General features: G+C 71.0%; 54 protein-coding genes, 2 tRNA genes and 1 other RNA gene (2 of these 57 only partly in view). 30 read left to right on the top strand and 27 right to left on the bottom strand.

Annotated features, from left to right (window positions below):
- From F5972_RS11615 to upp, 4 genes are all read right to left on the bottom strand, one after another.
- Positions 1-301, bottom strand: partial view of a PH domain-containing protein gene (locus F5972_RS11615; protein WP_150933486.1) — the 5' portion only. The gene continues 230 nt to the left of window position 1, outside the view; only the first 301 of its 531 coding nucleotides appear in the window; the start codon lies at positions 299-301; its stop codon lies off the left edge, out of view.
- Positions 298-474 carry a hypothetical protein gene (locus tag F5972_RS37140; protein WP_191910068.1) on the bottom strand — a complete coding sequence of 59 codons (177 nt, stop codon included), beginning with the start codon at positions 472-474 and terminating at the stop codon, positions 298-300. The genes F5972_RS11615 and F5972_RS37140 overlap by 4 nt, the downstream gene beginning before the upstream one ends.
- A 73-nt stretch (positions 475-547) precedes the next feature.
- Complete coding sequence (locus tag F5972_RS11610) at positions 548-766, bottom strand: hypothetical protein (RefSeq protein ID WP_150933485.1); 219 nt, start codon at positions 764-766, stop codon at positions 548-550.
- Positions 767-892: 126 nt separating this feature from the next.
- Positions 893-1,531, bottom strand: coding sequence for a uracil phosphoribosyltransferase (gene upp / locus F5972_RS11605; RefSeq protein ID WP_150933484.1), 639 nt, complete (start codon positions 1,529-1,531; stop codon positions 893-895).
- A 138-nt stretch (positions 1,532-1,669) separates the two neighbouring features.
- Between upp and F5972_RS11600 the strand changes: the two genes are divergently transcribed.
- The 4 genes from F5972_RS11600 to F5972_RS11585 all read left to right on the top strand — a co-directional run bounded on the left by F5972_RS11600 (position 1,670) and on the right by F5972_RS11585 (position 3,339).
- Positions 1,670-2,158 carry a tRNA adenosine deaminase-associated protein gene (locus F5972_RS11600; RefSeq protein WP_117408420.1) on the top strand — a complete coding sequence of 163 codons (489 nt, stop codon included), beginning with the start codon at positions 1,670-1,672 and terminating at the stop codon, positions 2,156-2,158.
- A gap of 15 nt (positions 2,159-2,173) precedes the next feature.
- Positions 2,174-2,656, top strand: a complete 483-nt coding sequence (locus F5972_RS11595; RefSeq protein ID WP_117408388.1) for a tRNA adenosine deaminase-associated protein — start codon at positions 2,174-2,176, stop codon at positions 2,654-2,656.
- Between the two features lie 32 nt (positions 2,657-2,688).
- Positions 2,689-3,189, top strand: coding sequence for a nucleoside deaminase (locus F5972_RS11590; protein WP_150933917.1), 501 nt, complete (start codon positions 2,689-2,691; stop codon positions 3,187-3,189).
- Positions 3,190-3,251: 62 nt separating this feature from the next.
- Positions 3,252-3,339: transfer RNA gene (locus F5972_RS11585), tRNA-Ser, on the top strand.
- A gap of 73 nt (positions 3,340-3,412) precedes the next feature.
- Here the strand turns inward: F5972_RS11585 and F5972_RS11580 are convergent.
- Positions 3,413-3,709 (bottom strand): type II toxin-antitoxin system VapB family antitoxin, encoded by a 297-nt coding sequence (locus F5972_RS11580; RefSeq protein ID WP_150933483.1) that lies wholly within the window; start codon positions 3,707-3,709, stop codon positions 3,413-3,415.
- A 78-nt stretch (positions 3,710-3,787) separates the two neighbouring features.
- Entirely contained in the window at positions 3,788-4,648 is an 861-nt protein-coding gene (ypfJ, locus tag F5972_RS11575) for a KPN_02809 family neutral zinc metallopeptidase (RefSeq protein WP_150933482.1), read from the bottom strand.
- A 137-nt stretch (positions 4,649-4,785) separates the two neighbouring features.
- Between ypfJ and F5972_RS11570 the strand changes: the two genes are divergently transcribed.
- Complete coding sequence (locus F5972_RS11570; protein WP_225311380.1) at positions 4,786-6,363, top strand: dolichyl-phosphate-mannose--protein mannosyltransferase; 1,578 nt, start codon at positions 4,786-4,788, stop codon at positions 6,361-6,363.
- Positions 6,364-6,462: 99 nt separating this feature from the next.
- Here the strand turns inward: F5972_RS11570 and F5972_RS11565 are convergent.
- Positions 6,463-6,548: transfer RNA gene (locus F5972_RS11565), tRNA-Ser, on the bottom strand.
- An 85-nt stretch (positions 6,549-6,633) separates the two neighbouring features.
- Between F5972_RS11565 and ffs the strand changes: the two genes are divergently transcribed.
- The 9 genes from ffs to F5972_RS11520 all read left to right on the top strand — a co-directional run bounded on the left by ffs (position 6,634) and on the right by F5972_RS11520 (position 14,254).
- An RNA gene (ffs, locus tag F5972_RS11560) (signal recognition particle sRNA small type) lies at positions 6,634-6,729 on the top strand.
- Positions 6,730-6,771: 42 nt separating this feature from the next.
- Positions 6,772-8,946: a DNA polymerase III subunit gamma and tau gene (locus F5972_RS11555; RefSeq protein WP_150933481.1), complete on the top strand. Its 2,175-nt coding sequence runs from the start codon at positions 6,772-6,774 to the stop codon at positions 8,944-8,946.
- A 191-nt stretch (positions 8,947-9,137) separates the two neighbouring features.
- Positions 9,138-9,491 carry a YbaB/EbfC family nucleoid-associated protein gene (locus F5972_RS11550; protein WP_150933480.1) on the top strand — a complete coding sequence of 118 codons (354 nt, stop codon included), beginning with the start codon at positions 9,138-9,140 and terminating at the stop codon, positions 9,489-9,491.
- Positions 9,492-9,494: 3 nt separating this feature from the next.
- Complete coding sequence (gene recR, locus F5972_RS11545; protein WP_150933479.1) at positions 9,495-10,094, top strand: recombination mediator RecR; 600 nt, start codon at positions 9,495-9,497, stop codon at positions 10,092-10,094.
- On the top strand, positions 10,087-10,617 hold the full coding sequence (locus F5972_RS11540) for a DUF5063 domain-containing protein (RefSeq protein ID WP_111697605.1): 531 nt from the start codon (positions 10,087-10,089) through the stop codon (positions 10,615-10,617). Before recR ends, F5972_RS11540 begins: the two co-directional genes overlap by 8 nt.
- Positions 10,618-10,714: 97 nt before the next feature.
- Positions 10,715-11,989, top strand: a complete 1,275-nt coding sequence (locus F5972_RS11535) for an aspartate kinase (protein ID WP_150933478.1) — start codon at positions 10,715-10,717, stop codon at positions 11,987-11,989.
- On the top strand, positions 11,986-13,053 hold the full coding sequence (locus tag F5972_RS11530; RefSeq protein WP_150933477.1) for an aspartate-semialdehyde dehydrogenase: 1,068 nt from the start codon (positions 11,986-11,988) through the stop codon (positions 13,051-13,053). Before F5972_RS11535 ends, F5972_RS11530 begins: the two co-directional genes overlap by 4 nt.
- Positions 13,054-13,112: 59 nt before the next feature.
- On the top strand, positions 13,113-13,760 hold the full coding sequence (locus F5972_RS11525; protein ID WP_225311379.1) for a TetR/AcrR family transcriptional regulator: 648 nt from the start codon (positions 13,113-13,115) through the stop codon (positions 13,758-13,760).
- A 113-nt stretch (positions 13,761-13,873) separates the two neighbouring features.
- Complete coding sequence (locus tag F5972_RS11520; protein WP_150933475.1) at positions 13,874-14,254, top strand: YkvA family protein; 381 nt, start codon at positions 13,874-13,876, stop codon at positions 14,252-14,254.
- Here the strand turns inward: F5972_RS11520 and F5972_RS11515 are convergent.
- The 3 genes from F5972_RS11515 to F5972_RS11505 all read right to left on the bottom strand — a co-directional run bounded on the left by F5972_RS11515 (position 14,251) and on the right by F5972_RS11505 (position 16,901).
- Complete coding sequence (locus F5972_RS11515) at positions 14,251-15,447, bottom strand: amidohydrolase family protein (RefSeq protein ID WP_150933474.1); 1,197 nt, start codon at positions 15,445-15,447, stop codon at positions 14,251-14,253. The genes F5972_RS11520 and F5972_RS11515 overlap by 4 nt on opposite strands.
- 69 nt (positions 15,448-15,516) lie before the next feature.
- The gene (locus F5972_RS11510; protein WP_150933473.1) at positions 15,517-16,368 is read right to left on the bottom strand and encodes an SURF1 family cytochrome oxidase biogenesis protein; all 852 of its coding nucleotides are present in this window, start codon (positions 16,366-16,368) and stop codon (positions 15,517-15,519) included.
- A 65-nt stretch (positions 16,369-16,433) separates the two neighbouring features.
- Positions 16,434-16,901, bottom strand: coding sequence for a winged helix-turn-helix transcriptional regulator (locus F5972_RS11505; protein WP_225311378.1), 468 nt, complete (start codon positions 16,899-16,901; stop codon positions 16,434-16,436).
- A 102-nt stretch (positions 16,902-17,003) separates the two neighbouring features.
- Here F5972_RS11505 and F5972_RS11500 point away from each other — a divergent pair, with 102 nt between their 5' ends.
- A complete protein-coding gene (locus F5972_RS11500; RefSeq protein WP_150933471.1) occupies positions 17,004-17,594 on the top strand; it encodes a TetR/AcrR family transcriptional regulator in 591 nt (196 codons plus the stop codon).
- Here the strand turns inward: F5972_RS11500 and F5972_RS11495 are convergent.
- Complete coding sequence (locus F5972_RS11495) at positions 17,581-17,904, bottom strand: hypothetical protein (protein WP_150933470.1); 324 nt, start codon at positions 17,902-17,904, stop codon at positions 17,581-17,583. The genes F5972_RS11500 and F5972_RS11495 overlap by 14 nt on opposite strands.
- Positions 17,905-18,013: 109 nt before the next feature.
- On the opposite strand from F5972_RS11495, the gene F5972_RS11490 reads away from it, so the two are divergent.
- On the top strand, positions 18,014-19,486 hold the full coding sequence (locus F5972_RS11490) for a DUF7059 domain-containing protein (protein WP_404803052.1): 1,473 nt from the start codon (positions 18,014-18,016) through the stop codon (positions 19,484-19,486).
- Positions 19,487-19,773: 287 nt separating this feature from the next.
- On the opposite strand, the gene F5972_RS11485 is transcribed toward F5972_RS11490, so the two are convergent.
- Positions 19,774-22,794 (bottom strand): AfsR/SARP family transcriptional regulator, encoded by a 3,021-nt coding sequence (locus F5972_RS11485; protein WP_150933469.1) that lies wholly within the window; start codon positions 22,792-22,794, stop codon positions 19,774-19,776.
- 237 nt (positions 22,795-23,031) lie between these two features.
- On the opposite strand from F5972_RS11485, the gene F5972_RS11480 reads away from it, so the two are divergent.
- Positions 23,032-23,565 (top strand): hypothetical protein, encoded by a 534-nt coding sequence (locus tag F5972_RS11480; RefSeq protein WP_150933468.1) that lies wholly within the window; start codon positions 23,032-23,034, stop codon positions 23,563-23,565.
- A 77-nt stretch (positions 23,566-23,642) separates the two neighbouring features.
- Here the strand turns inward: F5972_RS11480 and F5972_RS11475 are convergent, their stop codons facing one another.
- A complete protein-coding gene (locus F5972_RS11475; RefSeq protein ID WP_150933467.1) occupies positions 23,643-24,299 on the bottom strand; it encodes a GNAT family N-acetyltransferase in 657 nt (218 codons plus the stop codon).
- A gap of 920 nt (positions 24,300-25,219) precedes the next feature.
- Between F5972_RS11475 and F5972_RS11470 the strand changes: the two genes are divergently transcribed.
- Positions 25,220-27,526 carry an HNH endonuclease signature motif containing protein gene (locus F5972_RS11470; protein ID WP_318527562.1) on the top strand — a complete coding sequence of 769 codons (2,307 nt, stop codon included), beginning with the start codon at positions 25,220-25,222 and terminating at the stop codon, positions 27,524-27,526.
- Positions 27,527-27,696: 170 nt separating this feature from the next.
- On the opposite strand, the gene F5972_RS11465 is transcribed toward F5972_RS11470, so the two are convergent.
- Entirely contained in the window at positions 27,697-29,310 is a 1,614-nt protein-coding gene (locus tag F5972_RS11465) for a hypothetical protein (RefSeq protein WP_150933465.1), read from the bottom strand.
- 327 nt (positions 29,311-29,637) lie between these two features.
- Between F5972_RS11465 and fabG the strand changes: the two genes are divergently transcribed.
- Positions 29,638-30,396, top strand: coding sequence for a 3-oxoacyl-ACP reductase FabG (gene fabG, locus F5972_RS11460; protein WP_150933464.1), 759 nt, complete (start codon positions 29,638-29,640; stop codon positions 30,394-30,396).
- Between the two features lie 7 nt (positions 30,397-30,403).
- Here fabG and F5972_RS11455 read toward each other — a convergent pair whose 3' ends face one another.
- The 8 genes from F5972_RS11455 to F5972_RS11420 form a co-directional block, all read right to left on the bottom strand.
- Positions 30,404-30,790: an SCO5389 family protein gene (locus F5972_RS11455; RefSeq protein ID WP_150933463.1), complete on the bottom strand. Its 387-nt coding sequence runs from the start codon at positions 30,788-30,790 to the stop codon at positions 30,404-30,406.
- Positions 30,791-30,833: 43 nt separating this feature from the next.
- Positions 30,834-31,766, bottom strand: a complete 933-nt coding sequence (locus F5972_RS11450) for an ATP-binding protein (protein ID WP_150933462.1) — start codon at positions 31,764-31,766, stop codon at positions 30,834-30,836.
- Between the two features lie 100 nt (positions 31,767-31,866).
- Positions 31,867-33,405 carry a serine/threonine-protein kinase gene (locus F5972_RS11445; RefSeq protein ID WP_150933461.1) on the bottom strand — a complete coding sequence of 513 codons (1,539 nt, stop codon included), beginning with the start codon at positions 33,403-33,405 and terminating at the stop codon, positions 31,867-31,869.
- Positions 33,406-33,493: 88 nt separating this feature from the next.
- Complete coding sequence (locus F5972_RS11440; protein WP_150933460.1) at positions 33,494-33,886, bottom strand: RrF2 family transcriptional regulator; 393 nt, start codon at positions 33,884-33,886, stop codon at positions 33,494-33,496.
- 3 nt (positions 33,887-33,889) lie between these two features.
- On the bottom strand, positions 33,890-34,855 hold the full coding sequence (locus F5972_RS11435; RefSeq protein WP_150933459.1) for a sulfate/molybdate ABC transporter ATP-binding protein: 966 nt from the start codon (positions 34,853-34,855) through the stop codon (positions 33,890-33,892).
- A complete protein-coding gene (locus F5972_RS11430) occupies positions 34,845-35,642 on the bottom strand; it encodes a sulfate ABC transporter permease (RefSeq protein ID WP_150933458.1) in 798 nt (265 codons plus the stop codon). Before F5972_RS11430 ends, F5972_RS11435 begins: the two co-directional genes overlap by 11 nt.
- Positions 35,635-36,456 carry a sulfate ABC transporter permease subunit CysT gene (gene cysT / locus F5972_RS11425; protein ID WP_150933457.1) on the bottom strand — a complete coding sequence of 274 codons (822 nt, stop codon included), beginning with the start codon at positions 36,454-36,456 and terminating at the stop codon, positions 35,635-35,637. Before cysT ends, F5972_RS11430 begins: the two co-directional genes overlap by 8 nt.
- A gap of 40 nt (positions 36,457-36,496) precedes the next feature.
- Positions 36,497-37,531, bottom strand: coding sequence for a sulfate ABC transporter substrate-binding protein (locus tag F5972_RS11420; RefSeq protein ID WP_150933456.1), 1,035 nt, complete (start codon positions 37,529-37,531; stop codon positions 36,497-36,499).
- Positions 37,532-37,798: 267 nt separating this feature from the next.
- Between F5972_RS11420 and F5972_RS11415 the strand changes: the two genes are divergently transcribed.
- Positions 37,799-38,725, top strand: a complete 927-nt coding sequence (locus F5972_RS11415; protein WP_150933455.1) for a hypothetical protein — start codon at positions 37,799-37,801, stop codon at positions 38,723-38,725.
- Between the two features lies 1 nt (position 38,726).
- Here the strand turns inward: F5972_RS11415 and F5972_RS11410 are convergent, their stop codons facing one another.
- Complete coding sequence (locus F5972_RS11410; RefSeq protein ID WP_225311376.1) at positions 38,727-40,157, bottom strand: LCP family protein; 1,431 nt, start codon at positions 40,155-40,157, stop codon at positions 38,727-38,729.
- Positions 40,158-40,302: 145 nt separating this feature from the next.
- Positions 40,303-41,316, bottom strand: a complete 1,014-nt coding sequence (locus F5972_RS11405; protein ID WP_150933454.1) for a LacI family DNA-binding transcriptional regulator — start codon at positions 41,314-41,316, stop codon at positions 40,303-40,305.
- Positions 41,317-41,514: 198 nt separating this feature from the next.
- On the opposite strand from F5972_RS11405, the gene F5972_RS11400 reads away from it, so the two are divergent.
- The 9 genes from F5972_RS11400 (at position 41,515) to F5972_RS11360 (ending at position 52,748) form a co-directional block, all read left to right on the top strand.
- A complete protein-coding gene (locus tag F5972_RS11400) occupies positions 41,515-43,284 on the top strand; it encodes an ABC transporter substrate-binding protein (RefSeq protein ID WP_150933453.1) in 1,770 nt (589 codons plus the stop codon).
- Between the two features lie 60 nt (positions 43,285-43,344).
- Positions 43,345-44,337, top strand: a complete 993-nt coding sequence (locus tag F5972_RS11395; protein ID WP_150933452.1) for an ABC transporter permease — start codon at positions 43,345-43,347, stop codon at positions 44,335-44,337.
- Positions 44,334-45,176: an ABC transporter permease gene (locus F5972_RS11390; protein ID WP_150933451.1), complete on the top strand. Its 843-nt coding sequence runs from the start codon at positions 44,334-44,336 to the stop codon at positions 45,174-45,176. The genes F5972_RS11395 and F5972_RS11390 overlap by 4 nt, the downstream gene beginning before the upstream one ends.
- Before the next feature lies 1 nt (position 45,177).
- The gene (locus F5972_RS11385) at positions 45,178-46,122 is read left to right on the top strand and encodes an ABC transporter ATP-binding protein (RefSeq protein WP_150933450.1); all 945 of its coding nucleotides are present in this window, start codon (positions 45,178-45,180) and stop codon (positions 46,120-46,122) included.
- Positions 46,123-47,088, top strand: a complete 966-nt coding sequence (locus F5972_RS11380; protein ID WP_150933449.1) for an ABC transporter ATP-binding protein — start codon at positions 46,123-46,125, stop codon at positions 47,086-47,088.
- Complete coding sequence (locus F5972_RS11375; RefSeq protein WP_150933448.1) at positions 47,085-49,532, top strand: glycoside hydrolase family 2 protein; 2,448 nt, start codon at positions 47,085-47,087, stop codon at positions 49,530-49,532. The genes F5972_RS11380 and F5972_RS11375 overlap by 4 nt, the downstream gene beginning before the upstream one ends.
- A gap of 47 nt (positions 49,533-49,579) precedes the next feature.
- Positions 49,580-50,695, top strand: a complete 1,116-nt coding sequence (gene manA, locus F5972_RS11370; RefSeq protein WP_150933447.1) for a mannose-6-phosphate isomerase, class I — start codon at positions 49,580-49,582, stop codon at positions 50,693-50,695.
- Positions 50,696-50,783: 88 nt separating this feature from the next.
- Positions 50,784-51,854 carry a polysaccharide deacetylase family protein gene (locus tag F5972_RS11365; RefSeq protein ID WP_138459850.1) on the top strand — a complete coding sequence of 357 codons (1,071 nt, stop codon included), beginning with the start codon at positions 50,784-50,786 and terminating at the stop codon, positions 51,852-51,854.
- A 60-nt stretch (positions 51,855-51,914) separates the two neighbouring features.
- Positions 51,915-52,748: a CPBP family intramembrane glutamic endopeptidase gene (locus F5972_RS11360; RefSeq protein ID WP_150933446.1), complete on the top strand. Its 834-nt coding sequence runs from the start codon at positions 51,915-51,917 to the stop codon at positions 52,746-52,748.
- Positions 52,749-53,463: 715 nt separating this feature from the next.
- Here the strand turns inward: F5972_RS11360 and F5972_RS11355 are convergent.
- Genes F5972_RS11355 through F5972_RS11345 form a run of 3 tightly spaced genes read right to left on the bottom strand, consistent with a single transcriptional unit; the run spans position 53,464 to position 55,917 of the window.
- Positions 53,464-54,180, bottom strand: a complete 717-nt coding sequence (locus tag F5972_RS11355) for a maleylpyruvate isomerase family mycothiol-dependent enzyme (protein ID WP_150933445.1) — start codon at positions 54,178-54,180, stop codon at positions 53,464-53,466.
- Between the two features lie 43 nt (positions 54,181-54,223).
- Positions 54,224-55,006, bottom strand: coding sequence for an ABC transporter permease subunit (locus tag F5972_RS11350; RefSeq protein ID WP_150933444.1), 783 nt, complete (start codon positions 55,004-55,006; stop codon positions 54,224-54,226).
- The gene (locus tag F5972_RS11345) at positions 55,003-55,917 is read right to left on the bottom strand and encodes an ABC transporter ATP-binding protein (protein WP_150933443.1); all 915 of its coding nucleotides are present in this window, start codon (positions 55,915-55,917) and stop codon (positions 55,003-55,005) included. The genes F5972_RS11350 and F5972_RS11345 overlap by 4 nt, the downstream gene beginning before the upstream one ends.
- A 132-nt stretch (positions 55,918-56,049) precedes the next feature.
- Here F5972_RS11345 and F5972_RS11340 point away from each other — a divergent pair, with 132 nt between their 5' ends.
- Positions 56,050-56,526, top strand: partial view of a sensor histidine kinase gene (locus tag F5972_RS11340; RefSeq protein ID WP_225311375.1) — the start only. 708 nt of this gene lie beyond the right edge of the window; 477 of the gene's 1,185 nt are visible here — the first part of the coding sequence; its start codon is at positions 56,050-56,052; its stop codon lies off the right edge, out of view.

Below are 56,526 nucleotides of genomic sequence, written 5' to 3'. Positions count from 1 at the left end.
TGAGAAGCATGCGCTGGGAGGTGACGACGAAGTAGTCGACCGACCACTCCGCCACCTTCCATACGAAGCGGACGAGCAGCAGCAGCCAGGCCCACCAGACGATGGCGAGGGCCTGGGCGGCGCCGCTGTCGCTCAGGAACTTGCTGAGAACCCCGGCGAGGATGAGCCCTCCGAAGATCTCGGCGACCGGACGCAGGAGCACGGCAGGGTGACGCCGCACCATGATGACCTGCTGTTCGTGGGGGAGGAGGTAACGGTTGACCGACGACGGGGCGGAGTCCCCGTGGGTCACAAGTCTCATGTCAGGGAGGCGAAGAACTGCGCCATGGAATCGGCCGCGCTGATCATTCCGTTGAGGGCTCCGTGGACCGTGTGGGCCGCGTCAGTCGGCCTCGTGAGCAAGTAGAAGGCCACCACGACAATGACCGTCCACTTGAGGATCTTCTTCCCCTGCACCGCCGTCACCACTCCCATGACCAATACATTACCCAGTCACCCCGTTTGGTAAAGCGGCGAACCGCGAACGGGATCAGTGATCGTGACGGTGTCAGCCCCGCCCCTCGGCGGCGGTCGCGAGCACCCGCAGGTGTTTGCGGGCGATCCGCTCCACGAGCCCGGCGGGCGCGTGGCCGATGACCTCGACGGCGCCGTGGTGGGCGGCCTGCACGCACCGGGCCACCGTCGCGGGCGGATGCACTCCCGCGAACTCGTCCCTGAGCAGGGCCTCGAGCTGCTCGTAGTGCTCGCCGCCCGGATGCTGGCTCAATCGCTCTCCCTGTGGCGCCCCGCTCGCGTGAGCGCGAGGTGACGTCGTCATCACACTGCGTACCCTATCGGGAGCAGCGCGTAACCAGGGGGAGAAGGGCGCGGAGCGTGCGGAAGGAGAGGGAAATCAGACCACGCCGTATAGGCGGTCGCCGGCGTCGCCGAGGCCGGGCACGATGTAGCCGTTCTCGTTGAGCCGCTCGTCGAGGGCGGCGGTCACCACCCGGATGGGCCGTTCGCCGCTCCGGAACGCCTCGTCCAGATACGCGATGCCCTCGGGAGCGGCGAGCAGGCAGATCGCGGTGACGTCCCGCGCGCCGCGGCCGAACAGGAACTCGATCGCCGCCGCGAGCGTGCCGCCGGTCGCCAGCATCGGGTCCAGCACGTAGCACTGGCGTCCGGAGAGGTCCTCGGGCAGCCGGGTGGCGTACGTCTGGGCCTTGAGCGTGGACTCGTCGCGGATCATTCCGAGGAAGCCGACCTCGGCGGTCGGCAGCAGCCGGGTCATCCCGTCGAGCATCCCCAGCCCGGCCCGCAGGATGGGCACGACGAGCGGGACGGGACGGGCGAGCCGTATGCCCTGGGCGGGGGCTAGCGGCGTGTCGACCGTGACGTCGGTCACCCGCACGTCGCGGGTCGCCTCGTAGGCGAGGAGGGTGACCAGTTCGTCGGCCAGACGGCGGAACGTCGGCGAGTCGGTCCGCGCGTCGCGCAGCGCAGTGAGCTTGTGGGCGACGAGCGGGTGGTCGACGACGAGGGTCTGCATGGGAACAAAAGTTACCGTCTCCGACGTCCTGCCTCGACGTCGCCTGACTCTTTGATCACGATTTGGCGTGAGCACCGTACGGCGGGACCCCGATTCTGCGACGATTCCGTGCGTGAGGACCGTGCGGTGGGGAAGACGATGACAGACGTGGACACTCTTGACTTCGCCATCGTTGTGTATCGGGAAGAGGACCGCTGGGAGGCCGAGATGCTCCCGGTGGCGCTCACCTCTGACCTGGACGGGCTCATTCACGCGCTGCGGCAGACGCCGAGCATGGGGACCACGATTGGCATGGTCGCCGTAGGGGATGACTTCTTCGTGGCGTTGCGGGTCTTCGGCGAGCAGGTCGACGTCTTCCTCTCGGATGTCACGGCCGCCTGGGAGTGGCCGCTGGCGCAGCAGGCCCTCGAGTACCTCGAGGTGCCGGTGCCCGAGGAGGAGGAGCTCGACAGCGTCCTTCCGGCCGGTGACCTGTCCATCTTCGCCGACCTCGGGCTCGACGAGATGGAGCTGGGCGCCCTGTCCGGCGACCTCGACCTGCTGCCCGACGAGGTGCTGTCGAGCATCGCCGCGCGGTTGGGCTTCTCCCAGCCCTTCGAACGCGCCGTCGACGCCGCCATCGGCTGACCTGGGGAGACGGCAATGCCCTCCAGATCCAACCTCTTCTCCGCCGGTTTCGCCCGCATCGACGGCCGCTGGGCCGGAGCCGAGGTCGACCTCGGCGAGGCCGAGATCGCCGACGACCTGGGCGACGCCCTGCAGGAGGCGCTCGGGCTCAACGGCGACGAGCTGGCCCTGCTCTGCGTGGAGGTCGAGGACGAGTGGTTCGCGATCATCCGTTACGAGGACGATCTCGATCCGCGCGTGTTCATCTCCGACGCGCACGCGGCGCAGCACGACCCGCTCGGCGAGATCTTCGCCGAGCTAGCCGGTGTGGTGGTGGACAAGGACACCCCCGATCTCGGCATCCGCCCGGTGGGCGACCTCGAACTGCTCGCCGACTTCTCGCTGAGCGCGGAGGAACTGCTGGAGCTCAGCATGGAGGAGGGCGTGCTGCCCGCCGACATCCTGTCTCTCATCGCCGAACGGCTCGGGTTCGCCGACGAGCTCGAACGCCTGCGGTGACCGGCCCGCCGCCGGGGCCGTACGACGCCGCCATGCGGCTGGCGCTGGCGGAGGCCGTACGGGCGGGTGAGCGCGGGGAGGTGCCGGTCGGTGCCGTGCTGCTCGGTCCCACGGCGGCCGGTGGTTTGCAGGCTGGTGGTTTGGGGGCTGGTGGTTCGGCGGCGGGCGATCGGGAACCGGGTCGCGTGCTCGCGGTGGCGGGCAACGATCGCGAGGCGAGCGGTGACCCCACCGCCCACGCCGAGGTGCTGGCCCTCCGAGCCGCCGCGGCCGTCCGGGGCGACTGGCGGCTGACCGGCTGCACCCTGGTCGTCACCCTGGAGCCCTGCACGATGTGCGCCGGCGCCGCCGTGCTCGCCCGGGTCGACCGGGTGGTGTACGGCGCGGTGGACGAGAAGGCGGGCGCGGCCGGCTCCCTGTGGGACGTCCTGCGGGACCGCAGGCTCAACCACCGGCCCGAGGTCGTCATGGGAGTGCTGGCCGGCGAGTGCGCGGCCGTGCTGAGCGGCTTCTTCTCCGATCGCCGCGCCTGATCGCGGGCCGTGGGGCGAAACGGGTGCGCGGGCAGTGGTGTTCGTCCGGTAAGCTGCTGCGCGGTGGAGTCGCCTAGTGGCCGAGGGCGCACGCCTCGAAAGCGTGTGTAGGGCAACCTACCGTGGGTTCAAATCCCACCTCCACCGCCACTGTCCTAGGACGCCGAAAGAGCCGCCGAACTGCGTGAACAGGTCGGCGGCTCTTCTCGTTGTGCGGGTGGCGTCAGTCCTGCAGCTCCAGCACGCGGGCGTGCAGCACGGAGCGCTGGTGCAGCGCGGCCCGCAGCGCGCGGTGCAGGCCGTCCTCCAGGTACAGCTCGCCCTGCCACTGCACCACGTGCGGGAACAGGTCGCCGTAGAAGGTCGAGTCCTTGCTGAGCAACGAGTGCAGGTCCAGCACCGCCTTCGTGGTGACCAGCGTGTCGAGCCGGACCTGCCGGGGCGGGATCCGCGCCCACTCTCGGGAGGACAGTCCGTGTTCCGGGTAGGGCCGTCCGTCGCCGACCAACTTAAAGATCACGCTATGTAGTTTAGGAGACGTGGCAAACGGAGCCGCCGCAGGCCGTGCGGCGGCCCCTGCATCGGCCTCACATGGGTCTCAGATGCTCCCGGAGAAGGTGTCGCAGCGTCCCGGGTCGCCCGACTCGTAGCCGTTCTTGAACCACTTGGTCCGCTGGGCCGACGTGCCGTGCGTGAACGCGTCCGGGTTGACCCTGCCCTGCGCCTGCTCCTGGATGTGGTCGTCGCCGACCGCCGCGGCGGCGTCGATCGCCTCCTTGATGTCGGCGTCGGTGAACTCCTCGGCGTAGAAGCCCGTGCTCACCGCGTTCTTCGCCCACACGCCCGCGTAGCAGTCCGCCTGCAGTTCGAGCCGTACGGAGCCGCTCTCCGCGCCCTGCTCCTGGCCGACCTTGTTCATCGTGCCGAGCAGGTCCTGCACGTGGTGGCCGTACTCGTGGGCGATCACGTACGCCTGCGCGAACGGGCCGCCCTTGGCCCCGAACCGCGACTGCAGCTCGTCGAAGAACGACAGGTCGAGGTAGACGTGCTTGTCGTTGGGGCAGTAGAAGGGGCCGACGGACGAGTCGGCCGCGCCGCATCCGGTCTGCACCCCGCCCGAGAACAACGTGGTCTTCGCCTTGGTGTAGCCCTGGACCTGGTCGCCCCAGTACTTCTGGATGCTGTTGACCACTCCCACGACCCGGCACTTCTCCGACTGGTCGGCGTCGGCGCCGCTCTTGCACTGGGAGCTCAGGTCGGTGGTCGGCTGAGCCCCGGTGGGCTCCTCCCCGCCGCCCGTGATGTTCCCGGGGTTGATGCCGAAGATCAGGGCCACGATGAGGGCGATGATGCCGGCGGCGCCGCCGCCGACGGCCAGGCCGCCACCCCGGAACCCGCCACCTCCGCCGACGTCCTCGACCTGCGAGGTGTCGAGTTGCGCTCGATCATCGAAATCCATCTGCGACGCTCCCGATGGCGTTGCCGTCACTGCCGTCACTCACTGCCGCACTGCGTTGCTCGACTGCGTTGCTCGCCGGGCCTACTGCCCCGCTTAGGAGTGATCATGCCTGACGCCGCGCGGGTTAGGATGCGCGCGTGCCCAGGAGCGCCGCACACCGGCTGGTGCCGCCGATGCCGGGCGGGCGCGACGGGCTCGGCCGGCTGGGCCGGCTCGGCTGGTTCGGTCCCCTGGCCGTGGCCGCGTTCGGGGGGTTCCTCCGGTTCGATCGTCTCGACGTGCCGCACGCCTTCGTCTTCGACGAGCTGTACTACGCCAAGGACGCCTACTCGCTGATCACGTACGGGGTCGAGCGGCAGTTCGCGGACGGCGCGGAGGAGACGATCCTGCGCGGCGGCAGGGACGTCTTCCGCGCCTGCGCCCAGCCGGAGGACTGCGCCGCCTACGTCGCCCATCCGCCGCTGGGCAAGTGGCTGATCGGCGCGGGGGAGTGGCTGTTCGGCCTGACGCCCTTCGGCTGGCGCTTCGCCGCCGCGCTCGCCGGAACGCTGAGCGTGCTGGTCCTGGCGCGGGTCGCCCGCCGGATGACCCGTTCGACGCTGCTCGGCTGTCTCGCGGGCCTGCTGCTGGCGCTGGACGGCCTGCACCTCGTGCTGTCGCGGTCCGCGCTGCTCGACGTCTTCCTCACGTTCTGGGTGCTCGCGGGCTTCGCCTGCCTGGTCGCCGACCGCGACGCCGCCCGTGCCCGCCTGGCGGAGTGGCACCGCACCTCGGCCCCGGAAGGACCCGGGCCCCGGGTCTGTCCGCGGCTCGGCCCCCGGCTCTGGCGGCTGGCCGCCGGGCTGTGCCTCGGGGCGGCGACGGCCACGAAGTGGACCGGCGTGCTCTTCATCGTGGCGTTCGCGGTGATGGCGTTCGCCTGGGACCGCGGCGCCAGGCGGGCCGCCGGGCTGCGCCGCCCGGGCCGGCAGGCGGCCCGCCTCGACCTGCCGCTCGTGCTCGCGTGGCTCTGCGCCGTCCCCGCCGTCGCGTACGTCGCGTCGTTCGCCGGATGGCTGGCCTCGGCCGGCGGCTACGGCCGCAACTGGGACCGCGCGAGCCAGAACGGCTGGGCCTACTTCGTCGTCGACTCGCTGCGGTCCCTGATCGACTACCAGAGCCAGGTGCTGGGTTTCCACCAGGGCCTGAGCGCCCACCACGACTACCAGTCGGACCCCTGGGGCTGGCCGCTGCTGTTACGCCCGGTCCTCTTCTACTACCGCTCGTCGGCCGACGCCTGCGGGACGCGCTCCTGCAGCCAGGCGATCCTCGGGACCGGCACCCCGGTCGTCTGGTACGCCGGACTGCTCGCGCTGCTCGCGACGGTGGTGTGGCACCTGACCACTCGCGACTGGCGGGCGGGGACCGTCGTGCTCGGCTACGCCGCGGGCTGGCTGCCGTGGTGCTACTTCGCGCTGGCCGACCACCGCACGACGTTCCTGTTCTACCTGCTGCCCGCGCTGCCGTTCCTGATCCTCGCGATCGTGCTCGCCTGCGGGCTCGTCCTCGGGCCGCCGGGCTCCTCGGCCGTACGGCGCTCCACGGGCGCGGCACTGGTGGGCGCGTTCGTCCTGCTGGCCCTGGCCGACTTCTGGTGGCTGTCCCCGGTCCTCACCGCCGTCCCCGTGCCGTACGACACCTGGCTGAGCCGCATGCTCCTGCGCAGCTGGATCTAGCCGGGTCCGGTCGACTGGGACCAGAACTGAGACCCCGAACGCGCGAAAGGCCCGGTTGGATGGACCGGGCCTTTCGCGTTCTTGCTGCTCAACCAAGCGCGGAGGATAGGAGATTCGAACTCCTGAGGGGTTGCCCCCAACACGCTTTCCAAGCGTGCGCCCTAGGCCAACTAGGCGAATCCTCCGTCGGACAGCTTAGCTCACTTCCGGTGTGGTTTCGACGTGTGATTCGACGTCCCGCGCACCCCCGCCGAGTGGCTAGACTGTCCAGCGGACCCCTCGCGCGGCGTCATCCTGTGAACCTCCCCAGGGCCGGAAGGCAGCAAGGATAAGCGGGCTCTGGCGGGTGTGCGAGGGGTCTCTCAGTTAGCGGGTACGCCGGCCGGGTCGACCCCCCGAGGAGGCGGCATGAGTCTTGCGCTGTACCGCAAGTACAGACCCGGGACGTTCGCCGAGGTCAAGGGGCAGGAACACGTCACCGACCCGCTGCGCCAGGCGTTGCGCAGCGGCCGGATCCACCACGCCTATCTCTTCAGCGGCCCGCGCGGCTGTGGCAAAACCTCCAGCGCGCGCATCCTCGCACGGTCCCTCAACTGCGAGCAGGGCCCGACGCCGGACCCCTGCGGCAAGTGCGAGTCCTGCGTGGCGCTGGCGCCCACCGGGCCCGGCCACCTCGACGTCATCGAGATCGACGCGGCGTCCCACGGCGGCGTCGACGACGCGCGTGATCTGCGCGAGCGGGCGTTCTTCGCCCCCGTCTCGGCGAGATTCAAGATCTACATCATCGACGAGGCCCACATGGTCACCCGTGAGGGCTTCAACGCGCTGCTGAAGCTGGTCGAGGAACCGCCGCCCCACCTCAAGTTCGTCTTCGCCACCACCGAGCCGGAGAAGGTCATCGGGACGATCAAGTCCCGCACCCACCACTATCCGTTCCGGCTGATGCCGCCCGCCACGCTGCGGCGGCTCATGGAGGAGATCCTCGAATCCGAGTCGGTGCCGTACGAGCCGGCCGCGTTACCGCTGGTCGTCCGGGCGGGCGCCGGGTCGGCCCGCGACACGCTGTCGATCCTCGACCAGCTTCTCGCGGGCGCGGACGAGGCCGGGATCACCTATCCGCGGGCCGTGTCCCTGCTCGGCTACACCGACGGCGACCTGCTGGACGAGGTGGTCGACGCGTTCGCCAAGCGGGACGGCGCGGCCGTGTTCCACGCGGTGCACCGGGTGATCGAGGGTGGCCACGACCCCCGCCGCTTCGCCACCGACCTGCTCGAACGCTTCCGCGACCTGGTGATCCTCTCCAACGTCCCCGAGGCCGCGGGCAGCGGCCTGCTCGACCGGCCGGCCGACGAGCTGGAGCGCCTCCAGGCTCAGGCGGCGTCCATGGGCCCCGCCGAGCTGACCCGGGCGGCGGAGGTCTTCAACGCCGGGCTGACCGAGATGCGCGGCGCGACCTCTCCCCGCCTGCTGCTGGAACTCGTGTGCGCCCGCGTGCTGCTGCCCGGGGCCGACCAGGGCGAGGCCGCGCTGCTGACCCGGCTCGAACGGCTGGAGCGCGGCGTCGTGGCCGGGACGCACGCCGCCGCCGCCGCCCCGCCGCCGGCCGCGCCTCCTGCCGCACCACCTCCCGCACCACCGGCAGCACCACCTGTGGCCTCACCCGCGGCGCCGTCCGCGGCACCGTCGGCGGCGCAGAGCCCGCGGCCACCGGCGGCCGCCCCCGCGAGGACCGGCGACGCCGACGACTGGCCCACTCCCGTACGGCCCGGCTCGGGGGCCGCTCCGCCGCCCGCGCAGGCCCAGGCCCAGGCGCCCTCGACGGGCGTGGTCCAGGGCGGCGGGCCGGTGCACCAGGCCTGGCCGCGGGTGCTGGAGGCGATCAGGAACCGGCAGAAGGTCGCCTGGATCATCCTCAATGCCCAGGGCAGGCTGCTCGGCGTCGAGGGCAACGTGGTGACCATCGGCTTCGAGAAGCCGGGCGACGTGCAGGGCTTCCTCAAGGGCAAGCGCGACGAGACGGTGGCCGCCGCCCTCGGCGAGGTGCTCGGCGGCGTCTGGCGCGTCGAGGTGGTCGTCGGCGGCTCGGGCCCGGGCCCGTCCGGCTCCGCCGCGCGCGGCCCGTCCGGCCCGCCCGCCCCCGCGGCGCCGGCCGCCCCGGTCGCGCCCACGGGATCGTCGATGGCCACGGCGCCCGCGGCGTCCACGGCGCCGTCACCGGCCGCCGCGCCTCCCAGTGCCGCCCCGACCGCTGCCCAGACCACCGCCCCGACCGGTGCCCAGCCCACGGCTCCGCCGGCCGGGAACGGCGGGGCGGGCACCGGCGGGACGACCGACGAGACCTGGCCGGACGCGCCGTCGGACGACTTCGACAGCCCGTCGCCCGGTCCGCCGTCGGGGGCGTCCGCGTTCGCCACCGCGAGACCGGCCGGGCGCTCCGCCGCGCCGGCGAGGCCGCGCCAGGCCTGGCCGGAGACGGTTCCCGGCCGCGGCGACGCGGGCGCGGACGTGAGCGAGCTGACCGGCATGGCCCTGATCCAGCACGAGCTCGGCGGCCGGATCATCGAGGAGATCGACCACTCCTGATCGGCCACTCCTGAGCGCCTCACCCGCGCGGGAGACGGATACCGCATGGACGGAGACTGGTGGGGTAACCGGTGTCCGTCCGCCGACGGCCCCGGGCGGAACACGCGTACCGGCTCCGGTGCGGAAACGGGGACGGACGCCGTAGGCTCGTCGCGACGAACACGTCGCTGGATGCTGAGGAGCGCACCATCGTGAATCCAGGAGATGTCAATCTCCAGCAGTTGCTGGAGCAGGCTCAGCTGATGCAGCAGCAGCTCGTCACCGCGCAGCAGGAGCTCAGCGACGCCGAGGTCGACGGGACCGCCGGCGGCGGGCTCGTCCGCGCCACCGTGAACGGCAGCGGCGAGCTGCTGGAACTCGAGATCAGCCCGGTCGCCATCGACACGAGCGACCCGGAGGAGAGCGCGCAGACGATCGCGGACCTGGTGCTCGCCGCCGTGCGGGACGCCGTACGCGCCGCGGCCGAGCTGCAGCAGGAGAAGCTGGGCCCGCTCGCGCAGGGTCTGGGGGGCGGCTTCGGCGGCGGTCAGCTGCCGGGGTTCTAGAGCATGTACGAAGGGGTCGTCCAGAATCTGATCGACGAGCTCGGGCTGCTGCCCGGCGTCGGTCCCAAGAGCGCGCAGCGGATCGCGTTCCACCTTCTCGCCGCCGACCCGGCCGACGTCAAACGGCTGGCGCACGCGCTGCTGGAGGTCAAGGAGAAGGTGCGCTTCTGCCGGGTTTGCGGAAACGTCGCCGCGGAAGAGGAATGCCGCATCTGCCGCGACCAGCGGCGTGACCCGCAGGTGATCTGCGTGGTCGAGGAACCGAAGGACGTGGTGGCGATCGAGAGGACCCGCGAGTTCCGCGGCCGCTACCACGTGCTCGGAGGAGCGATCAGCCCGATCGACGGTGTCGGGCCGGACGACCTGAAGATTCGCGAGTTGATGGTCCGGCTGGCCGACGGCCAGGTCACCGAGCTGATCCTCGCGACCGACCCGAACCTCGAAGGCGAGGCGACGGCCACCTATCTGGCCCGCCTCGTCAAACCTTTGGGGCTGAAGGTGACCCGACTGGCCAGCGGCCTGCCTGTGGGCGGTGATCTCGAGTACGCCGACGAGGTCACCCTGGGCCGCGCTTTCGAAGGACGGAGGCTGCTGGATGTCTGACGAGTGGAACGACCTGGCCGCACGCGTCGCCGGACACGCGCAGAACTACATCGACGGCCTGACCCGCCTGGCAGGCGGCGAGGGCGGCGACGCGACGCTGCCGCTGCTTCTGGTGGAGGTGGCCCAGGTCAGCCTCGCGGGCACCCAGCTCGGGGCCGCGCAGGACGTGATCCTGCAGGGGAACGTCGAGCCCGTGCTGAGCGAGGACCCCGACATCGACCCCCTCCGTACGGCGCTGGCCGCCCGGCTCGGGCCGGTGGACGACTACGCCGAGGTCTTCGACCCCTACAAGGACGACGCCGTCACGCCGTACCGGCTGTCGGACGACCTCGCGGCGGTGGCGGCCGACCTCATCCACGGGCTGCGCCACTATGGCGCGGGCCGTCCTCTCGAGGCGCTGTGGTGGTGGCAGTTCTCCTACTTCAACACGTGGGGCAACCACGCCGGTGCGGCGCTGCGGGCCCTGCAGTCGCTCGTCGCGCACGCCCGCCTCGACGTGGTCGAAGAAGGGACGACGGTCTGACCACGGTCTGACCGTCCACATGCTGGTCGCGTACGGTGGGCGTTTGGGACGCACAAGTACACTGTGAGCTCCACGTCCTGATTCGTTGGAGATTCCAGTGGCGCTCGTTGTGCAAAAGTACGGTGGTTCCTCCGTAGCCGACGCGTCCTGCATCAAGCGGGTCGCCCAGCGGATCGTGGCGACGAAAAAAGCGGGCAACGACGTCGTGGTGGTGGTCTCCGCGATGGGCGACACCACCGACGAACTGCTCGACCTGGCCCAGCAGGTGTCGCCGCTGCCGCCCGGCCGCGAGCTCGACATGCTGCTCACCTCGGGTGAGCGGATCTCGATGGCGCTGCTCGCGATGGCGATCGCCAACCTCGGTCACGAGGCGCGCAGCTTCACCGGCTCGCAGGCCGGCGTGATCACCGACTCGACGCATGGCAAGGCGCGCATCATCGACGTGACGCCGAGCCGCATCAGGGAGGCGGTCGACTCCGGCCAGATCGCGATCGTGGCCGGGTTCCAGGGGGTCTCCCAGGACAGCAAGGACATCACGACGCTCGGCCGGGGCGGCTCCGACACCACGGCCGTCGCTCTCGCGGCGGCGCTCGGCGCGGACGTCTGCGAGATCTACACCGACGTGGACGGCATCTACACGGCCGATCCCCGCATCGTCCGCACAGCACGGCAGATCCCGCGGATCTCCTACGAGGAGACGATGGAGATGGCCGCGTGCGGGGCCAAGATCCTGCACCTGCGCTGCGTGGAGTACGCCCGCAGGTTCAACCTGCCCATCCACGTCAGAAGCTCGTTCAGCACGAGGGAAGGCACCTGGGTCGTCTCCGACCCCTACAGCGAAGGGACCGAAGTGGAGCAGCCCATCATCTCCGGGGTGGCGCACGACCGGAGCGAGGCCAAGATCACTGTGGTCGGGGTGCCCGACAAGGTCGGCGAGGCCGCCGCCATCTTCCGCACGCTGGCGGACGCGGAGATCAACATCGACATGATCGTGCAGAACGTGTCGGCCGCCGCGACCGGGCGGACGGACATCTCCTTCACGCTGCCGGTGAACGACAGCCAGACGGCCCTCACCGCGCTGAAGAAGATCCAGAGTCAGGTCGCGTTCGAGTCGCTGCTGTACGACGACCAGATCGGCAAGGTGTCGCTCGTCGGCGCGGGCATGCGCTCGCACCCGGGCGTCACCGCCACGTTCTTCGGCGCGCTGGCCGACGCCGGAGTGAACATCGAGATGATCTCGACCTCGGAGATCCGCATCTCCGTCGTCGTGGGGCAGAACGAGGTGGACACCGCGGTCGCCGCCGCCCACCGCGCGTTCGACCTCGACTCCGACCAGGTCGAGGCCGTTGTGTACGGAGGTACCGGAAGATGAGCCGCAAGCCCGTTTTGGCCGTCGTCGGCGCGACCGGCGCCGTCGGCACGGTCATGCTCGACATCCTGACCAACCGCCGCGACCTGTCCGACGCGTACGGCGAGATCCGGCTGATCGCGTCCTCGCGTTCGGCGGGCAAGGTGCTGAGCGTGCGCGGTGAGGACGTCGTGGTCCAGGCGTTGTCGCCGGAGGCCTTCGACGGCGTCGACATCGCGATGTTCGACGTGCCGGACGAGGTGTCCGCCGAGTGGGCGCCGATCGCCGCCGAGCGCGGCGCGGTGGCCGTGGACAACTCCGGCGCCTTCCGAATGGACCCGGACGTGCCGCTCGTGGTGCCCGAGTGCAACCCCGAGCAGGCCCGCAACCGGCCCAAGGGGATCATCTCCAACCCCAACTGCACGACGCTGTCGATGATGGCCGCGATGGGCGCGCTGCACCGCGAGTACCGCCTGCGCGAGCTGGTCGTCGCCTCCTACCAGGCCGTCTCCGGCGCCGGAGTGGCCGGCCCCGAGCGGTTGTACGCCGAGATCGAGGCGGTCGCGGGCGACCGGACGATGGGCACGGTGGCCGGTGACGTGCGCAAGACCGTGCCCGACCTGGCCGAGTCTCCGTTCCCGGCTCCGCTGGCGCTCAACGTGGTGCCGCTGGCGGGCTCGATCCGGGGCGGCGGCTGGACGTCGGAGGAGCTGAAGGTCCGCAACGAGTCCCGCAAGATCCTCGGCATTCCGGACCTGCGGGTCTCCGCGACCTGCGTGCGCGTCCCCGTGGTGACCACCCACTCGCTCGCCGTCCACGCGACGTTCGAGCGGGAGGTGACCGTCGAGGGCGCCCGGGAGATCCTCGACGCCGCGCCGACCGTGGTGGTGCTGGACGACCCGGCCAACGGCGTGTTCCCCACGCCGGCGGACGTGGTGGGCACCGACCCGACCTACGTCGGCCGGATCCGGCAGGCGCTCGACTTCCCCAACACGCTCGACCTGTTCGTGTGCGGCGACAACCTCCGCAAGGGCGCCGCGCTGAACACCGCCGAGATCGCCGCGCTTGTCGCCACCGAGTTCGCCTGAGTCCTCCTGAGTTCGCCTGACCCCCGCTCCGCGCCCGGCCGCGCCGTACAGTGACGATCGTGGCCGAGAAGACACGGGAGCTCATCGTCGAGACGGCCCTCCGGCTGTTCCGGGAGCGGGGGTACGAGGCGACCACGATGCGTGCGATCGCCGCTGAGGCGGGCGTGTCGGTGGGCAACGCCTACTACTACTTCACGTCCAAGGAACAGCTGGTCCAGGCGTACTACGACCGCGCGCAGGCGACGCACGAGGCCGCCTGCCGCGAGGTGTTCGCCGCCGAGCGGTCCTTCGCCGGACGCCTCGGCGGCGTGCTGCGGGAGTGGGTGCGGATCTCCGAGCCGTACCACGAGTTCGCGGTGAAGTTCTTCAAGCACGCCGCCGAGCCGAGCAACCCGCTCAGCCCGTTCAGCGCCGAGTCGGCGCCCGCGCGGGAGTCGGCCATCGCGCTCTATCGGGAGGTCGTCGACGGGTCGGCCGGGCGCATGGACGACGAACTGCGTGAGGAGCTGCCCGAGCTGCTGTGGATGCTGTGGATGGGCGTCGTGCTGTTCTGGGTGCACGACTCCTCGCCCGGCTGCGCGCGCACCCACCGCCTCATCGACCGGGTCGTCCCGCTCGTCGACCGGCTGGTCGCCCTGTCGCACCTGCCCGGCATCAAGGGCGTGGCCAGGGAGGTCATCGAGGTGGTGCACGAGCTGCGGGCGTGACAGGAACCGGGCGGGCACGGCCGGACGTTAACGGGAGGACAGGGCGGGCAGTGTTCCTCAGCTGGTGTCCCGCAGCCGGTGCCCTGCACTGGTGTCCCCCGGGAGGTGTCCTCATGGTGAAGGCAGGACGTGCGGCGGCCACCTGGCGCGCCTACCGCGAGGTGTCCCGGCCGGGATCGCCCGGCGTCGGAGCGCGCCTCAAGGCCGTGCCCCGGATGATCCGCGCCGCCGTCAAGGGCGAGTATCACGGCCTGACTAAGGGCAAGCTGGCCATGCTCGGCATGGCCGTGGCGTACATCGTGTCCCCCATCGACGTGGTGCCCGACTTCCTTCTCGGCATCGGGATCGTCGACGACTTCGGCGTCCTGCTGTGGCTGGCGACCGCGCTGCTCGGCGAGAGCGGCCAGTTCGTCGACTGGGAGAACGGCGCCCGCTCCGTCCACACCGGGCCCACGCACACCGGGTCCGTGCACAAGGGTCGAGTGCGGCGCTAGAGCTGTTCCATCCGCAGCCAGGCCCGTGACGGCAGCGGATGGCCGAACAGGCGGGCGGCGTTGCCGTACGAGACCCGGGCGATGTCGGCCGGGGGCAGGCTGCCGAGGTTTCGGGCCACCGCGCGCTGGGTGTCCGGCCAGGTCGACTCGGCGCGCGGATAGCCGGTCTCCAGCAGGACATGCTCCATGCCGACGGCCAGCCGCACCGAGCTGAGCGCGCTGTCGTCGAGGGTGCCGAAGAAGAAGTTGCGCCGCAGCACCTCGCTGGGCTTCAGGCCGCCCTCCCAGGCCGGCTCGCCCGCGACGGGGTGGTCGAGCGCGTAGTCGGCCCGCTCGGCCAGCATCGGCAGCCAGCCCACGCCGCCCTCCACGATCAGGACGCGCAGCTTGGGGAAGCGCAGCGCGACCCCCGACCAGAGCCAGTCGGCGCAGGCGAACATCGCGCTGGCCGGGATCAGCGTGGTGATCGCCTCCACCGGGGTGTCGGGCGAGGGCACCGGCGCCCAGGAGGACGCCCCGGTGTGCAGGCAGACGACCGTTCCGGTCTCCTCGCAGGCGGCGAAGAACGGGTCCCAGTGCCGGCTGTGGATGGACGGCAGCCGCAGCCGGGTGGGGAACTCGGGGAACACGACGGCCTTGAAGCCGCGGGCGGCGTTCTCCCTGATCTCCTTGGCCGCGACCTCGGGGTCGGGCAGCCAGGGCAGCTGGAGCGCGATCATGCGCTCGGGGTAGCTGCCCGCCCACACGTCGACGTGCCAGTCGTTCCACGCCCGCACCAGCGCGAGCCCGAGGTCCTGGTCGCGGGTGCGGCCGAAGGCCACGCCCGCCTGGCTCGCCAGCATCCCGGGGAAGCAGAGGGCCGCCCAGATCCCGGCGCGGTCCATGTCACCGATGCGTTCCTCGATGTCGTGGCAGCCCGGCCGCATGTCGTCGAAGCGCACGGGGTCGAGGGTCCACTGCTCCTTGGGCAGGCCCGCCCCCACGTCGACCCCGGCGCAGGGATAGGTGGCGCCGCCGTACCGCCACACCTGGTGACCCGCCTCGGTCTCGACGACCTTGGGCGCGAGGTCCTTGTACTTCTCCGGGAGACGGCCCTCGAAAAGATCGGCCGGCTCGATCAGGTGATCGTCGACCGAAATGATCACGTAGTCCCGCCGCCTCGGCTCTGGGTCGGGATGCAGCGGCGTCGTCACGAGAGTAAACGGTAAAGCCAAGGGATAACACCGTACAAGCTGCAAGGTCTCCGGTTGGTATCCGTTCGCTCACCTTGCGGTGTCCCGGTCACTGGGTGTGATCACTGGGCTGATCACGCTGCGTGGCGCGTCCTCGGGGACGGTGTCCTCCCCGGTGTCCTCCCCGGTGTCCCCGGCCTCCCGCAGATCGCGGGCCTCTCGCCGGACGAGCAGGACCCAGCCGCCCACCGCGATCCCGATGAACAACCACCACTGCACGGCGTACGCGAGGTTGAGCCCGCCGCCGGCTCCCACGTCCGGCGCCGGCAGGAGCTCGGGGGAGGCACCGGCCGGCGGGCGCTGGTCGGTCAGCTCGACGAAGCCGCCGTAGACCGGGTACGGCAGGCCCCTGGCCACCGAGGACGTGTCGATCAGCAGGATCTGACCGGCGGGCAGCCCGGCCCGGACCCTGATCCCGCTGTTCTCCCGTGTCTCGGCCGGGCGCAGCCGCCCGGTCACCGTCACCTCTCCGGCGGGCGGCGCGGGCACCCGCGGCGGCGCGTCCGCGGTCGCGCCGGCCGGGACCCAGCCCCGGTTCACCAGTACGGCGCCGCCGGGGGTCACGAGCGGGGTGACCACGTAGAACCCGACCCGGGCGTTGAGGGTGCGGCGGCGCACCACGAGTTCGTGCGCGGGGTCGTACCGCCCGGTCGCGGTGACGAGACGGTGCCCGTCCTTCTCCGGTACGGCCCCGCCGGGCCGGTCGAGCCGGTCGATCGGCACGGGCGCGGCGGCGAGGTTGGCGGTGATCCTGGTGCTTCTGGCCGAGTTCTCCTCGAACCGCCCCCACTGCCACTTCCCCAGGAAGAAGAAGGCGGGGATCAGCGCGAGCACGAGCAGGTGCAGCCCGACCCAGCGGCGTGTGAGGAGGAACCGGTACACGTGACCAGCCTAGGCAGCCCCACGGGTGGTCCGTATGTCAGGCGCCGGTAAGTCAGGCTGCGTGGTCAGGCGGGGGCGCCGAGCCGGGCGCCGGGACCGGGGCGGGGGGTCGTCTCCCGGGGCCCGCCGACCTCGTGGCCGTCCGCGCACAGCAGCCGCAGCGCGACCGGCGCGCCGCAGTCGCGGTGGGTCACCACGACCGGCGGCCCCGCGGAGTCGGCGAGGTAGCGGTCGCCCCAGTGCATCAGGGCGATCAGGATCGGGTAGAGGTCGAGCCCCTTCTGGGTGAGCCGGTACTCGTCGCGCTGGCGCTGGCCGGGCTCCTGGTAGGGCACCTTGCGCAGCAGTCCCTCGTCCACGAGGCGGGACAGCCGGGCGCTGAGCACCTGCCGGGGCGCCCCCGTACGCGCCTGGAGATCGGCGAACCGCCGGACGCCGTTGAACGCCTCGCGCAGCACCAGGAGCGTCCACTTCTCGCCGAGCACGGCGAGGGTTCGCTCGATGGAGCAGTTGTCCACCCGATAACGCCGCATGTCACGCATCGTATGCACAAACCCCTTCCGCTCTGCCACAATCGAATCCGAAGCCACTCCCGCATTTGCAGAACAAGGTTCTGTTGGTTCACCATTGACTTTGTGAACAATGTGAGAAGCGGGCGGGACGGCAGGGCGAGGATCATCGAGGGCGCCCTGCGCAGGTTCAGCCAGAGCGGGGTGTCCGCCACCACGCTCGCCAGCCTCCGCCAGGAGAGCGGCGTCAGCGTCGGGAGCTTCTATCACCACTTCACCAGCAAGGAGCACGTCTACGGGGTGCTCTACGCCGAGATCCTGGAGGCGTACCAGGACGCGTTCGTCGACGAGCTCCTCCGCCACGAGGACGCGCGCGGCGGGATCGAGGCCATCGTCGCCCTGCACATGGCGTGGTGCGGCGAGCACCCGGAACGCGCCCGCCTGCTGATCAGCGAGCGCCCGCCCCGCCGCAACGAGCCCGGCGGCCCGGAGGTCGCCGAGTCGCGGCGCGACTTCTTCCGCCAGGTCGCCGACTGGTGGCGGCCGCACGTGAAGAACGGCGAGCTCCGGCCGGTCCCCCCCACCATGTGCTACGTGCTGTGGCTCGGCCCGGCGCAGGAGATGTGCCGCCTGTGGTTCAGCGGCGCCCACCAGCCCACCGCGGAGGAGATCCGCGAGCTGGGAGAGGCCGCCTGGCACAGCCTCAAGACGCCGTAGCGCCCACGCCGGGGCCCGGCAGCTCCCGGCTCAGCACCCGCCACACCCGGCCGTCGAGACAGATCTCCAGCCGCAGCTCGTAGCGGTGACGCCGCAGCCCCGGCACCGGCACGCGGTCCTGTACGTCGAACCGCCTGCCGCGGGCGTAGCCGAAGCCCAGCTCTCCCGGGAAGACGCGGATCTCGTCCCGGTTGCCGCAGCGGGGACAGGTCCACATGACGACGTCCCTGGCCCGGTTGTAGTCGTGGCAGGCGTCGAAATACTCGTCGGAGCGCAGGCGGCAGTCGCACGCCAGACAGGGCAGCAGCATCGAGGTCCTCGGTCGGGGGTTCCCCATATGAATACGGCCTGCTGCTTGAGTTTCACTTATCAACGGCTTACCGCCGAAGTCCGCGTGCCGTCCGGCGGCGCCGCGATACATTCGATCCGTGGACGCCCCTTCTGACCTGGTCCGACGGCTTCGCGACAGATTCGTGGAGACCGGCTACTCGATCGACGGCGTACGTGAGCGACTGGGCGACATGGCGGCCTCGGCCCTGGCCCGTGAGGAGATCGTGCCCGCGCTGCGCGCCACCAGGGACGCCGACCCCCTCGCCGCGCTGATCCGCCTGTGGTGGCTCGGCGTCCCGGTCAGCATGGCCGCCGCCGACCTGCCCCTCCAGGACCTCATCGAGGCCGGCCTGCTGGTGCGGCTCGGCGACACCGTCCAGTCCACCGTGCATCTCCAGCCCTGGGACGCGGGGGCGGCCGATCCGGCGTACGTCGTCTCCGACCGCAAGGTGCGGCCCGGCGACCCCTCCCTGCGCCCCGACCACGTCGTCGGGGCGGGCGGGGCGTCGGCGAACCTCGCCCAGCTCGGCTGGGCCGCCCCGGTCGGCCGGGCGCTCGACCTCGGCACCGGCTGCGGGGTGCAGGTGCTGCACCTGGCTCCCCGGGCCGGCGAGGTCGTCGCGACCGACGTGAACCGCCGCGCGTTGCGGCTCGCCCGCCTCAGCTGGGAGCTCTCCGGCGTGCACGGCGTCGAGGCGCGCGAGGGCTCGATGTACGACCCGGTGGACGGCGAGAGGTTCGACCTCGTGGTGTCCAACCCGCCGTTCGTCATCGCGCCGGAGGCGAGGTACACCTACCGGGAGACCGGGCGGCACGGCGACGACTTCTGCCGCGAGCTCGTCCGGCGCACGCCCCGTCATCTCGCACAGGGCGGGCAGGCCCGCTTCCTCGCCAACTGGCTGCACGTCAAGGGCGAGGACTGGCAGGACAGGGTGGGCGGCTGGCTCACCGAGACCGGCTGCGACGGCTGGGCCGTGCAACGCGACGTGCAGGACCCCGCCGAGTACGTCGAACTGTGGCTGCGCGACTCCGCCGAGCACGGCACCTCGGCCTACCGGGAGCGCTACGACGAGTGGCTCGCGTGGTTCGAGTCGATGGACGTGACCGGCGTCGGCTTCGGCTGGATCGCCCTGCACGACTCCGGATCGCTCAGCCCGCTGGTGCGGGTGGAGGAGCTGACGCACCCGGTGGAGCCGCCGGCCGGCGCGCTGGTCGAGGAAGTTCTGCGGGCGGCGCGCACGGCGTACGACCTCTCCGACGAGGACCTGCTCGACGCGCGCCTCCGGGTGGCCGAGGGCGTCGTGGAGGAGCGTGTGGGCCCGCCCGGCGCCGACGACCCCTCCCGCATCGTGCTCAGGCAGACCCGGGGCGCCCGCCGTACGGCCGCCGTGGGGACGGTGGAGGCGGCTCTGGCGGGGGTGTGCGACGGCGACCTGCCCACGCGGCCGCTGCTCGCCGCGATCGCGGAACTCACCGGGGAGGAGCCGGACGCCGTGCTCGGCCGGGCACCCGCGGCGCTCCGCCCGCTGGTCGCCGAGGGCTTCCTCTCGATTGCCGGCTAGGTCGCGAGCTCGGCTGCAACCCCGTGTTGATCGGAAGTTGAACGCCCGGGGCGACTCTGGTCATGTGCGGGCTCCGGGGGGGTTCGGGGCCCGCACCGAAGCCTGGCCGGTCGTTCATGTGAGGCGGCGAGCCGCCACGGGGCGCACCGGAAAGGACCGGGCCCCCTGCGCGCCCCAAGGCGGCGGGCGGCCGGCCGGGCCGATCTCTCCGGGGCACGGGTCCCCGGGACACGAGAAGGGGCGAGCGCATGATCAACCACGTCCGGATGAGCCGGTTGGACGACGACCTACGTGTCGGCCTGGGTCTGGGCCTGGCCGGCCAGGAGCGCGGTGATGTCGGCGGCCTCGGGCGAGCCGAGCCGGGTGAAGATCTCCAGTGCCTTCTCCAGGGCGTCCCCGCCCCGCGCGGCCTCTCCGACGCCCATGAGGGCCTTGCCGAGCGCGGCCAGTGACTGCGCCTCGCCGTACGGGTGGGTGATCTCGCGGCTGACCGTGAGGGCCTCCTCGGCGTGGCGGGCGGCCTCGGCGTACCGGCCGGCGGCGATGAAGGTCGCGGCGAGCCGGTAGCACACCCGCTGTTCCCAGACCCGCTGGTTGCTCGCGCGGAAGAAGGCCAGGCACTCGGCGTGGTGGACGACGGCCTCGTTCAGCCGTCCGACGTGTGACAACACGTTGCCGAGGTGATAGCGGGCCCGGGCCGTCCCGGCGCCGCTGCCGATCTCGGAGAAGACCGCGAGACCCCGCTCGGCGGCGGCGATGGCGTCGCCGGGCCGGCCGAGGCCGAGGTGGTCGCGGGCCGAGTAGCACGACGCCAGCGCCTCGCCCGCGGTGTTGCCGACCTCACGGAAGATCGTCGCCGCCCGGCCGAACCAGTCGAGCGCCTCGGTGTGGCGGCGCTGCCGCCCCGCGACCACCGCCAGCGCGTTGCACGTCTCGCCGAGCACGACGTGGTCGCCGGTCTCCTCACCCAGGGCCCGGGCGGACAGGAAGTGCGACTCGGCCTCGGCCAGCCGGTTCGCGCCGAACAGCACCCGGCCGAGCACGTACCGGCAGCGCATCTCCGCGCGCCGCTCCCCCGCGTTCCGCGCGGCCGTCAGCAGCGCCGACACGCGCTGCTCGAACTCGCGCTGGTTGGTGCCCGACTCCAGCAGCGGCTCCAGCGCCAGCAGCAGGTCGGCCGCGGGGACCAGGTCCTCTCCCGATCCGTACGCCCGGGCCACCGCCGCGAACAGGTTCTCGGCCTCCGCCGAGAGCCACGCCACCGCCTCGTCGGCGGAGCCGAAGGAGTGGCCGCGCATGCCCAGGTCGACCAGGTTGTCGGCGATCGCGCTGCCCTCGTACGCGAGCCGGTGCGCCGCGCCCGCCGACGCCAGCGAGAAGCCCAGCAGGCGGCGCAGCGCGAGCGCCCGGGCCTCGGGCTCCTCGTCCGCCTCCGCCTGCCGCCGGGCGAACAGCTTGAGCAGGTCGTGGAAGCGGTAGCGGCCCTGTGCGGGCGCCTCCAGCAGGCTGGCGTCCACCAGCGACTCCAGCACGTCCTCGGTCTCCGTGAGGGTGAGGTCGAGCAGGGCCGCCGCGGCGGAGAGCGAGATGTCCGAGCCCTCCGGCAGCGACAGCAGCCGGAACGCCCGGGCCTGCCGGGCGTCGAGCTGGCCGTACCCGAGGGCGAACGTGGCCGAGACCGCCAGGTTTCCGATCTTCATCTCGTCCAGGCGGCGGCGTTCGTCGGCGAGCCGGGGGACGAGCGAGGCCACCGTCCACGACGGACGGGAGGCGAGCCTGGCGGCGACGATCCGCACGGCCAGCGGTAGGAAGCCGCAGGCTGCCACCACGTCCATCGCGGCCGCCCGCTCGGCCGCCACCCGCTCCGGCCCCGCGACCGCGGCCAGCAGCGACAGCGCCTCGTCGGGCTCCAGCACGTCGAGGTCGACGAGCCGCGCCGCGGGCAGGTCGGCCAGCTTGCCCCGGCTGGTGATGATCGCGGCGCAGCCGGCCGAGCCGGGCAGCAGGTGCTCCACCTGGTCGGCGTCGCGGGCGTTGTCGAGCAGCACCAGCATCCTGCGGTCCGCGAGCAGCGACCGGAACAACGCCGAGCGCTCGGCGAGGCCGTCGGGGATCACGTCCATCGGGATGCCGAGCGCCCGCAGGAACGCGACCAGCGCGGTCTCCGGCGCGGTGGGCTCGACTCCGTACCCGCGCAGGTCGGCGTAGAGCTGGCCGTCGGGAAACAGGTCCTCCGCGAGGTGGGCCACGTGGACGGCCAGAGTCGTCTTGCCCACGCCGCCGATGCCCGACATCGCCGCGATCGGCACTCCCTCTCCCGTGCCGCCGGCCGGGCCCTCGCCGCGCAGCAGCTCGAGCAGCCGGTGCACCAGGCGGGTGCGGCCGGTGAAGTCGGTGATCGCCGCCGGAAGCTGCGCCGGTCTCGGCATCTCGACCATCGGGCCGTGACCTGGGGTGGTCTCTCTGTCATCGCCGTACTCGGCGTCGTCGTGCTGCGACAGCCGTACGGGAGGGGACGCGGGGGCGAGCGTGGGATCGGCGGCGAGGATCCGCCGGTGCATCTCGCTCAGCTCGGCGCCCGGCTCGATGCCGAGCTCGTCCACCAGCGCCTGCCGGGTCTCGGTGAACACCGACAACGCCTCGGCCTGCCTGCCGCACCGGTAGTAGGCCAGCATGAGCTGGACGCGGATCCGCTCGCGCAGCGGGTGCTCGGCGGCGAGCGCGACCAGCTCCGAGATGATCTCCGCGTGCCGGCCGAGCTCGAGGTCGACCTCCATGAGAGCCTCGACGGCGCCGATGCGGCGCTCGGCCAGCCGGTCGCGCTGGTGCTCGGCGTACGGCCCGACCGCGCCGGCGAGCGGCTCGCCCGACCACAGCCCCAGGGCGCCGCGGAGCCGCCGGGCGGCCTGCTCCACCCGGCCCGTACGGCGGTCCGACTCGGCGGCGGCGCACTCCCGGTCGAAGACGGCGAGGTCGAACCGGGCGGGGCCGAGCCGCAGCGCGTACCCCCGGCCCACCGAGGTCAGCAGTTGCGGCGGCGTCCTGGGGGAGCGGCCGGGTTCGAGGACGGTGCGCAGGCGGGAGACGTAGGTGCGCAGCGCGCCCAGCGCACGCGGCGGCGCGTCCTCCCCCCACACGCCGTCGATCATCTCGGTCGGCGAGACCGCGTGTCCCTCCCGCAGCAGCAACATCGCGAGAATGGAGCGTTGCAGGGGCGTGCCGAGGTCGAGTTCGACGCCGTCGCGCCACGCCAGGACGGGTCCCAGTACGGCGAAGCGCAGGTCGTCCGAGGTGGCGTGGTCAGGCATGTGGACCTGTCTCCTGAACGGCAAGATTCGTGAGCAAATGATAGATCGTGCGGAGAGGCGCACGTATAACGCTCCCGTCGATTCGCCAGGGTTCAGCGTGTGTTCAGGTGCTTGAAAGCGGCCTGCAAACCACGATCCGGGCGGTGAAAGCGATTTGCAGGCGAAGCGGCTTATCACTGAGACGCAACCCCGACAGCACCCCGCATCGGGGGATCGTCCTCGAACAGGAGAACCGAAATGCGTCGCTCCATCACCCTCGGCCTCGCCGCCGCGACCGCCGTCGCCGCCCTCGGGCTGCCGGCCCTCACGACCGCCGCCAGCGCCGCCCCGGCGTCCGCGGCCTCCGCCTCCCACCACGACGACTGGGACTACTCGGAGTGGTGGGGCACCTACTGGTCCTCCAACCACCTCGCCAAGGCCAAGGGCCACATCGACGTGAACTACGACGACGAGGAGTCGAACCGGGTCCACGTCACCGGCAAGCTGTACGACCTGGACAACCGCACCTACCGGCACGGCGGCAAGTGCGCCTACATCCGGTTCCGCGTCCAGGACTGGGACGACAGCGAGGACGACTGGTCCTCCAGCTTCAAGTCGTACAAGTACTGCGGCGCCGGCGGCTACAAGCAGATCAACTTCTGGCGCTACGACGTCGCGCAGGTCCAGGCGCAGGTCTGCCAGATCGGTCTGTACAGCAAGTTCCCCGTCAAGTGCGGCGGCTGGCACGAGATCTACAACGCCTACGACGACGAGTACGGCTACGACGCCTGATCGTCCACCGGCGTCACGCGGCCCGTCCCTTCCCGGGACGGGCCGCTTTTTCTTTGGGCTCTGTCTACAGGGGCTGGTCAGGCTGCTTCCGACGCCGGTTCCAGAAGGCCCAGCCTCGCGCGGAGACGCTCGCGTACGGCGGGCCACTCGGGACTCAGAATCGAGTAGTACGCGGTATCTCGGACCGTGTCGTCGGCGCCTCGGCTGTCCGCTCGCCGCACACCGTCCAGGTGCGCGCCGAGGGCCTCGATGGCGGCCCGGGATCGGGTGTTGCGTACGTCTGCCTTGAGGGTGATCCGGTGAACCTGCCAGGTCTCGAAGGCGAGGGAGAGCACCAGATACTTGCTCTCCCGGTTGACACCGGTGCCCTGGGCCGACGCGGCGAGCCAGGTGTACCCGATGTCCGCGACGGACGGGACCTCGCCCACCGCGCCCTTGGCACCCGGCGGCCAGGGCATCGGGCCCTGCCAGTACTCCAGGTTCATCAGACGGGTGGCACCGACCACGCGGTCGGTGTGCAGCCACCGGATGGCGAAGGGCATCGTGCGGCCCTCCGCCTGCTCAGCCAAGGCGGCCTCCACGTAGGAGGCCATCTCGTCCCGTCCAGCGGGAACGCGAGTGAAGGCGTACGTAGAACGGTCTTCACTCGCCGCGGCGACAAGATCGTCGAGCACCGCGAAGCTGAGCGGTTCCAGGCGCACACAGCGCCCGGACAGGGTGACAAAAGCGGGCATGAGCACATGATGGGGGCTGCCGGGCACGCCTGATGCCAAATGGCACAAGACATCTTGGCGGGGTGCGGGTTAAGGACCATGCCTGGTCGAGAATGCCCAGGTTAGAAGGCTGATCGTCACTCCCGTCCGCAGGCGCCCAGGGTAAAGATTCAGTCAATGATCCGCAGGCGCGGTGAGGGTCGTTCAGCACGATCCGGCGGACGCCTTCGACGGTGCGTCGAACCACCTGGCGACGGCACTCGCGACGCCCTTTCCCGGCCCCCGCCACCCCGTCCCCACCCCCGATTTGCGCCACCCGGTTCCCGCACCGAGGCAGCCTCCCAGTTGCGGGTGTCCACCCGCTCCCACGCGCTCCTGCTGGCTCTCGGCGACTCCTGGCGCCACCGGCGTCACCGGCGCCGCAGGGCCGCGTCAGCCCGGCCCCGTGGTGGTGCCGCTTGCACCCACGAGCAGCGCGTCCGGATGTTCAGGTTCACGCCCGGACCTCCGGCTTACCGTTCCGGGGCGTGTTCGTGGTGCGGAGGTCCGGCCGGTCGTATCGGTCGTAGGGGCGAGTCCGTCCTCAGCCTCCCCTGGGTCAGCCTCCTATGTGCGCCTCCTATGTGCGCCTCCTAAGCGCAGCCTCCGGCGTGCTTCGGCCAATCGGTTTCCCAGTCGACGTCCCTCACCGATCAAATTGCGTTGCCTGACCTGTCTGTCCGAAAGCGCTCGACGTCCTCGCGGCCTTCTGAGGATTGCTTTCCGCTGAGCCGCGGTGGCGACAGGGCATGGTGCCCAAACGCGTCTGATGAGTTTGATATCCGAGTTGTGTTGATATCGCCAGACCGATCCGTAGCTCCAACTATCGTATTCGCCTGGTTGCTGTCGGTGATGGGGGATGAAAGAATACACACAGGAATTCGAATCGACTTGGGGGTGCGGTGGACCTGTTCGATGATTCTGGGTCTGACCACCTCCATCGTTCGATTGGCCAGGAGTCTGACTGGCGGGAACGGCTGACAGACGGCTCGCCGCTGTGGTCCGAGGGTTCGGCCGCCCGTGACGATGTCCCGATCGTCCGCCCCAGGCCGCGAGAGCGCGCGAGCCGTAGCGACCGCGAGGTGAAGAAGGCCGCTTTCGGCGGCGCTCCGGGTAACGCTTGTGGCGATGTATTCGGTGATGCTCCCGACAGTGCGTCTGATGGTGCGTCTGATGGTGCTCCTGGTGGCACCTCTGGCGCTGGCCTTGGTGAAGAGGGCCGGAATCGGCATGCAGGCCGTGATCGGGATGCCGACGGTACGCCCGGCGGCGCGTTTAGTGGCGCCTTCGGCGGTGCTTTTGGCGGCGCTTTCGGTAGTGCTTCGAGCGCGGGGTCGTCGTCGTGGGTGGCGGTGGCGGCGGTTGCTGAGGCGGCGCAGGCGGTGGCGCTGGTACCGGTGCCGGAGGACTCGGGCGTGTGCCTGGCCGAGGCCGAGGAGTTGTCGTCGGCCCGGGATCGGATCACTTCGGCGTTGGCTGCCCGGGTCGGGCGTGTTCACAGGGCTGGGGAGGCGAAGAGCCATGGGCATGCGTCCACGAAGTTGTGGCTGCGTTCCGCTGGGGGGATGACGCCTGCGGGAGCCGGCCGGTTGCTGACGATGAGCATGGAGCTGGTCCGCCTGCACGAGGTGCGCCGCCTGTTCGCGGAGGGCGGCTTGCCCGAGGGCATTGTGGAGGTGATCTGCATAGCCACTTCCGGGTTGACCGACGACCAGGCGACCACGGCTGAGCGGATCTTGCTGCAGTTGGCCGGGTCGGCGGGTGCGGCGGAGGTGGCCAAGGCGGGGCGGTATCTGCGGGCGGTGCTGGATCCCGACGGGCATGAGAAGGACGAGCAGGCCGACTTCGACCGCCGGTTCTTCCGGGTACGCCGGCGCAGGAACGGCGCTGTGGAGGGGGAGTTCTGCCTGCCGGTGGAAGCCGCCGCACGGTTGCGGCACCTGCTCGACAACTATGCCAAGCCCAAGGCCGACGGCGATGACCGCACGCAGAGCATGCGGAACGCGGACGCGTTCATCGCGTTCCTGGAAAACAAGATAGTCACAGAGCTTCTGGTGCTGGTCAACGCCGAATCCCTCCCCGACGACCCCCCAGCTGACGACCCCCCAGCCGAGGACGCTGCGGCCGGCCATCCCGCGGACAGCCTCGCCGGCACGGCCCCCGCACGCACTGCCACGGTGCCCCGGGCCGGCGGTGATCGCTCCGCCGACGACGGCGGGTGCTCGGCCGTTGCGCCCTGTGCGGTAGGCGACGACGCCTCCGCTGCTGCTGCCGCAGGTGGGCAGGAGCCTGTTACCGGTCGCGCAGCAACCGGTGACTCGCCCATCGGCGACCCGGCTTCCGCTCCGCCGCTCTTGGATCCGACCGGTAGCGACGAGCACGGCGACCTGCGCGCGTGCGATGACATCCAGCAGAGCCACGCCGACGACCCCGGCGCACACGACCAGGAGAGCGAGCGGGGACACCGCAGCAACCGAGCGTGGCGGCCACAGCAGGCACGTCAGCAGCAGGCGCATGCCCCTGATCCCCCGGCCGAGCATGACGCTCCGCCGGGTGCGGAACACGGTGGCGGCACTTGGCTGGGAGACGACACCCGCCCGGGAGGTGAGCCCTGGCCAGGAAGCTACGCCTGGGCGGGGCCGGGAGCCGATGCTCCGCCGGGTGCGGAACACGGCGGTCCGTCGTGGGCGAGCGGCGGCGCCTGGCCGGGAGGTACGACCTGGCCGGGAGGTGACGGCTGGCTGAGGGGTGGCCGGGCGGGGGTTGGGGGCAGTGTGCCGCCGGGGGTGTGGTTGCGGGGGTTGCCGGGGCTGATTCTGGCGACCGGGCATCTGCTGCCCGTCGTCAGCGTGCACCGCTTGGCCCGTACCAGCACTCTGGTGCGGGTCGTGATGAACGCCGCCGGGCAGGTGCTGGACATGGGCCGTAAGGTCCGCCTGGCGACCCCGGCGCAGCGGCGGGCGGTCTTCGCCCGGTACGCCACCTGCTGGGTGGAGGGCTGCCCGTTGCCCGCCACGATGTGCCAGATCGACCACGCCGAGGACTGGTGCAGCGGTGGGCTGACCGATCTCAAGCTGCTGGGGCCGGCGTGCCAGTTCCACAACCGCGACCGCTACCGCAACTCGAGCCGGTACACCCGCCGCAAGGTGGGCGACGACCGCTGGGCCTTCACCTACCAGAACCCCCGCACCACCCGGCGGCGCATGTAGAGGCGGGCGGCGGACATGTGCCCGGGCTCCGAGCACGGTCGGAGCACAGCCGGAGCATGCACGGAGCGCGGTTGAAGTGCGGACCAGGTACGGAGGCAATGGTGGACAGCCGAGAGTGCACGACCGACGGTGACGGCGATCCGGGTCGCCGTCACCCGCTCGTCGGGATGTTACGCGGCCGGCTGGAGGACGGTGACCACGTGGGTGGTGTTCGCCGGTGCGACGATCGAATTCCCGACCAGCCTGACGGTGTACGTGTGTTCGCCGGCCGTGGTCGGCGTATCGGCGAAGCCGAACGAACCGTCGGCGGCGGGGGCCACCTTTGCCAGGGCCTTCGAGGTGACGGTGCCATCCGGGCTGACGACTCTGCGTGTGACGGTGATCGTCGTTCGGGGGAAGGAGACGCCGTCTGCGCCGAAGGTTCCGCTGAACTCAAGTCGCTCGCCGACGGCCCCTGTCGCCGGTCCGGTCACGGTGAGCGTCGGCTGATACGGGGTCACCGTGACGGTCGCCGAGGCGCTGCGACCCCTGAACCACGAGTTGCCCGGCCAGTACACGAGATAGTTGAACGTCCCGGTGGACGGGGGAGTGTCGGTGAATTGATAGGTCCCGTCCGCCGCCGTGGTGATCTCTTGGAAGGGCCGGGAGGTGCCGTCGGGGAGCCAGCGGTACAGTTCGAGCGTCTGTACGCCGGGCAGCGATCCGTTGCTCAGCGTGAGCCGTCCGCCGAGGGTGAACTGCTTGAGCGCGGTCGCCTCAGGGGGAGCCGTCAGGGTCAGTGTGGAGGAGTGGAAGGGCGAAGGCGGCAGCCGCCAGAGGTGCATCCGCCCGGTCTCAGGCTCCTTCAGCACTCCCCAGGTGAGTGTGCCGTAGAAGGCGATGCTGCCCGCCACCAACGCCTTGCCCTGGTAGTCGGCCTCGTAGATCACCTCCGCCGTGGCCGGGTCGTACACCACGAGCTCCGCCGTGTCGCCCTGAGAGGAGTTCCAGCCGCCGACGACGTAGTCGCCGTCCGGACTGGCCGCGACAGCGGCGGGGAGACCGTGCTCGCCCGACGCACTGCTGTCGTAGGCGCGGGCCCGGTCCAGGGTTGTCGTGTCCCAGGCGTCGAACTGGCGGGTATCGGCCAGGGCCGACAGCGCCGCCGATCCGTCCGCGGTGAGAGCGAGGTCCCGCAGGGGCGGCAGCCCGTTCGCGTCTCCGCGGATCTCGCCGCGCGGAGTCGCCGGGGTGGTGCTGACGTCGTACACCCTGACTACGGCGGGGCTGACTCCCGGCTCCCCCGCCACCAGCGTGTTCCCGGTGACGGCGACCAGCGGAGGCTGGGTCGTAGCCGGCCCGACCCGGACGGGCGTGGGTGTCGTCTCCGACAGAACGAGACCGACGACGCCTCCCTCTCCAGCCTCGCCGCACCCGTATCCGATCCACAGCCGGTCATGGGACTGCGCCAGATTCGACGGGCACGGGTACGCGGTGAGGTCGATACGCCTGGTGATGGTGACCGTGGCGGTGTCGATCTCGATCACCTCATGCGAGTCGCGGAGCGCCGCGTACACCCTCCTGCCGCCATCTGGCGCGGTCAGGGCGACGGCCCCGGACAGGCCGCTGATCGTGTCGATGACTTGACCGTCGAGGGACGCGACCACGATCCGATCGTCGGCGGCGACGAAGACCTTGCTGCCGCGCGCCACCACGTCTCCGCCCCTCCCGACGGCGACACCGAGGTCGGTGACGATCCCGGCGGCCGCGGCGGCGGGTGCCTGAGCGACGAGCAGGCCCGTCATCAGGAGCAGGGGACCGGCAAGGGCGACTAATCGGCGAGACAGTGGACCACGGTCAGAGGTTGATGGACGCACACGCACTCCAGTCCGGATGAGAAGGGGAGAAGCGAGCACCCTGATGTGACCAGGGATCCGCTTCCACTGACGATCTTCTTTCATCGAACGTATGTTCGCATGACGCGGGGCTGTCGTCCAGGGCACCGTCGTGATGCGCAGGAGGGCCGGTCCCTCGCCCACGCGGGTGTGGGGGGCGTCTCTGTGGGGGAGCGCCGAGTAAGTTGCTGTGATCGGGCACGGGTACGGGCGCGGGCTTGGGTGTGGAGGTTGGCGATGGAGCGGTTCGTCGGGAAGTTCGCCGTGGTCACCGGTGCGGCGCGGGGGATCGGTGCGGCCACGGCCCGCCGTCTGGCGGCGGAGGGTGCGGTGGTGGCGTGCGTGGACCTCACCGCGGATCGCTGCGCCACGATCGTGGACGAGATCACGGTCACCGGAGGCAGGGCGGTCGCCTTCGGCGGCGACGTCTCCGACAGTGCCCAGGTGGAGAGTCTCGTGTCGGGGGTGGTGGCCGAGTTCGGGCGTATCGACGTGCTGGTGAACAATGCCGGGCTGACGCGGGACAACCTGGTGTTCCGGATGTCGGAGGACGACTGGGACAAGGTGCTCGACGTGAATCTGAAGGGCGCGTTCCTGATGAGCCGGGCGGTGCAGAAGCACATGGTGGACCAGAGGTCGGGGGCCATCGTCAACCTGTCGAGCCGGTCGGCGCTGGGCAACCGCGGGCAGGCCAACTACTCGGCGGCCAAGGCGGGGATCCAGGGGTTGACCGCGACTCTCGCGATCGAGCTCGGCCAGTTCGGGGTCCGCGTGAACGCGGTCGCGCCCGGGTATGTCGCGACGCCGATGACCGAGGCGACGGCGGTGCGCCTCGGCATGTCGCCGGAGGAGCACCAGGCCGTCGCCTCGCAGTTCGTGCCGTTGCGGCGGGTCGCCCAGCCGACCGAGATCGCGTCGGTGGTGGCGTTCTTCGCCTCCGACGACGCGTCGTACGTCACGGGACAGACCCTCTATGTCAACGGCGGCTCGCAGTAGCGGGTGTTCAGCAGTCGACCAGGTCGGGGCTCTGGTTCAGGATCTGCGCGCGGGGGGTGACGAACTCCCCGTAGGCCTGGGTCGCGGCCGGGTCGAAGACCGCGACCCGGTGGCAGTTCTGAAAGGCGAGCCGTACGCCGAAGTGCCTTTCGAGGGCGCCCCGCATCGCGTCGCTGGCGAGGCAGCGCAGCAGCTGGCCGCGGGAGGCCTCGTCGGGCGGCGGCACCTGGTTGTCGGCGAAGTCGGCTCCTGATCGGTCGCGCCGTTCGATCAGCGCGGTGATCGTCGTCCAGGCGTACGGCAGGGAGTCGCGGACGCAGGCGACGAAGGCCGCGTCGTCCACCTCACCGGTACGGGCCTGGGCGAGCAGGTTGTCGGGCACGGACAGCGACATGGCTGTTCTCCTCTCGGTTGTCCTTCGACAGGTTGAGGGGGGTTCAGGGGGTGGTGACGGCGGGGCCGTACACGAATTCGGGGTCGATCTGCGCGACCAGGTCGTCGCCGGTGGCGCGGTTCGCCCATGCGCGGGCGTTGCGGGTGTGGAACTCGGCCGCATGCCTGCCGAACTTCGCCCAGTCCTTGGGCTGCGCGTCGAGCCGGTCGAGCATGGTGGCGAGGGCGTGGTGGGCAGTGGGCTCCAGGTCGCCGAGGGCGAACGGCCGGCCTTGCTCCATCGCGCGGACGGCGGGGGAGTGGCCGAACCAGGTCAGCAGGTCGTCGCCCACGTGTTCGCGGAGGAAGTCGGCGTCCTCCGGGGAGTGGATCTTGTTGCCGACGACGGCCAGCGGGACGTCGAATCCGGTGGCGTGGTCGCGGTACTGCCGGTAGACGCCGACGCCCTGCCGGGTGGGCTCGGCGACCAGGAAGGTGAGGTCGAACCGGGTGAAGAGCCCGGAGGCGAAGGAGTCGGCTCCGGCGGTCATGTCCACTACGACGTACTCGCCGGGGCCGTCGACCAGATGGTTGAGATAGAGCTCGACCGCTCCGACCTTGGAGTGGTAGCAGGCGACCCCGAGGTCGTCCTCGCCGAAGGGGCCGGTGACCATGAGCGAGACACCGTCGATGTGGCTGGACGGGAAGAACGGGTCGTCCAGCCGGACCAGTCGGGAGCCGCAGCCGGGGGGAGTCGTTTTGACCATGGACGCCGTGTCGCGGATGCGGGGGTTGTCGCCCCGCAGGTAGTCCTTGATCTCGGTCAGCATCCCGCCCAGCGGCCGAGGTTGCCCGGTCGCGCCGAGGGCCAGGCCGAGATGCTGGTTGATGTCCGCGTCGATCGCGACGACCGGTCCCCGCCGTGTCGCGTACCTCGCGAACAGCGACGACAGGGTCGTCTTTCCGCTTCCGCCCTTGCCGACGAACGCCACCCGCATGGCGAGCCCTCCAGCTGTGTATCCACATCAGAAAATGAAAACCGTTGTCACTTTCGGTCGTGGCTCATCATGGCACATCCGCGAGGGCGGGGAGAGGGTTTCAGCTCGTGGCGGGCGGCTGGAAGAGCGAGAACACCTTGACCAGGGTGGGCCGCAGGGCGTCCCAGTCGGAGGCCCGTGCGGTCCAGGTCAGCACGCTGGTCGTCGTGCCCGTCGAGATCACCCGGCGATATTGGTGATATCCGACCCCCTTGACCAGGTGGTCCCCTTCCGACGCCTTACGCGGCTTCCAGGTGAACTCCCAGTCGGCGGATGGTCCGTACGGGCTGGTCACGGGCTTGAGCCGGAGCTTGCGGTAGCTCTTGGCGGTCGGCAGGAAGATGGCCTCGGCCTCGCCGAGTGCCGCGAGGGGGTCGGTGCCGCTCTGCGCTGTCACCTCGACGACGAGCGTCGCCGCGCCGTCGGGGGCGCGCCAGGCGACGGTGTACGGCTGGTCCTCGCGGGTCCAGTCGCGGGGCACACCGGCCCGCCAGCCGGCGTCCGACCGGTACCACTTCAACTTGAGCCGCGGCGCGGGAGTGGCCGAGCCGGTGACGGGCACTGCGGCCGGCCCGGCAGGAGACACAGTGGGAGACGCAGGGGCAGACGAGGATGCCATGGGCGTTGTGACCGGGGAGGCGGCCCGGCCTTCGGCGCCGGGGCGCAGCACCGCCCAGCCGCCCACCGCGCAGGCGACCAGTACGGCCGCCGCGACGCCCGCGACCAGCCGGGTGCGGCCGAGGCTCCGCCGTACGGGGGGAGCGGGAGCGGGTGGTTCGGCCTCGGCGAGGAGCCGGTCGGCGGTCTCCGCGTCGATCCGCCGCCTCGGGTCCCGGGCGAGGAGCCCGGTCAGTACGGCGCGAAGCTCCTCGGGGACCTCTCCGAGCGGCTGCGACGGCGGCCGGCCGGTGACCGCCAGATGGAGGGTGGCGCCCAGCGACCACAGGTCGGCGGCGATGGTGCGGGGGTCGTCCGCGGAACGTTCCGGAGCGAGGAAGTCCTCCGGGTCCCGCCGGACAGGAACAGCTGCGGGGGAAGCAGCGGTGGGGGAAGCAGCAGAAGGAACGGCGGCGGGGTCGCGGCGGGTGGGGGCGAAGGCCGGGTCGGCGGCGAGCACGGAGACGCCGAAGTCGGCGAGCAGCACCCGGCCGTCGTGCCCGACGAGGACGTTGGCCGGCCGGACGTCGCCGTGCCGTACGCCGGCGGCATGGGCGTGGGCCAGCGCGGACAGGACCTTCCGGGCGATCGGCGCGGCCTGCGCGGGCGTGAGCGGGCCGTCGCCTGCGACCATCCCGTCCAGGGAGCGGGAACGGACCAGCTCCATCACGATGTACGGAGTGCCGTCCTCCTCGGCCACGTCGTGGACGGCGGCGATGTGCGGGTGGCGCAGGGCCTCCGCCTGCCGGGCCTCCCGGGCGATCCTGTGGACGAGCCGCAGCCGCGCGGTCTCGCCCAGGCCGGGGGGCAGCAGCACCTCCCGGACCGCCACGGGCCGGTCGAGCAGGGTGTCGTGCCCTTCCCAGACGACCCCGGTGCGGCCACGGCCGAGAGCGCGGACCAACCGGTATCGCTTGACGATGAGCCGCCCAGCAGCACCCATCTCGCCTGCCCTCTACGCCTGGCACGTTTCGCCGTGAAATCACCTTGAATGCGGAGTCTTGCACAACCAACCGGGCGAATAGCGGTGATTAGAGGGGCGGAAGTGAACCGGCCGCGATGTGGGCGAGGGTGACCTCCGTCAGCGTCGCCTGCTCATGGTCGCGCAGTGCCGTCCAGACCTCGGCGAGCGGTCCGGCGACGCCGTGGAAATCCTCGTTGTCCTGCGGCGCTCCCTCGACGATGAGCACGACGTCGGCGAGGGTGATCTCCGTGGCGGGCCGGGCGAGCCAGTAACCGCCCTCCGGTCCCCGCTGGCTGTGGATGAGACCGGCCCGCCGCATCTGCAACAGGATGTTGTCGAGGAAACGCCGGGGAATGCCCTGGGCCGACGCGATCCGCTCGGCCGGGACGGGCCCCGGCGCCGCCGCGGCCAGTTCGGCGGCGGCGCGCAGGGCGTATTGGGTCCTGACGGAGAGCCGCATCTCTCACACGGCACTGAGAACCAGGGACCGGGCCCCGGGGGAGGGCCTGAGGTGCACCGTGTCGCCGGGCTCCAGCGCGAGCCGGTCGGCCTGCTCACGTGTCACCTGGACCCACGCCTCCTCCGTGCCGATCTTCACCTCCACGCGGACCTCGAAGCCGAGCCGTACGACGCGGGAGACCACGGCGGGGGAGCCGCCCTCGACCGGGCCGGAGCTGATCTCGATGTCGTGCGGACGGACCAGGCTGCCCCCGATCTCGGTGACCGGGCCGAGGAAGCGCATCACGAACGGGTTGGCGGGGTTGTCGTACACCTCGCCCGGGCTGCCGGCCTGCACGACCTCTCCGTTGGCCAGCACCACGATCGTGTCGGCGACCTCGATGGCCTCCTCCTGGTCGTGGGTGACGAAGACGGTGGTGACGTGCACCTCGTCGTGCAGCCGGCGCAGCCAGGCCCGCAACTCCTTGCGCACCTGCGCGTCGAGCGCGCCGAACGGCTCGTCGAGCAGCAGCACCTCCGGTTCCACCGCGAGCGCCCGGGCCAGGGCCATGCGCTGGCGCTGGCCGCCGGAGAGCTGCGACGGGTAACGGTCGGCCAGCTTCTCCAGGTGGACCAGCTCCAGCAGTTCCATGACCCGCTTGCGGATCTCGTCCTTGGGCCGCTTGCGGATCTCCAGGCCGAAGGCCACGTTGCGGAAGACCGACAGGTGCTTGAAGGCGGCGTAGTGCTGGAACACGAAGCCGACGTTGCGGCGCTGGGGCGACAGGCGGGTGGCGTCGACGCCGGAGATCCGGACGGTGCCGGTGTCGGGCCGTTCGAGCCCGGCGATCACCCGCAGCAGCGTCGACTTGCCCCCGCCGCTCGGGCCGAGCAGGGCGGTGAGCGACCCCGACTCGACGTCCACGGACACGTCGCGCAGGACCGGCGTGGCCCCGAACGACTTGTTCACGTCGCGTACCTCAATTGCCATCGGACAGATCCTTCGGGCGCAGGAGCTTGGTGAGCAGCAGGGTGACCACGGCGATCAGCGCGAGGGCCGTGGCGGCCGCGAACGCGGCCGGCTGGTCGAAGTTCTGGAACCGCTCCTCGACGAACAGCGTGAGCGTCTGGGTCTGGTCCACGAGCCGTCCCGACACCACCGCGACCGCGCCGTACTCGCCGAGCGAGCGCGCCAGGCAGAGCACGACGCCGTAGCCGAGCGCCCAGCGGATGCCGGGCAGCGTGATGCGGGCGAACGTCTGGAGACGGTTCGCGCCCAGGGTGTGCGCGGCCTGCTCCTGCTCGTCGCCGAGCTCCTCCAGCACCGGCACGATGGCCCGTACGACCAGGGGCAGCGCGACGAACACCGTGGCCAGCACCATGCCGGGAGTGGAGAAGATCACCTGGATGCCCCAGCTCTCCAGCAGGCCGCCCACGGGGGAGAAACGGCCGTACACGAGGATGAGCGCGAGCCCGACGACGACCGGCGAGACGGCCATCGGCAGGTCGATGAACGCCCCGAGCAGCCGTTTGCCGGGGAACTCGTGCCGGACGAGCAGCAGCGCGGCGCCGACCCCGAAGACCGTGTTGGCCACGACCGCCCAGGCGGCGACCGTGATCGTCACCTTGAAGGCGTGCAGGGCCGACGGCGAGGTCAGCGCCTCGACGAACGGGCCGAGCCCGTCTCCGAAGGTCCGCCAGATGATCAGCCCGACCGGCAGGACCAGCAGGAACAGGATGTAGGCGACGGCGGTCAGGCGAAGGACGTGCTTAGCCACGGCGGCTCCCCCATCGCTGCAGGACGTCGAGCGCGATCAGCGCGACCAGGGCCACCACGAGCAGGACCGTCGCGATCGCGGCCGCTCCCGTCATGTTGTCGCCCTCGATCTGGCTGAAGAGGTTCACCGCCGCGACCTGCGTCTTGAACGGCAGGTTGCCGGAGATCAGCACGGTCGAGCCGAACTCCGCGATCGCCCGGGTGAAGGCGAGCGCGGTGCCCGACAGCATCGCGGGAAGCAGGTTCGGCAGGATGATCCGGCGGAAGGTCTGGAACGGCCGGGCGCCGAGGGACGCCGCGGCCTGCTCCATCTCCGCGTCCAGTTCCAGCAGGACCGGCTGCACCGTACGGACGACGAACGGCAGCGTGACGAACATCAGCGCCAGCACGACGCCGGCCCTGCTGTAGGCCAGATTGATCCCGAGCGGGGACTGCGGGCCGTACAACGCGAGCAGGACGAGACCGGCCACGATCGTCGGCAGCGCGAACGGCAGGTCGATGATCGTGTCGAGGACCGCCCTGCCCGGGAAGCGGTCGCGGACCAGCACCCAGGCGATCAGCGTGCCCATGACCAGGTTGACCACGGCCACCAGGGCGGACGCGCCGATCGTCAGGGTGAGCGCCGCCCAGGCGTCGGGGGTGGTGACCGACCGCCAGAAGTATCCGGGGCCCTCGTCGGCCGACCGCCAGACCACGGCGGCCAGCGGGATCAGCACGATCAGGCTCAGGTAGAGCACCGCGGTCCCGAGGCCGGCGGCGGTGCCGCCGGCCAGGCGCCGGGACGGCCGCACCCCTACGGCGGCGTCGACGCTCATCTCCCGACTCTCACTCTCCCGACTCTCACTCTCACAGTTCTCACTTCTCGGTGGCCACGCCGAGCTTGCGCTCGATGTCCGCGACCTTGCCGGTCTTGGAGTCGAAGAACTCGGTGGTGATCTTGTCCCAGCCGCCGAGGTCCTGGATGGTGAACAGCTGCGGCGGGGCGGGCCAGTCGAAGCCGGTCACTCCGTCGGCGACCGGGCGGTAGCCGTTCTTCGCGAAGATCGTCTGCGCCTCAACCGAGTAGAGGTACTTGAGGAAGGCCGCGGCCTCCGCCGGGTGCGCGCTGTTCTTCGTCACGGCCACCGGATTCTCGATGAGAAGCGTGGCGTCGGGAACCGTGTAGTCGAGTTCCTGGCCGTTCTGCCGGGCGAAGATCGCCTCGTTCTCGTACGTGAGGATCGCGTCGCCCTTGCCGCCGGTGAAGGTCTGCAGTGACTTGCGGCCGCTGTCGTCCTGGACCGGCACGTTCTTGAGCAGCGAGTCGAGATAGGTGAGCCCGGCGGCCTGGTCGGCGCCCTTGTCCGACTTCGCGCCGTAGCCCGCGAGCAGGTTCCAGCGGGCGCCGCCGGAGGTGAAGGGGTTCGGGGTGATGACCTCGACTCCCGGCTTGATCAGGTCGTCCCAGGTCTTGATGCCCTTCGGGTTGCCCTTGCGGGTGCCGATGACAACGACGGACCTGGTCAGAATCCCCTTGCTGGGCCCGGCGCCCGGGCCGGAGTTCCAGTCCGGCGCGACGATGCCGGCCTTCACGAGCCGGGTGATGTCGGTCTCCAGGGAGAACTCGACGATGTCCGCCTTGAGGCCGTTGGCCACCGCGCGGCTCTGGTCGCCGGACGCGCCGAACGACTGGGTGAAGGTGATGTTCTTGCCCTCGGGCGTCTTCTGGAACGCCGCGATGATGTCCTTGAACGCCGCCTGGGGGGTGGAGTAGGCGACCAGCGCCAACTGGACCTTGCCGCCGCCCCCGCTGTCGCCCCCGCCGGCGCTGTCGCCTCCCCCGCAGGCGGTGACCAGGGTGGACGTCGCCACGACGGCGGCTGCGATGGCCCCGAGCCTGCGCACTCTCATGCCTTGCCCTCTATTCCTACCATGTCAGTCGGTTTAGTCGATATTAAAGACCGTTCCAGAGATTCCGTCAACTCCGATGGGTTTGCTTGGTTTGGGGCTGGAGTGGCGCGCGGAGTGACATCTCAGTGACAGGATGGATTCCAGTGATTGCTGTGAAATTTCCGGACAACGACTGTCGGGAGGTGCTAGGAACGTTCGGCGGGGGCGGGACACGACCCCCGCTCAGCTCACCTGTGAAGTTCACCTAGGAAGTACGGAAGGACCCTCATGCACGACCCGGCCGAGGGCGAGGAGGCCCACGAGCAGACCGGCCCGCTGGTACGGCCGTACATCGCGGGCGAGGCCCGGAACGACGCCGAGGGAGACCGGTTCTGGTCGGAGGAGCACGACGAGGCGGCCCTCGCCGCGACCCCGGAACAGCAGATTCAGGGGCAGGCACAGGGCGAACAGGCCGATCACGGCGACGTGCTGGCGGAGGACTGGCGTCCTGATACCGAAAAGCCCGCGACCGAGAGGCCCGCGACCGTCGTCCTGGAGTCCTCCGGCGAGAGCGAGCCCCGGGGTTTCCTGGGGTCGGGCTGGCGCAACGCTCCCGATCCCGAGGACGACGAGGTGGACGCCTATGGAGACGAGGAGGACTCGCGGCGCGGCGGCATGCTGCTGCGGGCCGGCCTGATCGGTGTCGGCCTCGTCGCCGCGATCTGGGCCCTCGCCCTGTGGGTGGGCAGCCCGGCCGAACCGGCGTGCGGTCCGGGCGGTGCGAGCGGTGCGAGCGGCTGCGCGGCCGGTGCCCCGGCGACGTCCCTGACGCCGACTCCGGGCGGTGCGTCCGGTGACAGCGCCACCGGTGACGACTCCGGTGACGACGCCGCGCTCGCCGATCCCGGGACGGGTGACGACAACCCCTCGCCCGCCGCGCCGACCCCTGGGACAACCACCACCCGGGCGCCGTCCCGTGACACGTCGGCCCGTACGCAGGACACCGGGCCGCGGGCCGGTGCGTCTCCGCGTCCGACCCGGTCGCGCGGCCCGGTGCGGTCGCGGCCTCCGGTGACGGTGGACGAGCCGTCCGAGGCGCCGACGACCGTCGCGCCGACGAACGAGCCGACGTCCGAGCCCACCACGGCTCCCGCGCCCGCCCCCACCCAGGAGGCGCCGCGGCGCGGCGGAGGCATACTGGACCTGATCTTCTAGATCAGGAAGCCGTCAGCTCAGAGGCCGTGCAGCTGTCCTGGGTCGCGTCGAAGCCCTCCACGTCGTCGAGCGTCTTGGGGGGCTTCATCCCCTGCCAGTCGGCGCCGATCCCCAGCACGAGGGCCTGGGTGGTGGCCGTGCGGACCAGGTGGGACCGCGTCTTCTTGAGCTCGCGGTACAACCGCGACGCCCGGCCCTCGCCGTTGGCGGAGTAGGCCACGGTGGTCTTCGCGTACGGCCTGGGCGCCTGCTCGACCTTCACGATGTGGTAGCCGCGCTGCTCCAGCTCGGCGGCCACCTCGGTGCCGAGGCCCTGCCTGCCGCTGCCGTTGCGCACCAGGATGTGGATCTGCGACTTGGGGATCTTCTGCTCGCCGCTTCGCACGTTCTTGGCGATCTGGTCGGCGGCGACCATGGTGAACAGGCGCTTGGCCTGGGGCTGCACCCACTCGACCCGCCCGGGGTTGGTGACCGAGTAGCGCCAGGGGGTGGTGACGAAGCGGATCTGCCCGGCCGTCAGCCCCTTCGCGCTCATCGCGAGGTCCTTCATCACGCCGATCGTGAGGTCGGGGTCGGTGGTGATCGCCTTGGTCACCGCGTCGAGGAACCCGAACAGCGTCGCGGGGTCGGTCAGCGTCTCGCCGCTCATCGCCTTCTTCGCCATCGAGGCGAGGAACATCTGCTGCCGCTGGATCCGGCCGATGTCGGAGCCGTCGCCGAGCGAGTAGCGGGCGCGGACGTACCCGAGCGCCTGCTCGCCCTTGAGCACCTGCCTGCCGGCGGGCAGGGTGAGCAGCGCCTTCTTGTCGTGGACGGCCTGCGGCAGGCAGACCGGCACGCCGTCCAGCGCGTTCACCATCGCCTTGAAGCCGGTGAAGTCGACCTTCACGAAGTGGTCGATGTGGATCTGGGTCAGCCGTTCGATCGTCCTCCAGGTGCAGCCGATGCCGCCGGAGTTGAACGACTCGTTGATCATCCCGACGTGTGGCCGCTGGCCCGGCAGCCGGTCGCCCTTGGCGGAACACGCCGGTAACTGGACGAGCGAGTCGCGGGGGAAGCTGATCAGGACCGCGCCGTCCCGGTTCGGCGAGATGTGCGCCAGGATGATCGTGTCGGTGCGCTCGCCCGGGAACTTGCCGTATCTGGCGTTCGCGCCGTCACGCTGGTCGGAGCCGACGATCAGCACGTTGAGCGCTTTGCTGATCTTCTGGGGCCGCGCGTCGCCGAGGTCCTGCTTGGTCACCGCCTCGTGCCGGACGTTGCCGGTCAGCTTGACGTACTGACCGGCGGTGACCGTGACGGCGCCCGTCAGCACGCCCAGCACGCCCGACAGGCCCACCCACAGCCAGGCCCGCCACTTCGGCGGCGTCCGGGGAGGTGGCGCCGGGAGGTCCTCCGCCGGAGGGGCGGGACGCACGTCGACGTGACCCACTGTCGTGCTCCTGAGGGTCGGACCAGGGCTTCCCGCCTGGTCGAGAGCCGGCTACGGCAAACGGGGCCAAGTGTAGCGATCTTCCCTGAACGTCACCTTCCAAACGCGTGAACCGTCAGGCGGGAGAGGCGGTCAGGAGAGACGGTCAGGCAGGCGGGGCCGTGCTGCCGCGGGTGGTGAGGCGCGGAGGCACGTCCTCCAGCGGCCTGGTGTCCGCGCCGTCGATCAGCGACAGCAGCCGCTGCGCCGCGTGCCCGCCGTACGCCGGGATGTCGCGGGCGACCACGGTCAGCGGCGGACGGACGACCTGGCAGAGCGGGGAGTCGTCCCAGGCGACGATGGACAGGTCGGCCGGCACGTCGAGCCGCATCTCCTGGGCGACGGACAGACCGGCCACGGCCATGATGTCGTTGTCGTACACGACCGCGGTGGGGCGGTCGGGCGAGCTGAGCAGCCGGCGGGTCGCCCGGGCTCCCTCCTCGCCGGTGTAGTCGGTGTGCACCGTGGGGCAGACGTCCAGGCCGAGGCCGGCGCATACGTCGGTGAACGCGCGGTCGCGGATGACCGTGTGGACGAGCCGCGGCAGCCCGGCGACGCGGGCGATGCGCCGGTGCCCGAGCGCGGCGAGATACTCCACCGTCTCCCGTACGGCCGCGCCGTCGTCGGCCCAGACCGGCAGGAGCGATCCGGCGGCCGAGGGGTGCCCGATCACGACGACGGGCATGCCCATCTCCTCGATCTCCGGCACCCGGGGGTCGTCGAGGTGGAGGTCGACGAGGATCGCGCCGTCCACCCTGCCCTCTCCCCACCAGCGGCGGTAGACGCCCATCTCCGCCTCGTGGTCGCCGACCACCTGGAGGAGCAACGCGTACGAGCGGGCCGACAGTTCGGCCTCGATGCCGCTGATCAGCTCCATGAAGAACGGCTCGACGCCGAGGAAGCGGGCGGGCCGGCACAGGGCGAGGCCCACGGCGTGCGCGCGGGCGCCGTTGAGCGCGCGGGCCGCGATGTTCGGGCGCCAGCCGATCTCGTCGGCGATGGCCAGGATGCGCGCCCTGGTGGCCTCCGACACCCCCGGCTGGCCGTTCAGGGCGTACGAGACCGCCCCCTTGGAGACCCCCGCCTGGCGTGCGATGTCCGCGATGGTCGGTCTTCTCACGTGTCCCCTCGGGCTGAACCGGTCCAGTGGCTGTCAGCTTACTACCGTTACTTTGCCTCCATCTTCTTCCTATTGACACCACCGACATTCGGATTTTACGGTTTCGGCACTTATCCGGTTCAGCAGTAGCGAGCCGAGCAACATCGGGGCCTGGAGTGCAGACCCCGCGCGGCGTCGCGTGGGGAAAGAGGAGACACCATGCGAAACCGAGCGCGGTTTCTTGTACCGGTGCTGGTGACCGGCTTGTTAAGCGCGGCCTGTTCGGGCGGCGGGTCGCCGGCCCCGGGCGGTGCGGCGGGAGGGGCCGCGGGCGGTGCGGCGGCCCCGGCGGCGGCCGGCAGCGGCGGAGCCTTCCCCCGCAACGAGACCCTCTACACCAGCGGCACCCAGTGGGGACCCCCGGCGAACTGGAATCCCCTGCGCGAGTGGGACTTCGCCACCGGCACCAAGGGCCTGGTCTACGAGACGCTGTTCATGTACGACCCGAACACCGACAAGTTCTCGCCCTGGCTGGCCGAGAGCGGCGACTGGACCGGCGACCTGGAGTACACGCTCAAGCTGCGCAAGGGTGTCACCTGGTCGGACGGCAAGCCCTTCACCGCCGACGACGTCATCTTCACCTTCGAGCTCGGCAAGTTCGAGACCGTTCCCTACCACCCGCTGTGGTCCTGGATGAAGTCCGCCGCGAAGGTCGACGACTACACGGTGAAGTTCACCTTCGCCACGGCCAACCACCAGGAGTGGGCCAACCACCTCTACAGCCGGGCCATCGTCCCCAAGCACCTGTGGGAGAGCAGGTCGGAGGACGAGGTGATGAACGGGATCAACGAGAAGCCGGTCGGCACCGGCCCGTACGCCTACCAGTCGCACGACCAGGACCGCATGGTCTGGGTCAAGCGCGACGGATGGTGGGCGACCAAGGCGCTGAACAAGGACGTCAAGCCGAAGTACGTCGTCGACATCGTCAACTCCAGCAACGAGGTCGCGATGGGCCTGCTGCTGCAGAAGGGCCTCGACCTCAGCGTCAACTTCCTGCCGGGCATCGCGAACCTGGTCAAGGGCAACTTCGGCATCAAGACCTACTACGACCAGCCGCCGTACATGCTGTCGGCGAACACGGCGTGGCTGTGGTTCAACACCACCAAGAAGCCGATGGACGACAAGGAGTTCCGTAAGGCGGTCGCCTACTCGATCGACACCAAGAAGATCGTCGAGGGCGTCTACGGCAACCTGGTCAAGGCCTCCGACCCGACCGGCCTGCTGCCGCAGTGGGACAAGTACATCGACAAGAACGTCACCTCCCAGACGGGCTTCTCCTACGACCCCGACAAGGCCAAGCAGTTGCTCGCCGACGCCGGCTACAAGGACCGCAACGGCGACGGGCTGGTCGAGGCGCCGAACGGCGCCAAGGTCTCGCTGAAGCTCATCGTGCCCGCCGGATGGACCGACTGGATGGAGGCCGCCCGGGTCATCAGCTCCAGCGCCAAGGCGGCCGGCATCGACATCGAGGCCGACTTCCCCGACTACAACGCGCTCGTCGACATTCGCAACACCGGCAAGTTCGACATGGTCATCAACAACGACAAGCAGCTCGCGAACACCCCCTGGCTGTACTACGACTACCTGTTCCGCCTGCCGGTGCAGAAGCTGCAGACCACGACGAACTACGGCCGGTACGAGAACAAGCGGGCGTGGGACCTCACCCAGCAGCTCGACCAGGTCAAGCCCGAGGACCTGGAGGGCATGAAGAAGATCACCTCGGAGCTGCAGAAGATCCAGCTGGACGACATGCCCGTCATCCCCCTCTGGTACAACGGCCTGTGGTCCCAGACCACCAACTCGGTCTGGAAGAACTGGCCGTCCAGTGCGCAGGGCACGCCGAAGTATCCGCCGACGGTGTGGCGCAACTGGCTGGAGATGGGCGGCACGCTCATGCTCACCGAACTCCAGCCGGCCTCCGGAGGCTGATCTTTTCGCGCCCCCCTTCCCGCGGGGAGGGGGGCGCCGTTCCGCGACCGGGAGGTCGACGTGCGCCGCTACTTCGGCAGAAAGCTTCTCGTCTACGGCCTGACGTTCTTCGTGGCCGTGACCGTCAACTGGATGATCCCCCGGTTCATGCCGGGCGACCCCGTGCAGAGCATGCTCTCGCGGGCCAACGTCGCGCAGCCGGCGGCCGTCGAGGCCATGCGCGTCCACTACACCGCGATGTTCGGCTTCGACCTGCCGCTGTGGCGGCAGTACCTCAACTTCTGGGGCTCGCTGCTGCGGGGAGACCTCGGCATCAGCATCTGGCTGTTCCCGACGCCGGTCACCGACGTGATCGTCCGGGCCGTGCCGTACACGCTGGGCCTGCTGATCCCGTCCATCCTGCTGAGCTGGGTCGCCGGCAACCGGTTCGGCGCGTTCGCGGCGCGGCGCAAGTGGCTCGACAACACCGTGCTCCCGCTCGGCTACGTGCTGACCGCGACGCCGTACATGTGGCTCGCGATCCTGCTGGCCTGGGCGCTGGGCATCATCGCGGGGATCTTCCCGGTCGCCGGAGCCTACGGCTTCGACCTCCAGCCGTCCTGGTCGTGGGAGTTCCTCGGCAGCCTCGCCCAGCACTGGTTCCTCCCGTTCGCCTCGCTGTTCCTGGTCGCGTTCGGCGGCTGGGCGATCGGCATGCGCAACATGATCATCTATGAGCTGGAGGCGGACTACGTCAACTACCTGCGGGCGCTCGGCGCGCCGGCGCGGCTGGTGCGGCGCTACGCCTTCCGAAACGCGATCCTGCCCCAGGTGACCGGTCTCGCCCTGCAACTCGGCGTGCTCGTGGCCGGAGCGCTGGTGACGGAGATCGTCTTCAGCTATCCCGGGCTCGGGCACCTGATCCTCCAGGCGATCCAGAACCAGGACTTCTTCCTGCTGCAGGGGACCTTCCTATTCATCGTGATCGGCGTGCTGATCGCCAACTTCGTCATCGACGTCGCGTACGTCCTGGTCGATCCGCGCACCCGCACGGGGATGGGAGAAGCGGCGTGAGAAACGAGGCGCTGCATTTCGCGCTGCGCAACCGCAAGCTGGTCGTCGGTACGGTCGTCATCGCCGTCTTCCTCGTGGCCGGGGTGGTCGGGCCCATGACGATCGGCCACAAGCCGGCCGACTACGTCGGGCCGGCCATGGCGCCGCCGTCGGGGGAGTTCTGGTTCGGCACGACGACGTTCGGCCAGGACGTCTTCGCCCAGTTCCTGTACGGCCTGCGGTCGACGTTCCTGGTGGGCGTGCTCGGCGGCGTGCTGGCGTCGGTCGTCGGCATGGTCGTGGGTTTCGTCGCGGGCTACCGCGGCGGGTGGGTCGACGAGCTGCTCACCATGGTCACCAACATCGTGCTCGTGCTGCCCGCGCTGGTGGTGCTGCTGATCGTCAACGCGTACCTCGGGGTGCGCAGCGTCGGCGTGCAGGCGCTGTTCATCGGGCTGACCTCCTGGCCGTGGGCGGCGCGGGCGATCAGGGCGCAGACGTTCTCGCTGCGCTCGCGCGACTTCGTGGACCTGGCCCGGCTGAGCGGCGTGCGCACCCCGAGGATCATCCTCCGGGAGATCGCGCCGAACATGAGCTCGTACCTGTTCCTGACGTTCATCCTGCTGTTCGGCAGCGCGATCCTGATCGCGGCCTCGCTCGACTTCATCGGGCTCGGCCCGACCGACTCGGTCTCCCTCGGGCTGATGCTCAACAACGCGGCCCGGTGGAGCGCCCTCCAGCTCGGCATGTGGTGGTGGTTCGTGCCGCCGGGGGCCGGCATCACGGCGATCGTCGGCGCGCTCTACGTCATGAACGTCGGGCTGGACGAGGTGTTCAACCCGAAGCTGAGGGAGATGTGACGTGGCGCTGAAGGTCACCGACCTCCGGGTCTACTACCGGACGCTGCGCGGCGAGGTGAAGGCGCTCGACGGCGTCACGTTCTCCGTCGCGGACGGCGAGATCATGGGCCTCGCCGGGGAGTCGGGCTCGGGCAAGTCCACGCTCGCCAAGAGCCTGATCCGGCTGGACGGCCGCATGCGCCACGCCGGCGGCACGGTCGAGCTGGACGGCAGGGAGCTGCCGATCGCCGACGACCGGGCGATGGACGAGTTCCGCTTCCGCGAGGTGTCGCTCATCCCGCAGTACTCGATGAGCGCGCTCAACCCGACCAGGAAGATCGGGAAGATGGTCGGCGAGCTGCTGGCCGCGCGGGGCGTGCCCGACGGCACCGCCGAGCTGGAGCGCCGCCTGGAGCTGGTCGGCCTGTCGAAGGACGTGCTCGGGCGCTACCCGATCGAGCTGTCCGGCGGCATGAAGCAGCGGGTGGTCATGGTGGTCTCCACGCTGCTGGACCCCTCGCTGCTGATCGCCGACGAGGTCACCTCGGCGCTCGACGTGTCGAGCCAGAAGGCCGTGGCCACGACGCTGCTCGGGTTCCGCGACCACGGGCTGGTGACCAGCATGATGGTCGTCACCCACGACATCTCGCTCGTGTACCAGATCGCCGACACGATCCTCGTGATGTACGCCGGGCGGCTGGCCGAGAAGGCCCCGGCCGAGGTGCTCGTCACCGCGCCGAGGCATCCGTACACCCGGCAGCTCGTGGCGGCGTTGCCGGAGGTGGGGGTGCGCTACGAGGACCGGCGGCTGACCGGGATCCCCGGCAACCCGCCGTCCCTGCTGGACCCGCCCGGTGGATGCCGGTTCCGGGACCGCTGCCCGCTGGCGTTCGAGCAGTGCGCCGAGCAGCCGCCGTTCGCGGAGGTGGCCCCCGGCCACCTCGTCGCCTGCTGGAAGGCCGAGTGAATGCTGAAACTCGATGGCGTCTCCAAGGTCTACCGCGTCGGCGCGTTCGGCGGGCGCGCGCTGACGGCCGTCTCCGGTGTCGGCTTCGAGGTCGGGGAGGGGGAGGTGGTCTCGCTCATCGGCGAGAGCGGCAGCGGCAAGAGCACGATTGGCCGGATGGTCCTGCGCCTCACCCGGGTCAGCGGCGGCACGATCACCCTGGACGGCAAGGACATCTCCTCGATCAGGGACCGCAAGGAGTACTACCGGCAGGTTCAGGGCGTCTTCCAGGACCCTTTCAGCTGCTTCAACCCCGTCTTCCGGGCCGACCGGGTCTTCGCGATGATCAAGGAGCAGTACTTCCCCGGGGTGGGCGCCCGTGAGTGGCGTAAGCGGGTGGAGGACGCGCTGGAGAGCGTGCGGCTCGACCCCGGCAACGTCCTCGGCAAGTATCCCCACCAGCTCAGCGGCGGCCAGCTCCAACGCATGCTGATCGCCCGGGCCGTGCTGCTCGACATCCGGCTGCTGGTCGCCGACGAGATCATCAGCATGCTCGACGCGTCCACTCGGATCGACGTGCTCAACCTGCTCGCCGACCTGCGGGCGCGCGGCCTCGGCATCCTGTTCGTCACGCACGACCTGTCGCTCGGCAACTACGTCAGCGACCGGACCGTGGTGCTGCGGGACGGGAAGATCGCCGAGATGGGCCCGACCCCTCTCGTCTTCGGCGACCCGAGGCATCCGTACACGCGCTCGCTGCTCGCCGCGGTCCCGCGCCTGCACACCAAGTGGACGGATCTCCCGGCAGCGGAGGCTGTGGACGACCTGCCGTGCGCGTACCACGAGGCGGCGCAGGAGAGCCGGACCCGTCCCGGGCTGGCCGAGGTGGCGGACGGGCACTTCGTGGCCTGCTCCGGCGGGGGTAAGGCTGCGGGAGCCGCGCTCGCGAAGAAGACGCTCGCGAAGAAGACCAAGGAGACAGCGTGAGCTCGTACCGTCCCCTGCACGACGGGTGGACCGTCACCGCCGTGTCGTCGACCGGGCAGCTCCGGCCGGTGGTCGCGGGGCTGCCCGCGTCCGTTCCCGGCTGCGTGCACACCGACCTCCTCGCCGCCGGGCTGATCGAGGATCCGTACCTGGACGACAACGAGGAGGGGCTCACCTGGATCGGCCGTACGGCGTGGGCCTACGAGACCACCTTCACCTGGGAGCCAGGGGCGACGGGAGGGGACGGCGCCGGCGACGACCGGGCCGACCTGGTCTGCGCCGGGCTCGACACGGTCGCCACGCTCGTGCTCAACGGCGTCGAGATCGGCAGGACGGCCAACATGCACCGGTCGTACCGTTTCCCGGTGCGGCACCTGCTGCAGGCGGGCGACAACACGCTGCGGATCCTGTTCGACCCGCCGTACGGGTACGCGGAGGCGCAGAAGGCGGCGCTCGGCGACCGGCCCGGCGCGTACGACGAGCCGTACCAGTTCATCCGGAAGATGGCCTGCAACTTCGGCTGGGACTGGGGACCGACGCTCGTCACCGCCGGGATCTGGCGGCCCATCGGCATCGAGACCTGGAGCGCCGCCCGCCTGGCCGAGGTGCGTCCCCTGGTGTCCGGGGACGGGACCGTCGAGGTGCACGTCACGGTCGAGCGTGCCGCCGAGCGGCCGCTCACGTTGACGGCCACGGCGGGAGGGGTCAGCGAGACCGTGACCGTCGCGGCCGGGGCGCGCCGGGCCGTCGTCACGCTGACCGTGCCGGACCCCGACCTGTGGTGGCCGCGCGGGTACGGCGAGCAGCCGTTGTACGACCTCACCGTGCGCCTCGAAGACGGCGGACCGGAGCAGGAGTGGAGCGGCAGGATCGGGTTCCGCTCGGTCGAGCTGGACCGGACCGGCGACGCCTTCACGATCGTGGTCAACGGCCGGCCGGTCTTCATGAAGGGCTTCAACTGGATCCCCGACGACTGCTTCCCCAGCCGGATCACCCGTGAGCGCCTGGCCGAGCGGTTCGCCCAGGCGGCCGGAGCGGGCGCCAACTGCCTGCGGGTGTGGGGCGGCGGGATGTACGAGAGCGACGACTTCTACAACCTCGCCGACGAGATGGGCCTGCTGGTCTGGCAGGACTTCCCGTTCGCCTGCGCGGCCTACCCCGAGGAGGGCCCGTTCGCGGCTGAGGTCGAGGCCGAGGCCCGCGAGAACGTCGCCCGCCTGACCCGCCATCCGAGCCTCGTGCTGTGGTGCGGCAACAACGAGAACATCGAGGGCCACGCCGACTGGCGCTGGCAGGAGAAGCTGGAGGGCCGCGGCTGGGGCGGGGGTTTCTACTACGACCTGCTGCCCCGGATCGTCGCGGAGCTCGACCCGGCCCGGCCGTACTGGCCGGGCAGCCCCTACTCCGGCTCGCCCGACCTGCCGCCGAACGACCCGTCCCGGGGCACCCTCCACATCTGGACCGTCTGGAACACCCACGACTACCGCCACTACGCGACCTACACGCCGAGGTTCGTGGCGGAGTTCGGCTTCCAGGGCCCGCCGACGTACGCCACGCTGCGCGCCGCGGTCTCCGACGACCCGCTGACGCCGTCGTCCCCGGGAGTCGTCCACCACCAGAAGGCCGTGGACGGCGACCTCAAGCTGCTGCGCGGCCTCGGCGACCACCTGCCCCGGCCGGACGGCTTCGACGACTGGCACTACTTCACCCAGCTCAACCAGGCCAGGGCGATGGCGTTCGGGATCGAGCGGTTCCGGGCGCTCGCGCCGTACTGCATGGGCACGATCGTCTGGCAGCTCAACGACTGCTGGCCGGTCACCTCCTGGGCCGCCGTGGACGGCGGTGGACGGCGCAAGCCGTTGTGGCACGCGCTGCGCCGGGCCTTCGCCGACCGGCTGCTCACCTTCCAGGGCGACGCGCCGGCGGCCGGGATGGGGATGGGGATGGTGCTGGCGATGGTGAACGACACCGACGAGGCGTGGTCGGGCGAGCTCGCCGTCGAACGGCTCAGCCTGGCGGGGGAGATCCTGGCCAAGGAGCGCTTCGACGTGTCGGTCGCGGCGCGCGGCACGGCGTCCGCGGACCTGCCCGAGGCGGTGGCGCGGTCCGGGAACCCGGCGGGGGAGGTGCTGGTGGCGACCCTCGGCGACGCCCGCGCGCTGTGGTTCCCGCGCGAGGACCCGGCGATGGCCTATCCCCCGGCCGAGATGGACACGGTGGTCGAGGAGACCGAGGGCGGCCTGCGGGTGACCGTGACCGCGCGGACGCTGGTGCGCGAGCTCGCGATCTTCCCCGACCGGCTCGATCCCCGGGCGACGGTGGACGACCAGCTCGTCACGCTGCTGCCCGGCGAGACGGCGGTCTTCCACGTCAGCGGTGGCAGTCCCGACCCCGGCGCGCTGGTCCGACACCCGGTGCTCCGGTGTGTTAACGAATCCCGTTAGTCTCGGACCGCGCTCGCTCTTCCCCCGCCGCATGCGAGAGGACGCACGTGGACCTGCTCACCAACCCCGTCAAGGACTACCCCTGGGGTTCCCGGACGGCCATCGCCGCCCTCACCGGCCGGACCGCCTCCGGACCCGAGGCCGAGCTCTGGCTCGGCGCCCACCCCGCCGCTCCCTCCCGGCTGACCAGGGACGGAGTCGAGACGACGCTCACCGACGTGATCGCCGCCGATCCGGCCGGCACGCTCGGCGAGGCGGTCGCGGAGCGGTTCGGCGGGCGGCTGCCGTACCTGATGAAGCTGATCGCGGTGGAGCGGCCGCTGTCGCTGCAGGTGCATCCGGACGCCGAGCAGGCCGCCGCGGGTCACGCGCGGGGCGACGCGAACTACACCGATCCGTGGCACAAGCCCGAGCTGGTCTGCGCGCTCACGCCGTTCACCGGGCTGGCCGGGTTCCGGCCCGCCGAGCAGTCGGCGATGCTGGTCGACCGGCTGCGGGTGGAGCCGCTGCGGCCGGTGGTGCGGGCGCTGGGCGACGGCGACGTGCTCGGCGCGCTGCGGACACTGCTGGAGTGGCCGGACTCCCGGCGGACGCTGGTCGAGTCGGTGGTGTGGGCGGCCTCGGCGGTCCACGCGCCCGACTACGCGCTTGTGACGCGGCTGGCCCGGCGCTATCCGGAGGACCCGGCCGTGCTGGCGCCGCTGCTGATGCGGCGGCACACGCTGGCCCCCGGGGAGGCGTTGTTCCTCGGGGCCGGGGTGCCGCACTGCTATCTCGACGGCTTCGCCGTGGAGATCATGGCGTGCTCCGACAACGTGCTGCGGGCGGGTCTCACCGGCAAGCACATCGACGTGGAGGAACTGCTGCGGATCACCGACCCGGTGGCGCAGCCCGTGGCGGTGGAGCCGGACGACGGCGCGTACGTGCCGCCGGTGCCGGAGTTCCTGCTCCGCAGGATCGCGCCCGGCGCGGCCGGGGTGCTCGTCGAGGCGGCGCCCAGGATCGTGCTGTGCGTCGAAGGCGTCGTGAACGTGGGGACCGGGGGCGCCGAGGTCAAGCTGCGTCCCGGGGAGTCCGTCTTCGTCCCCGCCTCCGAGGGACGGGTGCACATCGGCGGGGACGGCGTGGCCTTCTGCGCCGAGCCGCACATGTCTCTCACTTAGCGTGATGTTTGTCCTACGCGTCGTGAAGTGATCGCGTTCGGCGGGTAGGAGCCCCTCATCGTCAAGCGCGGCCCGATGAGGGGGATCCATGGGGCGCTTCAGGATTGCCGGAGTCGTCGCGGCGCTGGTGGGTGTGGCCGGGGCCTCCGCCACGCTCTCCGGCTGCGCGACCGGCGGCGGCAAACACGCCACGCAGGCGGGCCAGGCCGGTCACCAGCGGAACAAGGTGGCCAACGAGGCGGCGCTGCGCAAGTCGGAGATGGCCGCCGCCGCCCAGGTGAAGGCCAACGAGCTGGGACAGATCCCGGTGATCATGTATCACCGGATCGTCCAGAACCCGCCGCCGGGCGACGACCGCAGCCCGAAGGACTTCCGGGACGAACTGGAGCGGCTGGCCGCCGAGGACTACGTGCCGATCACCGCGGCCGAGTACGTCACCGGAAAGATCGACATTCCGGCGGGCAAGCACCCGGTGGTGCTGACCTTCGACGACTCCTCGCCCGCCCAGCTCACTCTGGACGGCATGGGCAATCCGGCGCCGGACTGCGCGATCGGCATCCTCATGGACGTCGCGAAGAAGCACCCGGGCTTCCGGCCGGTGGCGACCATGTATGTGATCAAGGACCTGTTCGGCAAGGCCCGTCCGGAGGAGCAGATCCAGGTCCTGCAGTGGCTCAAGGACCACAACTTCGACATCGGCAACCACACCCGCGACCACCTCAACCTGCTCGGCAAGCCGAAGGACGAGGTGGAGAAGCAGATCGTGGCGGGGCAGACGCTGATCACCTCGCTCATCAAGACGCCGCCGGTCACGCTCGCCCTGCCGTACGGCAACCAGCCGCACGAGAAGAAGTGGGCGCTGCAGGGGGCGTCGGGCGGGGTGCGCTACGACTACAAGGGCGTGTTCCTGGCCGGGTACACCCCCGCGCCGTCGCCGTTCACCAAGGACTTCGACCCCCTCAGCATCCCGCGGATCAGGTCGAAGGAGAACAAGGTCGGCGACTGCAAGAAGTTCTGCTCGATGGCCTGGCTCGACTGGCTGAAGGCCAACCCCACCGACCGGTACACCTCGGACGGCAACGCGAAGACCGTGGCCTTCCCGAAGTTCAAGGCGGCGTTCGTGGCACCGGCGTTCAAGACCAGTGTGCTGCCGTACTGAGGGGGCTGAACGGGCTGTGCGGGCGGACGACCGTGTCCCGGGGGCGGCTACCCTGCCACCATGGAGGACGTTCCCGGACGGCCGGTCGCCGCCGTGCCCGATGAGCAGGGGTCCGATGAGCAGCAGGGGCAGGACGGCCTGCGGGGGCTCACCCCGCGGCTGATCGGCCCGGAGATCGTCGCGGTCTTCGCGGTCTCGCTCGGCGCCAGCGCGCTGCTGTCGCTCATCCGCCTGGTCGGCGCGCTGACCGCCCCGAAGGAACTGGGCGACCAGCACGCCGTGCTCGTCGGCTCGCTGGCCCCCGGCCGCCCGTGGCTGGACCTCACGCTGCACCTCGCGGGGATCGCGGTGAACGTGGCTCCGGTGGGGCTCGTCGCGTACCTGCTGGCGCGGTCGGGCGAGTCGATGCGGACGATCGGGGCCGACTGGCGGGAGCCGGGACGCGACACGCTTCGCGGCGCCGCGCTGGCGGCCGTGATCGGCGGCACCGGGCTGGTGTTCTACCTGTTCGCCTTCAGGTCCGGGATCAACCTCAACGTCGTGCCGGACAGCCTGCCGGACGCCTGGTGGCGGGTGCCCGTCCTGGTCGCCGAGGCCGCCCAGAACGGCGTGCTGGAGGAGGTGCTGGTCAGCGGATATCTGCTGCACCGGCTGCGGCAGCGCGGCTGGTCGCCGTGGCGGTCGGTGGGCGCGTCGGCCGTCCTGCGCGGCTCCTACCACCTCTATCAGGGCTTCGGCGGCTTCGTCGGCAACATCGCGATGGGCGTGGTCTTCGGCCGGCTGTACCAGCGCTGGGGGCGCACGATGCCGCTGATCGTCGCGCACACGGTGATCGACGTGGTCGCCTTCGTGGGATACGGCCTGCTGCGCGGCCGCGTCTCGTGGCTTCCCTGATCTGCTGCCCTGGCCTGCTCTCCTGTCCGCTGCCTGATCGGGCGCTAATCGGGCGCTAATCGGGCTGAATGCGTTCTGTATGGCGCGCCTGATTGCTTTGGGTTCGATCCCGGTGCATCGTTGACGCGCCGCCGCACGTCTGGATCCCCCCGGGCAAACCGGCCTGTCCTGGCCGCACCTTCTTTCGGGGACATTCGGGGATTTCGCAGTGAGACGTTCAACGGCTGACATCACATATCCGACATATACGGCGGCATATTCGGCGGCGCGGTCATGTCGCGCTACGCGCCGGCCGGGCGGCCTGCCCCGGCCGCCCGGCCGCGCACGTCCCGTCCACCCGCCGCGGCGCCACCGGTTCCGCGCCCACGCCGGTACGTCCGGCAGCGCAACCGGCAGGGTGCCCGGCAGCACAAGCGGCAGCGGGACCGGCAGCACATCCAGGCCCGCACCGGGCAGCGCCGGGTTTCCCACCGCACGTCCTGCCCTTCGCCCTGCCAGCTACGCAGCCAGCTACGCAGCCGGCCACACAGCCGGCCGCCCTGCCCGCCGGCCTGCCGGGCGTCCGTGCCGGGCGACCCGGCGTACGGGACCGCGACCCGCGCGGACGCCGGCGCGGCGGACCACGCGGGTCTTATTACCACTGGTGCCGAGGGCACGGTCGGACCCGTTACAGGCAGCACCGTCAGGCACGGCAGCGCTGTTACGAGCAACACTGTCAGGCAAGACAACGCAGCGCGCCGCGGATGCGGGAGTCGAGCAGGTGGTCGGCCGGCAGGCGGCCGACCGTCGCCTCCACGAACTCCTCGGGTCCGAGATCGGCGGTGAGGCCGTCCACCTGCACCTCGATCCGGCCGCAGACGGGGACGACCTGCGCCTTCGAACCGCGCTCCGCCAGCACGAAGAGGCCGACGGGGACCCGCCAGCCGAGGCGGTCCCCGGCCTCGTCCGGCGTCACCGGCGCCCCCACGTCGTCGGCGTGGGTGGCGTACTCCGAGTCGTAGTGGAAGGTCTGCAGGCCCACCGGGTACGGCCCGGCCGACGTGTGCAGGGTGCCGTCGCGGCCCAGGGCCCGCATCCGCCGCCGCGTCTCCGCGTTCTTCGTCCGCCACTCGTCGAGCACCTGCTCCACCGGCAGCCCGCGGCGTCTGCGCACGCACCATTCGTTGAAACCGTCGAAGCCGCCGCGCACGCCCTCGTGTTCGAGCATCTCGAAGAACCCGTCGATGTCGTCGTCGAGACACGCGTGGTTGTACAGCTCCTCACCCGCCAGGTGGGCGAGCACGTCGCGGGTCGTCCAGCCCTCGCATCGGGACGGGCGGTTCCAGCCGTCGTCGTCGAGCGAGGAGAAGTAGCGGTCGAGCCGGGCGGCCTCGGTGTCGAAGATGTCGAAGGGGTCGAGCCCCGTCAGTTCGTCCCGTGCTGAGGTCGTCATGGGGGAGCCGTACCCGGCACCCGCCCGCCCTCACCTGCCCGCCTCACGCGTCCGTGCGGGTCAGCCGGACGGCGGCCACGCCGTACGGCACGGCCACCCAGGCGACCATGACCGCGAGCGCGGCGGCGGGAGAGAGCAGCGAGCCGCCGACCGAGCCGGGGTTGCCGGTGCCGGCCAGCTCGCCCGCCAGGGCGCCGGGGAGCACCGAGCCGAGGCGGTCGCCCCACGGGGCCGGGAGGTTGAAGGCCACGAGGGGGACGACGTACCACAGGGCCACCAGAACGGCGATCGCGGCGACGGCGGACCGCGTGATCGCGGCCAGGCCCAGCCCGATCAGCGCGAACATCACGATGGCGAGGCTCATCGCCAGGAAGAGCGGGAGCTGCCGGGCGAGCGGCTCGGCCGACTGCCCCCGGATGGCACGGTCGCCGATGATCAGCCGCCCCAGCGCGTGCGTCGCGAGGATGGCCGCGAGCCCGGTGCAGAACGCCACGACCGCGAGGACGGCCGCCTTGGCGGCCAGCACCCGCCCGCGCGACGGCATGACGGTGAACGTGCTCCTGATCATGCCGGTGGCGTACTCACCGGAGACGGCGAGCACGCCCAGCACGGCCAGGCACAGTGAGCCGACCATGCCGGTCATGTCCGGCAGCGACGACACGGCGAGGTGGTCCCGCTGGTCGGGTGGCAGGCCGTCCCAGAGGCCCGCGGCGTACCACGCCAGCAGGGCCGTGAGGCCGACGACGACCACCACCACCCCGAGGACGACGGAGGTGGACCGGAGGGTGCGGAGCTTGAGCCATTCGGCGGCCAGCGCGTCGATCATCGGTCCACCCTCCTGCTCGCGTGGTCCGTCACGTTCTCGGTGAGCCGCAGGTAGGTCTCCTCCAGTGAGGCGGCGCGCGGCGTGATCTCGTGCACCGGGATCGCGTGCCGGGCGGCGAGGTCGCCGATCTCGACCGGGTCGAGCCCGCGCACCGACAGGCCCTCCCCCTCCGGGGCGACCGTCCCGCCCACGGCCGACAGCTCGGTAGACAGCGCGGCGGCGAGGTCGTCGGCGCGCGTGCTGCGGACGAACACGTCCCGTACGCCGGTCAGGTCGCGCATGGCGGTGTCGGCGAGGAGCCGCCCGCGGCCGATGATCACCAGGTGGTCGGCGGTGAGCTCCATCTCGCTCATCAGGTGGCTCGACAGCAGCACCGTGCGCCCCTCGGCGGCGAGGCCGCGCATCAGCTCACGGATCCAGCGAACGCCGTCCGGGTCGAGGCCGTTGACCGGCTCGTCGAACAGCAGCACGCCGGGGTCGCCAAGCAGCGCGGCGGCGATGCCGAGGCGCTGCCGCATGCCGAGGGAGAAGCCGGTGATCCGCTTGCGCGCCACCCCCGCGAGGCCCACCTGCTCGATCACGGACACGACCCGATCCCGGCCGATGCGGTTGCTGCGGGCGATCCAGCTCAGGTGGCCGAGCGGTGTGCGGCCCCCCTGGACCGCCCCGGCGTCCAGGAGGGCGCCCACCTCCCGCATGGGGTGGCGGATGCCGGCGTAGCGGCGGCCTCCGACGAGCGCCTCACCGCTCGCCGGGCGGTCCAGGCCGAGGATCACCCGCATGGTCGTCGACTTGCCCGCGCCGTTCGGCCCGAGGAACCCGGTGACCCGGCCTGGTTTCACGTGGAACGTCAGCCCGTCCACGGCGACCGTACGGCCGAACCGTTTGGTCAGCTCTCTGACTTCGATCATGCCTCGACGGTCCCGCGCGGTGGGCCGTCCTGGCGTCGGGCCGGGGGGCGATCTTCTCGCCGTCCCTCCGACCACGGGATGACAGACCCCGGCGGGAGGCGGGCGGGGCTCCGCGCGGTCTACCGTGGGCAGGTGGACGATCCGGACGTGCGGCCGTTGTTTCCCCGGCCGCTGGGCCGTGGTGAGCTGGTCGTGCTGGACGCCCTGGCCGGCCTGGGATACGCGTTCGCACTGTCCCTCCAGGCGGGCGTCCCGGCCGCGTGGACCACGCACGCCCTGATCGCGGCGATGACGCTGCCGATCGCGGTCAGACGACGGTGGCCGCTGCCGGTCTTCGGCGTCGTACTCGCCGCGTCCGTGGCCGCGATGGCGCTCGGCGTCGTCCGCGAGCCGCTGGCCGCCGCGGCGTACGCGCTCTATCCGGTCGCGCTGACGACGCCGCGGCGCAGGTGGGAGCCGACGACGGCGATCGGGGTGCTGAGCCTGGGGGCGCTGCTGTTCACCGCGGTCGGCGGGGTGTCGGCGGACCCGGCGTCCAGACGGGCCGTGACCAGCCTGGTGCTCGGCGTACTCGCGCTGGGCGGCGCCTGGACGATCGGCCGGGCGGTG

It is taken from the genome of Microbispora cellulosiformans (genome assembly GCF_008728085.1).
Lineage (GTDB): Bacteria > Actinomycetota > Actinomycetes > Streptosporangiales > Streptosporangiaceae > Microbispora > Microbispora amethystogenes.
Note: the sequence above shows the minus strand (reverse complement) of the source record. Positions and strands in the feature narration are given on the sequence as shown.

Excerpts from the sequence above, each read along its gene's own strand:
- F5972_RS37140 (WP_191910068.1), bottom strand. The coding sequence starts at position 474 with ATGGGAGTGGTGACGGCGGTGCAGGGGAAGAAGATCCTCAAGTGGACG.
- upp (WP_150933484.1), bottom strand. The coding sequence starts at position 1,531 with ATGCAGACCCTCGTCGTCGACCACCCGCTCGTCGCCCACAAGCTCACT.
- F5972_RS11600 (WP_117408420.1), top strand. The coding sequence starts at position 1,670 with ATGACAGACGTGGACACTCTTGACTTCGCCATCGTTGTGTATCGGGAA.
- F5972_RS11595 (WP_117408388.1), top strand. The coding sequence starts at position 2,174 with ATGCCCTCCAGATCCAACCTCTTCTCCGCCGGTTTCGCCCGCATCGAC.
- F5972_RS11590 (WP_150933917.1), top strand. The coding sequence starts at position 2,689 with ATGCGGCTGGCGCTGGCGGAGGCCGTACGGGCGGGTGAGCGCGGGGAG.
- ypfJ (WP_150933482.1), bottom strand. The coding sequence starts at position 4,648 with ATGGATTTCGATGATCGAGCGCAACTCGACACCTCGCAGGTCGAGGAC.
- F5972_RS11555 (WP_150933481.1), top strand. The coding sequence starts at position 6,772 with ATGAGTCTTGCGCTGTACCGCAAGTACAGACCCGGGACGTTCGCCGAG.
- recR (WP_150933479.1), top strand. The coding sequence starts at position 9,495 with ATGTACGAAGGGGTCGTCCAGAATCTGATCGACGAGCTCGGGCTGCTG.
- F5972_RS11540 (WP_111697605.1), top strand. The coding sequence starts at position 10,087 with ATGTCTGACGAGTGGAACGACCTGGCCGCACGCGTCGCCGGACACGCG.
- F5972_RS11530 (WP_150933477.1), top strand. The coding sequence starts at position 11,986 with ATGAGCCGCAAGCCCGTTTTGGCCGTCGTCGGCGCGACCGGCGCCGTC.
- F5972_RS11520 (WP_150933475.1), top strand. The coding sequence starts at position 13,874 with ATGGTGAAGGCAGGACGTGCGGCGGCCACCTGGCGCGCCTACCGCGAG.
- F5972_RS11505 (WP_225311378.1), bottom strand. The coding sequence starts at position 16,901 with ATGCGGCGTTATCGGGTGGACAACTGCTCCATCGAGCGAACCCTCGCC.
- F5972_RS11495 (WP_150933470.1), bottom strand. The coding sequence starts at position 17,904 with ATGCTGCTGCCCTGTCTGGCGTGCGACTGCCGCCTGCGCTCCGACGAG.
- F5972_RS11485 (WP_150933469.1), bottom strand. The coding sequence starts at position 22,794 with ATGCCTGACCACGCCACCTCGGACGACCTGCGCTTCGCCGTACTGGGA.
- F5972_RS11480 (WP_150933468.1), top strand. The coding sequence starts at position 23,032 with ATGCGTCGCTCCATCACCCTCGGCCTCGCCGCCGCGACCGCCGTCGCC.
- F5972_RS11475 (WP_150933467.1), bottom strand. The coding sequence starts at position 24,299 with ATGCCCGCTTTTGTCACCCTGTCCGGGCGCTGTGTGCGCCTGGAACCG.
- F5972_RS11465 (WP_150933465.1), bottom strand. The coding sequence starts at position 29,310 with ATGACGGGCCTGCTCGTCGCTCAGGCACCCGCCGCCGCGGCCGCCGGG.
- fabG (WP_150933464.1), top strand. The coding sequence starts at position 29,638 with ATGGAGCGGTTCGTCGGGAAGTTCGCCGTGGTCACCGGTGCGGCGCGG.
- F5972_RS11455 (WP_150933463.1), bottom strand. The coding sequence starts at position 30,790 with ATGTCGCTGTCCGTGCCCGACAACCTGCTCGCCCAGGCCCGTACCGGT.
- F5972_RS11450 (WP_150933462.1), bottom strand. The coding sequence starts at position 31,766 with ATGCGGGTGGCGTTCGTCGGCAAGGGCGGAAGCGGAAAGACGACCCTG.
- F5972_RS11445 (WP_150933461.1), bottom strand. The coding sequence starts at position 33,405 with ATGGGTGCTGCTGGGCGGCTCATCGTCAAGCGATACCGGTTGGTCCGC.
- F5972_RS11440 (WP_150933460.1), bottom strand. The coding sequence starts at position 33,886 with ATGCGGCTCTCCGTCAGGACCCAATACGCCCTGCGCGCCGCCGCCGAA.
- F5972_RS11435 (WP_150933459.1), bottom strand. The coding sequence starts at position 34,855 with ATGGCAATTGAGGTACGCGACGTGAACAAGTCGTTCGGGGCCACGCCG.
- cysT (WP_150933457.1), bottom strand. The coding sequence starts at position 36,456 with ATGAGCGTCGACGCCGCCGTAGGGGTGCGGCCGTCCCGGCGCCTGGCC.
- F5972_RS11420 (WP_150933456.1), bottom strand. The coding sequence starts at position 37,531 with ATGAGAGTGCGCAGGCTCGGGGCCATCGCAGCCGCCGTCGTGGCGACG.
- F5972_RS11415 (WP_150933455.1), top strand. The coding sequence starts at position 37,799 with ATGCACGACCCGGCCGAGGGCGAGGAGGCCCACGAGCAGACCGGCCCG.
- F5972_RS11400 (WP_150933453.1), top strand. The coding sequence starts at position 41,515 with ATGCGAAACCGAGCGCGGTTTCTTGTACCGGTGCTGGTGACCGGCTTG.
- F5972_RS11380 (WP_150933449.1), top strand. The coding sequence starts at position 46,123 with ATGCTGAAACTCGATGGCGTCTCCAAGGTCTACCGCGTCGGCGCGTTC.
- F5972_RS11365 (WP_138459850.1), top strand. The coding sequence starts at position 50,784 with ATGGGGCGCTTCAGGATTGCCGGAGTCGTCGCGGCGCTGGTGGGTGTG.
- F5972_RS11360 (WP_150933446.1), top strand. The coding sequence starts at position 51,915 with ATGGAGGACGTTCCCGGACGGCCGGTCGCCGCCGTGCCCGATGAGCAG.
- F5972_RS11355 (WP_150933445.1), bottom strand. The coding sequence starts at position 54,180 with ATGACGACCTCAGCACGGGACGAACTGACGGGGCTCGACCCCTTCGAC.
- F5972_RS11350 (WP_150933444.1), bottom strand. The coding sequence starts at position 55,006 with ATGATCGACGCGCTGGCCGCCGAATGGCTCAAGCTCCGCACCCTCCGG.
- F5972_RS11345 (WP_150933443.1), bottom strand. The coding sequence starts at position 55,917 with ATGATCGAAGTCAGAGAGCTGACCAAACGGTTCGGCCGTACGGTCGCC.